At 44.5% G+C, this 57,671-nt stretch carries 45 protein-coding genes, 2 tRNA genes and 1 pseudogene (2 of these 48 running past the window's edge); 32 read left to right on the top strand and 16 right to left on the bottom strand.

The annotated features are described in order from the left end of the window. The 9 genes from H3S83_RS03295 to H3S83_RS03255 all read left to right on the top strand — a co-directional run. Positions 1-758, top strand: partial view of a nitrogen regulation protein NR(II) gene (locus H3S83_RS03295; RefSeq protein ID WP_077970315.1) — the 3' portion only. Its footprint begins 373 nt before the window's first position; the window shows 758 of its 1,131 coding nt (coding positions 374-1,131); its start codon lies beyond the left edge, outside the window; it ends in the stop codon at positions 756-758. Further along, entirely contained in the window at positions 755-2,212 is a 1,458-nt protein-coding gene (gene ntrC / locus H3S83_RS03290; protein ID WP_198238281.1) for a nitrogen regulation protein NR(I), read from the top strand. The genes H3S83_RS03295 and ntrC overlap by 4 nt, the downstream gene beginning before the upstream one ends. Positions 2,213-2,285: 73 nt before the next feature. Beyond that, a tRNA-Ser gene (locus H3S83_RS03285) sits at positions 2,286-2,375 on the top strand. Between the two features lie 995 nt (positions 2,376-3,370). Next, positions 3,371-4,909, top strand: coding sequence for a class I SAM-dependent DNA methyltransferase (locus H3S83_RS03280; protein ID WP_198238901.1), 1,539 nt, complete (start codon positions 3,371-3,373; stop codon positions 4,907-4,909). Continuing rightward, a complete protein-coding gene (locus H3S83_RS03275; RefSeq protein ID WP_198238279.1) occupies positions 4,906-6,093 on the top strand; it encodes a restriction endonuclease subunit S in 1,188 nt (395 codons plus the stop codon). Before H3S83_RS03280 ends, H3S83_RS03275 begins: the two co-directional genes overlap by 4 nt. Further along, positions 6,090-7,085 carry a DUF4268 domain-containing protein gene (locus tag H3S83_RS03270; protein ID WP_198238278.1) on the top strand — a complete coding sequence of 332 codons (996 nt, stop codon included), beginning with the start codon at positions 6,090-6,092 and terminating at the stop codon, positions 7,083-7,085. Before H3S83_RS03275 ends, H3S83_RS03270 begins: the two co-directional genes overlap by 4 nt. A 66-nt stretch (positions 7,086-7,151) precedes the next feature. Next, positions 7,152-7,571 carry a hypothetical protein gene (locus H3S83_RS03265; protein WP_198238277.1) on the top strand — a complete coding sequence of 140 codons (420 nt, stop codon included), beginning with the start codon at positions 7,152-7,154 and terminating at the stop codon, positions 7,569-7,571. Between the two features lie 17 nt (positions 7,572-7,588). Beyond that, positions 7,589-10,723 (top strand): type I restriction endonuclease subunit R, encoded by a 3,135-nt coding sequence (locus H3S83_RS03260; RefSeq protein WP_198238900.1) that lies wholly within the window; start codon positions 7,589-7,591, stop codon positions 10,721-10,723. A gap of 535 nt (positions 10,724-11,258) precedes the next feature. Next, a complete protein-coding gene (locus H3S83_RS03255; protein ID WP_198238899.1) occupies positions 11,259-11,600 on the top strand; it encodes an antibiotic biosynthesis monooxygenase in 342 nt (113 codons plus the stop codon). Positions 11,601-12,139: 539 nt separating this feature from the next. Here the strand turns inward: H3S83_RS03255 and H3S83_RS03250 are convergent. The 5 genes from H3S83_RS03250 to H3S83_RS03230 all read right to left on the bottom strand — a co-directional run bounded on the left by H3S83_RS03250 (position 12,140) and on the right by H3S83_RS03230 (position 16,959). Then, the gene (locus H3S83_RS03250; RefSeq protein WP_077970289.1) at positions 12,140-12,862 is read right to left on the bottom strand and encodes an amino acid ABC transporter ATP-binding protein; all 723 of its coding nucleotides are present in this window, start codon (positions 12,860-12,862) and stop codon (positions 12,140-12,142) included. Then, positions 12,855-13,505 (bottom strand): amino acid ABC transporter permease, encoded by a 651-nt coding sequence (locus H3S83_RS03245; protein WP_077970288.1) that lies wholly within the window; start codon positions 13,503-13,505, stop codon positions 12,855-12,857. The genes H3S83_RS03250 and H3S83_RS03245 overlap by 8 nt, the downstream gene beginning before the upstream one ends. Positions 13,506-13,518: 13 nt before the next feature. Beyond that, on the bottom strand, positions 13,519-14,184 hold the full coding sequence (locus tag H3S83_RS03240; RefSeq protein WP_077973414.1) for an amino acid ABC transporter permease: 666 nt from the start codon (positions 14,182-14,184) through the stop codon (positions 13,519-13,521). Further along, positions 14,171-15,985, bottom strand: coding sequence for an aconitase X (locus H3S83_RS03235; protein ID WP_198238898.1), 1,815 nt, complete (start codon positions 15,983-15,985; stop codon positions 14,171-14,173). The genes H3S83_RS03240 and H3S83_RS03235 overlap by 14 nt, the downstream gene beginning before the upstream one ends. A gap of 161 nt (positions 15,986-16,146) precedes the next feature. After that, positions 16,147-16,959 (bottom strand): transporter substrate-binding domain-containing protein, encoded by an 813-nt coding sequence (locus H3S83_RS03230; RefSeq protein ID WP_077970286.1) that lies wholly within the window; start codon positions 16,957-16,959, stop codon positions 16,147-16,149. Positions 16,960-17,321: 362 nt separating this feature from the next. Here H3S83_RS03230 and H3S83_RS03225 point away from each other — a divergent pair, with 362 nt between their 5' ends. Beyond that, a complete protein-coding gene (locus tag H3S83_RS03225) occupies positions 17,322-17,672 on the top strand; it encodes a hypothetical protein (RefSeq protein ID WP_198238897.1) in 351 nt (116 codons plus the stop codon). A gap of 34 nt (positions 17,673-17,706) precedes the next feature. On the opposite strand, the gene H3S83_RS03220 is transcribed toward H3S83_RS03225, so the two are convergent. Continuing rightward, positions 17,707-18,354 (bottom strand): GntR family transcriptional regulator, encoded by a 648-nt coding sequence (locus H3S83_RS03220; protein ID WP_198238896.1) that lies wholly within the window; start codon positions 18,352-18,354, stop codon positions 17,707-17,709. A gap of 201 nt (positions 18,355-18,555) precedes the next feature. Here H3S83_RS03220 and H3S83_RS03215 point away from each other — a divergent pair, with 201 nt between their 5' ends. The 3 genes from H3S83_RS03215 to H3S83_RS03205 all read left to right on the top strand — a co-directional run bounded on the left by H3S83_RS03215 (position 18,556) and on the right by H3S83_RS03205 (position 21,902). Further along, positions 18,556-19,521 (top strand): dihydrodipicolinate synthase family protein, encoded by a 966-nt coding sequence (locus H3S83_RS03215; protein ID WP_198225299.1) that lies wholly within the window; start codon positions 18,556-18,558, stop codon positions 19,519-19,521. A 136-nt stretch (positions 19,522-19,657) separates the two neighbouring features. Further along, the gene (locus H3S83_RS03210) at positions 19,658-20,899 is read left to right on the top strand and encodes an FAD-binding oxidoreductase (protein ID WP_198238895.1); all 1,242 of its coding nucleotides are present in this window, start codon (positions 19,658-19,660) and stop codon (positions 20,897-20,899) included. 1 nt (position 20,900) lies between these two features. After that, a complete protein-coding gene (locus H3S83_RS03205; protein ID WP_198225301.1) occupies positions 20,901-21,902 on the top strand; it encodes a 4-hydroxyproline epimerase in 1,002 nt (333 codons plus the stop codon). 72 nt (positions 21,903-21,974) lie between these two features. Here H3S83_RS03205 and H3S83_RS03200 read toward each other — a convergent pair whose 3' ends face one another. The 4 genes from H3S83_RS03200 to H3S83_RS03185 form a co-directional block, all read right to left on the bottom strand. Next, entirely contained in the window at positions 21,975-23,405 is a 1,431-nt protein-coding gene (locus H3S83_RS03200) for a glycosyltransferase family 2 protein (RefSeq protein ID WP_078039010.1), read from the bottom strand. Further along, complete coding sequence (locus H3S83_RS03195) at positions 23,402-24,430, bottom strand: HEAT repeat domain-containing protein (RefSeq protein ID WP_198238272.1); 1,029 nt, start codon at positions 24,428-24,430, stop codon at positions 23,402-23,404. Before H3S83_RS03195 ends, H3S83_RS03200 begins: the two co-directional genes overlap by 4 nt. After that, positions 24,430-27,285 carry a tetratricopeptide repeat protein gene (locus H3S83_RS03190; RefSeq protein WP_198238894.1) on the bottom strand — a complete coding sequence of 952 codons (2,856 nt, stop codon included), beginning with the start codon at positions 27,283-27,285 and terminating at the stop codon, positions 24,430-24,432. Before H3S83_RS03190 ends, H3S83_RS03195 begins: the two co-directional genes overlap by 1 nt. Positions 27,286-27,537: 252 nt before the next feature. Continuing rightward, positions 27,538-29,205: a hypothetical protein gene (locus H3S83_RS03185; RefSeq protein WP_198238893.1), complete on the bottom strand. Its 1,668-nt coding sequence runs from the start codon at positions 29,203-29,205 to the stop codon at positions 27,538-27,540. 298 nt (positions 29,206-29,503) lie between these two features. Here H3S83_RS03185 and H3S83_RS03180 point away from each other — a divergent pair, with 298 nt between their 5' ends. After that, positions 29,504-29,851 (top strand): hypothetical protein, encoded by a 348-nt coding sequence (locus H3S83_RS03180; protein WP_198238892.1) that lies wholly within the window; start codon positions 29,504-29,506, stop codon positions 29,849-29,851. 61 nt (positions 29,852-29,912) lie between these two features. Here the strand turns inward: H3S83_RS03180 and H3S83_RS03175 are convergent, their stop codons facing one another. Next, positions 29,913-30,890, bottom strand: coding sequence for an SDR family oxidoreductase (locus H3S83_RS03175; protein ID WP_198238891.1), 978 nt, complete (start codon positions 30,888-30,890; stop codon positions 29,913-29,915). 80 nt (positions 30,891-30,970) lie between these two features. On the opposite strand from H3S83_RS03175, the gene H3S83_RS03170 reads away from it, so the two are divergent. The 6 genes from H3S83_RS03170 (at position 30,971) to H3S83_RS03145 (ending at position 37,341) form a co-directional block, all read left to right on the top strand. After that, a complete protein-coding gene (locus H3S83_RS03170) occupies positions 30,971-31,432 on the top strand; it encodes a TetR/AcrR family transcriptional regulator (RefSeq protein ID WP_255520563.1) in 462 nt (153 codons plus the stop codon). 17 nt (positions 31,433-31,449) lie between these two features. Next, a complete protein-coding gene (locus tag H3S83_RS03165; protein ID WP_198238889.1) occupies positions 31,450-33,501 on the top strand; it encodes a TonB-dependent receptor in 2,052 nt (683 codons plus the stop codon). A 106-nt stretch (positions 33,502-33,607) separates the two neighbouring features. Then, the gene (locus tag H3S83_RS03160; RefSeq protein ID WP_198238888.1) at positions 33,608-34,594 is read left to right on the top strand and encodes an ABC transporter substrate-binding protein; all 987 of its coding nucleotides are present in this window, start codon (positions 33,608-33,610) and stop codon (positions 34,592-34,594) included. Continuing rightward, positions 34,594-35,409: an ABC transporter permease gene (locus H3S83_RS03155; protein WP_198238887.1), complete on the top strand. Its 816-nt coding sequence runs from the start codon at positions 34,594-34,596 to the stop codon at positions 35,407-35,409. Before H3S83_RS03160 ends, H3S83_RS03155 begins: the two co-directional genes overlap by 1 nt. Further along, complete coding sequence (locus H3S83_RS03150; protein WP_198238886.1) at positions 35,406-36,137, top strand: ATP-binding cassette domain-containing protein; 732 nt, start codon at positions 35,406-35,408, stop codon at positions 36,135-36,137. Before H3S83_RS03155 ends, H3S83_RS03150 begins: the two co-directional genes overlap by 4 nt. A gap of 4 nt (positions 36,138-36,141) precedes the next feature. Further along, on the top strand, positions 36,142-37,341 hold the full coding sequence (locus H3S83_RS03145; RefSeq protein ID WP_198238885.1) for an NnrS family protein: 1,200 nt from the start codon (positions 36,142-36,144) through the stop codon (positions 37,339-37,341). A 532-nt stretch (positions 37,342-37,873) separates the two neighbouring features. On the opposite strand, the gene H3S83_RS03140 is transcribed toward H3S83_RS03145, so the two are convergent. After that, positions 37,874-37,949, bottom strand: a tRNA-Thr gene (locus H3S83_RS03140). 223 nt (positions 37,950-38,172) lie between these two features. Here H3S83_RS03140 and H3S83_RS03135 point away from each other — a divergent pair. Genes H3S83_RS03135 through H3S83_RS03125 form a run of 3 tightly spaced genes read left to right on the top strand, consistent with a single transcriptional unit; the run spans position 38,173 to position 39,763 of the window. Continuing rightward, positions 38,173-39,132, top strand: coding sequence for a hypothetical protein (locus H3S83_RS03135; RefSeq protein WP_198238884.1), 960 nt, complete (start codon positions 38,173-38,175; stop codon positions 39,130-39,132). 5 nt (positions 39,133-39,137) lie between these two features. Beyond that, positions 39,138-39,560 carry a group III truncated hemoglobin gene (locus tag H3S83_RS03130; protein WP_078038999.1) on the top strand — a complete coding sequence of 141 codons (423 nt, stop codon included), beginning with the start codon at positions 39,138-39,140 and terminating at the stop codon, positions 39,558-39,560. After that, complete coding sequence (locus H3S83_RS03125; protein WP_370541360.1) at positions 39,560-39,763, top strand: SlyX family protein; 204 nt, start codon at positions 39,560-39,562, stop codon at positions 39,761-39,763. The genes H3S83_RS03130 and H3S83_RS03125 overlap by 1 nt, the downstream gene beginning before the upstream one ends. A gap of 279 nt (positions 39,764-40,042) precedes the next feature. Here the strand turns inward: H3S83_RS03125 and msrA are convergent, their stop codons facing one another. From msrA to H3S83_RS03110, 3 genes are all read right to left on the bottom strand, one after another. Further along, the gene (msrA, locus tag H3S83_RS03120; protein ID WP_198238882.1) at positions 40,043-40,696 is read right to left on the bottom strand and encodes a peptide-methionine (S)-S-oxide reductase MsrA; all 654 of its coding nucleotides are present in this window, start codon (positions 40,694-40,696) and stop codon (positions 40,043-40,045) included. Further along, a complete protein-coding gene (locus tag H3S83_RS03115) occupies positions 40,689-41,027 on the bottom strand; it encodes a hypothetical protein (protein ID WP_198238881.1) in 339 nt (112 codons plus the stop codon). Before H3S83_RS03115 ends, msrA begins: the two co-directional genes overlap by 8 nt. 109 nt (positions 41,028-41,136) lie before the next feature. Then, complete coding sequence (locus H3S83_RS03110) at positions 41,137-41,838, bottom strand: cyclic nucleotide-binding domain-containing protein (protein WP_198238880.1); 702 nt, start codon at positions 41,836-41,838, stop codon at positions 41,137-41,139. A 207-nt stretch (positions 41,839-42,045) separates the two neighbouring features. Here H3S83_RS03110 and H3S83_RS11635 point away from each other — a divergent pair. The 7 genes and pseudogenes from H3S83_RS11635 to moaA all read left to right on the top strand — a co-directional run bounded on the left by H3S83_RS11635 (position 42,046) and on the right by moaA (position 53,472). After that, positions 42,046-44,759 (top strand): annotated as a pseudogene (locus H3S83_RS11635) (nitrate/nitrite transporter). A 24-nt stretch (positions 44,760-44,783) separates the two neighbouring features. After that, positions 44,784-48,530, top strand: coding sequence for a nitrate reductase subunit alpha (locus tag H3S83_RS03095; protein ID WP_198238878.1), 3,747 nt, complete (start codon positions 44,784-44,786; stop codon positions 48,528-48,530). After that, entirely contained in the window at positions 48,527-50,065 is a 1,539-nt protein-coding gene (gene narH, locus H3S83_RS03090) for a nitrate reductase subunit beta (RefSeq protein WP_198238258.1), read from the top strand. Before H3S83_RS03095 ends, narH begins: the two co-directional genes overlap by 4 nt. After that, positions 50,065-50,763, top strand: coding sequence for a nitrate reductase molybdenum cofactor assembly chaperone (gene narJ, locus H3S83_RS03085; protein WP_198238877.1), 699 nt, complete (start codon positions 50,065-50,067; stop codon positions 50,761-50,763). The genes narH and narJ overlap by 1 nt, the downstream gene beginning before the upstream one ends. A 13-nt stretch (positions 50,764-50,776) precedes the next feature. After that, a complete protein-coding gene (gene narI / locus H3S83_RS03080; protein ID WP_077970234.1) occupies positions 50,777-51,499 on the top strand; it encodes a respiratory nitrate reductase subunit gamma in 723 nt (240 codons plus the stop codon). A gap of 26 nt (positions 51,500-51,525) precedes the next feature. Then, a complete protein-coding gene (locus H3S83_RS03075) occupies positions 51,526-52,452 on the top strand; it encodes a peptidylprolyl isomerase (RefSeq protein ID WP_210327911.1) in 927 nt (308 codons plus the stop codon). Positions 52,453-52,464: 12 nt separating this feature from the next. Next, the gene (gene moaA / locus H3S83_RS03070; protein ID WP_077990741.1) at positions 52,465-53,472 is read left to right on the top strand and encodes a GTP 3',8-cyclase MoaA; all 1,008 of its coding nucleotides are present in this window, start codon (positions 52,465-52,467) and stop codon (positions 53,470-53,472) included. Between the two features lie 439 nt (positions 53,473-53,911). Here the strand turns inward: moaA and H3S83_RS03065 are convergent, their stop codons facing one another. After that, the gene (locus tag H3S83_RS03065; protein WP_077970232.1) at positions 53,912-54,856 is read right to left on the bottom strand and encodes a 2-hydroxyacid dehydrogenase; all 945 of its coding nucleotides are present in this window, start codon (positions 54,854-54,856) and stop codon (positions 53,912-53,914) included. A 250-nt stretch (positions 54,857-55,106) separates the two neighbouring features. On the opposite strand from H3S83_RS03065, the gene H3S83_RS03060 reads away from it, so the two are divergent. Together H3S83_RS03060 and mutM are read left to right on the top strand one after the other, a co-directional pair. Then, positions 55,107-56,351, top strand: coding sequence for an aminopeptidase (locus H3S83_RS03060; protein ID WP_198238876.1), 1,245 nt, complete (start codon positions 55,107-55,109; stop codon positions 56,349-56,351). A gap of 563 nt (positions 56,352-56,914) precedes the next feature. Next, positions 56,915-57,671, top strand: the 5' portion of a protein-coding gene (gene mutM, locus H3S83_RS03055) for a bifunctional DNA-formamidopyrimidine glycosylase/DNA-(apurinic or apyrimidinic site) lyase (protein WP_198238875.1). It continues 119 nt past the right edge of the window; the window shows 757 of its 876 coding nt (coding positions 1-757); its start codon is at positions 56,915-56,917; its stop codon lies beyond the right edge, outside the window.

Here is a 57,671-nt window from a genome sequence, read left to right as displayed (position 1 = left end):
TCGACCGGCAGATGACCCATAGAGGAGCTGCCCGTTCGGTGACCGGTCTTGCTTCAATGCTTGCCCATGAAATAAAAAACCCGCTTTCGGGTATTCGCGGCGCTGCGCAACTTCTTGAAAGTGTTGTCAGCGATGACGACAGGCAACTCACACGTTTGATTACCGATGAAACAGATCGTATCGTTGCTCTGGTCGATCGTATGGAAGTGTTTTCGGATGAACGGCCTATCGAACGTTTTCCGGTTAATATTCATACAGTGCTTGATCACGTAAAAAGGCTCGCACAAAGCGGTTTTGCAAAAAAGATCAAATTTATTGAAAAATATGATCCGTCACTGCCTCCAGTCTATGCCAATCGCGACCAGCTTATCCAGATTTTCCTTAATCTTGTTAAAAACGCGACAGAAGCGCTGGCCGGTGTAGAGAATCCTACAATTACGCTTACCTCCTCCTATCGGCCAGGCATCAAGCTTTCTGTACAAGGGCGGCATGATAAAGTCACATTGCCTATGGAATTCTGTGTGGAAGATAATGGACCGGGTGTTCCCAAAGACATTCAGGAAAATCTTTTTGACCCGTTCATCACCAGTAAACCGAATGGATCCGGCCTCGGACTTGCGCTTGTTGCAAAACTTGTGAACGACCATGGCGGGGTCGTTGAATGCGAGTCACAGCCTGGAAAGACGACATTCCGTGTTCTCTTGCCCATGTGGCGGCCGGAAGAGACAGAACAAAAGTCAAGCGGAGAAAGCCAATGACCAAAGGGATGATACTTGTTGCCGATGACGACGCGGCAATCCGCACTGTTCTCAACCAGGCGCTCTCGCGAGCCGGCTACGATGTGCGGGTGGCACCGAATGCAGCAATGCTATGGCGTTGGATTGCCAATGGCGATGGGGATCTTGTCATTACCGATGTCGTTATGCCGGACGAAAACGCATTCGATCTTATACCCCGCATCAAAAAGGCACGTCCGGAAATTCCCGTCATTGTCATGAGTGCACAAAACACTTTTATGACCGCAATCAAAGCTTCGGAAGCCGGTGCCTACGATTATCTGCCAAAACCGTTCGATCTGTCGGAGCTCATCAATATCGTCGGACGGGCTATGGTTGAACCCCGCCCCGAAAATGAAAAACAGAAATCCGACGAAACGAACGACACGATGCCGCTTGTCGGGCGTTCACCTGCGATGCAGGAAATCTATCGTATTCTTGCCCGCATGATGCAGACTGATCTTACCGTGATGATTACCGGAGAGTCAGGAACAGGAAAAGAGCTTGTTGCACGCGCACTTCACGAATATGGCAGACGCAGAAAAGGCCCCTTTGTTGCAATCAATATGGCCGCAATTCCCAAAGATCTCATTGAATCAGAATTATTCGGTCATGAAAAAGGTGCCTTTACCGGTGCCAATACGCGTTCAAGCGGGCGTTTTGAACAAGCCAACGGCGGCACATTGTTCCTTGACGAAATTGGCGACATGCCCATGGACGCCCAAACCCGCCTCTTACGTGTCCTGCAACAGGGCGAATATATGACCGTTGGCGGGCGAACACCGATCAAAACCGATGTCAGAATTGTTGCTGCAACCAACAAGGATTTGCATCAGCTTATCAATCAGGGACAATTCCGCGAGGATCTGTTTTATAGACTTAATGTTGTACCGTTGCGCATTCCCGCTTTACGTGAAAGAGCCGACGATATTCCCGATCTTGTGCGTCATTTCTTCAAAATGGCAACTGATGACGGTTTACCTTTGAAACATATCAGCAATGAAGGGCTTGATCTGTTACGCCGCTATTCATGGCCCGGCAATGTCAGGGAATTGGAAAATCTTGTACGCAGACTTGCCGCTCTTTATCCACAAGAAGAAATCGCGGTTGATGTTATCGAAACAGAATTAAAAAACGAGACCGGAAATCATGATTCTCATAATCCGGCTTCTGTTAATGATAATGTCACAATTGCCGAAGCAGTCGAAATGAATATGCAGAAATATTTTGCATCATTTGGTGAAGAATTACCCCCTGCCGGGCTTTATCACCGCGTATTGGAAGAAGTCGAATACCCGCTTATCCTCGCCTGCCTCACGGCAACAAAGGGCAACCAGATCAAGGCCGCAGAATTATTGGGGCTTAATCGCAACACCTTGCGAAAAAAAGTGCGCGATCTGAAAGTGAACATATATAAAGGAACTCGGACAAATTAAATTTGGCTCAAAAAAATTCAAATAAGTGATTGACCTTTAGCCAGAACCTTGTAAAGACTTGCGCATCCTTTTTGGAGGGGTGGCCGAGCGGTTTAAGGCACCGGTCTTGAAAACCGGCGTGCAGGCGACTGTACCGTGGGTTCGAATCCCACCCCCTCCGCCATATTTCATCAAAAAACAGTTTTAAATCAATAAATTGAACTTTTTTATAGTTTTTTCATCCTCCAATAAAACCTGGAAGCAAACGGTATTATAAGGTACGATAAATCACGATAACCAATTGATATTGCTAATAAAAATAAATGTGACGGACGGCCTTGGACAGTCTGAACCAATAACAAAGGGAACTATCCCTCCGCCATTAAGACGCGACGGTCTTACCATGGTTTCTTGTATGCTATATGATGCAACAAGATTTCAAAGAGTGGCATTCTATCTTTTTCTTAAGAGATTTATTTTCTGCTATTATCCGCGCTTTTTATGCGCTCCGGCTCTGAGTGCATTTTTGGTAGTGAAACCTGGGGTTTTAACGAGCATTTTAAAATAAAAGGTATTTATTTTCTCTATCGCGTAAATGACATCGGTTTCTAATAATAATTTTTATATTACAACGTATATTTTTATATTTAATATTGTGAATATATAGGTATTTTTTTAAAAATAGATAATTAACATATAATATTTTAATTTACCATAGAACATATATTAATTTAATTATATACATTTATATATCGCTAAACGAATATCAAATAAATGATTAAAAAGGAGCAGTTTTTCTACTGTCGCTTTCACCTTTCTTGTCGATACGCGCTCTGCTCGGAGAGGATAAGCTACAGATTAGTTGAGGCTGGAAACACAAAACAATTTTAAACATTAATTCCCGATAAATGAGTTTGAGCCGCCAAAATTGACTTCGCCAGATAGCTGGTAAGCTATGTCATAGTACTAAAATTTTTGCAAAAACACGATTGTTGGCGCATTTCGATATGCGCATAATAGGTGTTCACATATTTTCTTTTTTGCTACCTACATTGCTGATATTGTTATCTTATTTCAAGGTTTGAATATATGAATCAGCTAATTGGCCTTGCCTCGCTTTTTAAAGCTCTTTAGAACTGGCAATCACAAACAATCCACTAAAAAAGAGGTGATCGCTCTATGGCGGACCATAAAAAGAAAACACCGGATTTGAATTTTACTGCTAAGCTTTTTAAGGCAGCTGATAAATTACGCGGCGGTCTGGAGCCGTCGGACTATAAACATATCGCGCTTGGTTTGATTTTCCTGAAATATATTTCTGACGCCTTTGATGCACGTTATCAGGAATTGCTGGGCGAAGAATATGCCGACCCTGAAGATCCGGATGAATATTTGGGGCACAATGTTTTCTGGGTGCCGAAAGAAGCGCGCTGGAACTATTTGCAAGCCAACGCAAAGAGTCCTGAAATCGGCTTGTTAATTGATGGCGCGATGACAGCGATTGAAAATATTCCAGCCAATAAAAGCTTGAAAGGCGTTTTGCCAAAAAACTACGCTCGCCCGACGCTGAACAAAACCATGTTGGGCGAGCTGATAGACTTGTTCGCTGATGTCGGCATGCATAATAAATTTGACGAGGCGAAAGACTTGCTTGGTCGCGCCTATGAATATTTCCTGTCGCAATTTGCCGGTGCCGAGGGCAAACGCGGTGGCGAATTTTTTACACCCCGTTCTGTTGTGCGCACATTGGTTGAGATGCTGGAACCTTATAAAGGTCGCGTTTATGACCCCTGTTGCGGCTCGGGCGGTATGTTTGTGCAATCCCAGAAATTTATTGATGAACATGGCGGCGACATTTCTATTTACGGACAAGAAATCAACGATACAACATGGCGGCTCGCCAAGATGAATTTAGCGATTCAGGGCATTGATGCCGAAATTCACTGGAACAATGAAGGCAGCTTTCATAAAGATGAATTTCCCGATTTGCGTTTCGATTACATATTGGCAAACCCGCCTTTTAATATTTCTGATTGGGGTGGCGAGCGGCTGATTGATGATGTCCGCTGGAAAAAATATGGCATTCCACCAAAAGGAAATGCCAATTATGCCTGGTTAGAGCATATCATCCACCATCTCGCACCACGTGGTACTGCCGGCGTTGTGCTGGCCAATGGTTCAATGTCGAGCCAGCAATCAGGCGAAGGGGAAATTCGCAAAGCATTACTGGAAGATGATAAGATCGACTGCATGGTGGCATTGCCGGGGCAATTGTTTTTCTCGACACAAATTCCGGCCTGTTTGTGGATTTTGGCCAAAAATAAAAGTGCCAATGGTCATCGCGAACGAAAAGGGGAAGTGCTCTTCATTGATGCCCGTAAAATGGGCTTTATGGTAGATCGTGTCCGGCGTGAATTGTCTGACGATGACATAGCCAAGATCGCTTCAACCTATCATCGCTTCCGTGCTAAACCTGAAACGGGGCTTGAGCCTTATGAGGACGAAGCCGGTTTTTGCAAGGCGGCAACGTTGGAAGAGATCAAAGCCAATGATTATGTGCTGACTCCCGGCCGCTATGTTGGAACGGAAGAGGAGGAAGATGATGGTGTACCTTTTGAGGAAAAATTCGCTGCCTTAAAAGAGAAATTGTTAGGGCTGTTTGGCGAAAATAATAAACTTCAAAGGAAGCTAAATAATTTTCTATCTTTAAAGAAATGATGTACTTTTTTGACAAAATAGAACTAGGTGAGTTTATAGAACTCAAAAGAGGCTATGACCTTCCTTACACCAAGCGCAATAAAGGAAACATTCCTATTGTGACCTCGTCCGGCATCAATGATTTTCATAATGTTCCCATGGTACATGGGCCAGGTGTTGTGACTGGGCGATATGGAACAATAGGTGAAATTTTTTATCTCAACGAAGATTTCTGGCCATTAAATACAACTCTTTATGTGTGCAATTTTAAAGGAAATAACCCTAAATTTGTATATTATTTTTTAAAAACGATTGATTGGCAGCAATTTAATGACAAAAGTGGTGTACCGGGTATAAACCGGAATGATGTTCACGCTTTAATTGTTAAAGTTCCATCTACAGTAAAACATCAAACGCTAATTGCTGATGCTCTTTATTTGTTTGATCAGAAAATCGAACTCAATAAAAAGATGAATGAAACGCTGGAGCAAATGGCACAGGCTGTGTTTCAGGATTGGTTTGTTGATTTTGGCCCGGTCAAACGCAAGCTCGAGGGCATAAATGATCCCGTTGCTATTCTTGGTGGTTTGATTCCTAATCCCGCACAAGCGCAGAAAATTGCTTGCCTCTTTCCAGATCAATTTGCAGAGGATGGTTTACCATTAGGCAGCGAGATCATAAAATTGCAAGATATCTTGGAATTGGCGTATGGCAAATCGCTACCCCAAAAAAGAAGAGTTAAAGGATCAATTCCTGTCTATGGATCAGGAGGAATTACAGGATACCATAACGAATGTTTAATAGATGGCCCCTCAATTATAATCGGGAGAAAAGGGTCTATTGGGACAATTTATTGGGAAAATTCACCTAGCTTTCCTATAGATACCGTTTTTTATGTCAAATCTGAATTCCCACTTATTTACCTATATTTCTTGCTAAAACAGTTTGATCTTAAAGCTATGAATACCGATGCTGCTGTTCCAGGTTTAAATAGAAACAATGTTTATAGATTGCAGATTCCCTATTTAAATAAGACTGTTATAGAAAAATATGCTTCGCTCATGACACCACTATTTTCCTACTGCAGAAGTAATCTAGATCAAAACCATACACTAGCCGAAATGCGGGATTTATTGTTGCCAAAGCTCATGTCAGGTGAAATATCTGTTGATGATTTGGAAAAGAAAATGGGGGGTGTTTTATGAGTTTACCTTCACTTGGTTCTCTTAAAAAAGTTGATGTGCGCCACATCTGGCAAACAGAAGCGCAGCATTTCACACCTTGGCTTGCACAAAACTTGGATATATTGGCCGAAACACTAGATATGGAACTTGAAATTGAAGCGCAGGAAAAGAATGTGGGGCCATTTCGTGCGGATATCCTCTGCAGGGATACACTCGATAAGAGCTGGGTGTTGATTGAAAACCAATTGGAGCGCACTGATCATCTTCATCTTGGCCAGTTGTTGACCTATGCCTCTGGCCTTAAAGCGGTAACAATCATCTGGGTTTCTACGCATTTTACCGAAGAGCACCGCTCGGCACTTGATTGGCTTAACAATATTACCGATGACCAGTTCAAGTTCTTTGGCCTTGAGGTAGAGCTATGGCAGATTGGTGATAGTCCTGTTGCACCCAAGTTCAATATTGTTTCCAAACCGAATGATTGGTCACGCTCGGTCGGGCAAGCTGCCCGTCAAATCGAAACGGGCACATTGACCGATATCAAGGCGGCACAACTGGAATTTTGGACGCAACTTGCGGAAAAGCTGAAAGAAAATTCTCATATTCGCCCGCAAAAGCCTATGCCGCAACATTGGGCAGTTTTTCGCATTGGCCGCTCCGGCTTTCATATGAGTGGCCTTCACAATACCCGTGATAAATGCATTGGCGTCGAGCTTTATATCAATCATCAAAATGCCAAGGATTTTTATAACCAACTCTATGCACAAAAGAATGACATTGAAGCAGAAATTGGTCATGAACTGATATGGAAAGAGCTACCAAACAAGAGTGCATCCCGTATCATTCTTTATTTGCGCGATGTTGACCCTATGGACCGTTCACGCTGGGATGAGTACCAAGATTGGTTGATCAAATATATAGAGGCTTTTGACCGTACTTTCCGCAACCGCATTCGCAATCTGGAGGCTTCCGATATAGGGGGCGACGATGATGATTTGTCGGAGCCTTCATAATCCTTTTGCAATCCCACAAAAAATGTAAAACTTAAAGACCTACCTAATTTTCATAAAGAGGTATTGATGAAGCGCTCTGATCTGAAAGACGTGCTGGATATGTTTGATAGCTTTGCGTTAGAGCATCCCGACGGGCACCAGAAGAAAAAGATGAATCGTTATTTTGTACCCGGTTCCGGGTTGTGTTTTGCTTTTGAAAAGAACGATGGGCGAGCACATATAGTGGACGATGTGGCTGCACATATATGGTGCCCAATGAAAGTCGCTGCTTATGTTGAAGGCGTCAAGAAAAAACCATACCCCGCTTCTCGTCTTTGGACAAAAACAAATGCATCAGGCAAAAAACTCTATGGTCGCCATTCCGGTCTTAAAGCGACTAAAGAGCTTCGTGATATTGATTTGATTAGATTTACGCCATTGACACTTGACGACGCTAAGCGGATTAAAGAAGGTCTTGAAAAAGCAGCCGAGCATAAAATCACGTAAGGGGGATCAGGGGGAGTATGAACGAGTGCGATATTGAATGCGCAGGTTTGGAATATTTCGCCGAGCTTGGCTATGAAATTGCCGACCCCAAGGCGTCAAGCCCTGATGGAATCTTGCCATTGCGTAAAGCCTATGATGAAGTTATTCTCACCAAAAAACTTCTTGATGCCTTGGCGCGCATCAACCCGAAAATTCCGGAAGATGCACGCCTTGATGCCTTGCGCAAAATACTGGCAGTTGAAACGCCTTCACTCGTTGAAGAAAATCGCCGCATCCACAAAATGATTATTGAAGGGGTCGATGTCGAATATCCCGATGACGATGGTGTGATCATTGGCAATAAGGTGTGGTTGATTGATTTCAAAAATCCTGAGAACAATGACTTTCTGGTTACAAATCAGTTTACCGTTGCTGAAAACGGTTTCACGCGGCGGCCTGATATCGTTGTTTTTGTCAATGGCCTGCCATTAGGCGTGATCGAATTAAAAAATGCTGCTTCCGAACAGGCAACTTTGAGCAATGCCTTTAACCAGTTGCAGACTTATAAAAAGCAAATTCCTTCCCTCTTTCGCACCAATGCGGTTTTAGTGACTTCTGATGGGCTTTCTGCACGCATTGGTTCACTGACTGCGGAGGAAGAACGATTTATGCCATGGCGCACCGTAACAGGTGCTGATGGTGATTTTACGCCAGCCGGCCCACGTGAATATGAAACGCTGATAAAAGGTGTTTTTGAAAAAAACAGATTTTTACGCCTCATTAAGGACTTCATCGTCTTTGGTAATAAAGGCAATGGGCCGTTCAAGATTGTTGCCGGATATCACCAATATTATGGTGCATTAAAGGCACTCAATCGCATTATTGCAGCAGCTGCTTGCGATGGCGACCGTAAGGGCGGCGTCGTCTGGCATACGCAAGGATCTGGCAAAAGCTTGTTAATGGCCTTTCTCGGTGGACTTATCGTCAAGAGCCCCGAACTTGAAAATCCTACACTGGTGGTGTTGACAGATCGCAATGATCTGGACGACCAATTGTTTCATACCTTTTCTATGTATCAGGACCTGATACGACAGACACCGGAACAAGCTGAAGATAGGGATAGTTTACGAAGAATGCTCGACCGCGCTTCCGGTGGAGTTATCTTTACCACCATGCAGAAATTCAGTACTCTTCCTGAAGAGAACGAATACCCCGTCTTGACCGAACGGCGTAATGTCATTGTTATGGCTGACGAAGCGCACCGTAGCCAGTATGGCTTTGCGGCAAAAATTGATCGTAAAACCGGTGAAACACGCTATGGTTATGCACATTATGTACGCCAGGCATTGCCGAATGCCAGTTTCATAGGTTTTACGGGAACTCCAATTGAACGTGCAGACATCAACACGCCTGCGGTTTTTGGCTCTTACGTTGATATTTATGATATTTCTCGTGCTGTTGAAGATAAGGCAACTGTGCCGATCTATTATGAAAGCCGTCTTGTCCGGCTCGAGCTTGATCCCGCGGTACAGGAACAGATTGACAATGCCGTTGATGCAATGATTGAAGGTGACGAACCTTCCGAGCAAGAAAAACAAAAATCCAAATGGACAAGCGTTGAAAAATTGGTCGGAGCGCCAAAACGATTGTCAAAACTTGCCGAAGATATGATTGCCCATCTCGAAGCACGCCTTCATGCAATGGCGGGGCGTGCTATGGTGGTTACAATGAGTAGGCGCATTTGTGTTGATCTTTATAATCAAATCATTCGCTTGCGACCTGAGTGGCATTCTGAAGATGACAACAAGGGTGCCGTCAAAATTGTAATGACGGGTTCAGCTTCCGACCCTTTAGACTGGCAACAGCATATAGGCAATAAAAAACGTCGCGATCTTTTGGCAAAAAGAGCACGTGACCCTAAAGACCCACTAAAGCTGGTCATTGTGTGCGACATGTGGCTCACAGGCTTTGATGCGCCGCCTATGCATACAATGTATATTGATAAGCCGATGCGAAGTCACGGACTCATGCAGGCCATTGCACGTGTTAATCGTGTTTTCAAGGATAAGCCGGGTGGTTTGGTTGTCGATTATATCGGAATTGGCAACAATCTGAAAAAGGCATTGGCCGAATATACCCAATCCGACCGGGACAAAACCGGTATAAGCGAAGAAGAAGCGGTGAGTGCCCTGCAAGAATGTCTTGATGTGGTGCGTGATATGTATCACGGCATTGATATAAGCAAGGGCTATACAGGTACACCTTCTGAAAAGCTTGAAGCTATTGCCGATGCGATGGATTGGATTTTGAAGTTACAAAACGAATCCGCCGCAAAAGCCAAAGACGAGAAAGAAAAGAAACGAGCTCATCGACGCTATTTTGATGCGGTAACGGCGCTAAAAAAAGCCAATGCTTTGGCAAGTGCCAGTGAATTGGCTTTAAAAACACGTGATGAAATCGGCTTTTATGAAGCTGTAAGGGCCGCATTAGCGAAACCGACAGTGCGTGGAAAAATGAGTGATGAAGCACGCACAGCGGCTGTCAACCAATTACTGGATAAAGCTGTTGCTACTGCCGAGGTTGTCGATATCCTGAAAGCCGCCGGATTGAAGACACCGGAAATTTCTATTCTTTCAGATGATTTTTTAATAGAAATCCAGAATATGGAGCGTAAAAATCTGGCTCTGGAAGCATTGCATAAACTCCTTAATGGTGAAATTACCAGTCGCAGCAAAACCAACATTATCGAGGCGCGCGCTTTTTCAGACCGTTTGAAAGAAGCAGTGGCACGTTATCATTCCAATGCAATCTCGACGGTTGAAATGCTGCAATCCCTTATTGATCTTGCTAAAGATATGCGTGCCAAAGTACAGGCCGGTATGGAAAGCGGATTAAGCCCCGCTGAAGTTGCTTTTTATGATGCGCTGGCCGAGAATAATAGCGCAGTGGAGGCCATGGGTGATGAAAAACTGCGGGTTATTGCTATAGAGCTGGTTAAAGCCATGCGTGCTAAGGTTACAATTGATTGGAACCATAGAACACAGGCCAGAGCTGAAATGCGTGTGCTCGTCAAGCGCTTATTACGGAAATTTGGCTATCCACCAGATTTTTCCGACGACGCCGTTAAGAACGTATTGGCACAGGCAGAAACCGTTTTAAACTGCCTTTGTTAAAACCAATTTCTTTAAACATAACGGAAAATTTAAAAACGGCAGTTATTGTTAGAATAATTTCGAATTTTCTGTACGGTATAGTGAATTCTCGCTGTAAGAAATGTTAATTCTTTCCTATCATCGTTTAAAGATGAATGTAATTGTTTAAACGGAATTGAGAATTTTAATAATTAGTCAAAGGGACGTAAGTACTGCTTTAATGATATTCCAGCGGAAATCCGAGTTTAACAGAAAACACTGTTCTTAACTTACTCAACATTTCAAGGATGAGTGTTACATTGAGGGAATAGAGCAAGCCGCCAATGACGAAACCATAAATTCCGCGTTTGACTATTTTTTATAAGCTGTGGACTTGGACATCAAAACAAATTTAATTGTAAAATAATCTGAGCAAGTTCTTATATACTTTTCTAAGTTTATCATTCGACAACAACCAAATCGCAACAGAATTCATCTGGTAACATTAACACGCTGTTATAAAACATGAATTAGGTTATTCTGTTCGCATTGAAATTATACTCGGAGCCTCGATTGAATGACCAAGGCTTTTTCAAAAACTCCCCCGCTTCCCTATTACATTGTTGCTTTTTCTCCCCAAAGAACAGAAGGAGACAATGGATACGCAGAAATGGCGGAGGCAATGGAAGAACTGGCGTTACAGCAACCAGGGTGCCTTGGTGCTGAAAGTGCCCGTGGCGCTGATGGTTTTGGCATTACCAATTCGTTCTGGAAAGATGAAGCGAGCATGAAAGCTTGGAAAGCAAATGTCGACCATAAACTTGCCCCGAAACTCGGTCGGGAAATATTTTACTCGCATTGCGTCATTCGCGTTGCAAAAGTGGAACGTGACTACAGTTTTGAAAAAGCAGACATATGAAATTGACTGATCCATGATCGATTTCAACATCACATCAAGTTTTTGATGACGAACTCTGCCTAGTTTTGAGGAAAAGCTTTGAAAATAGACTGATTATAAGACAGAGCTTTGATCAAAGACTCCTAAATTTAAATCAACTGCCCTTAAAGTCATGCTCTATGCATCTCTAAGCTTGTCTCTCCCTTTTACTGTAAGAGATAATATTAAAGGATGAAGACGATTACAGAAAAATATAGGTGACTGAAAATACTTTACATTTCAAATTATAAAAATATTTTTCCGGTTTATTTTCAAGTTAAAATCAACAGATAAAATATTAATCAAAATAATTTAATTTTTACGGTTTTAGTCAAAATAAAAATATAAATTGTTTTAAAAACAATAAAATATAGTTCACACATGAATATAGACATTATTTTAACATAAAATAAAAATTTTACTTGCGACTTGATGTTTTTCGCAAGCCAAATTTTTCGTAAAAGATAAATTCTTTCCGGTGACAATAGATATGTTTTTTCAAACATATCTTTATATTATCATTAGCGAACAGACTGGAGAAAAGCGACTGTTTCCGGACGTTGTGGATTTCTGATGACTTCATCAGGCGTACCGATTTCGTGGATTTGGCCTTGGTGGAAAAACGCCACGCGGTTCGAAACATCTCTTGCAAAGGAAATTTCATGGGTAACAAGAACCATTGTCATTCCTTCTTCTGCAAGCAGGCGCATAGTATCCAAAACCTCGCCAACAAGTTGGGGGTCAAGAGCGGAGGTTGCCTCATCGAAAAGCATATAATCCGGAGACATGGCAAGTGCACGGGCAATCGCCATACGCTGTTGTTGTCCACCGGACAATTTATTCGGATATACATCAAGCTTTTGCCCCAAGCCGACATGTTCTAACTGTTTGATGGCAATTTCCCTTGCCTGTTCTTTTGACATTTTCAAGACTTTACGAGGAGCCAAAGAAACATTCTCTATAACAGTCAAATGTGGGAATGCATTCCATTGTTGAAAAACAATGCCGATTTTCTGTCTTAATTTGTCTAGATTGGTAGATGGAGAAAATACATCCGTACCGTCGACTTTGATCGAGCCGCTATCAATTTTTTCGAGACCATTAATACACATCAACAATGTCGACTTTCCTGATCCCGAACCGCCGATAACGGAAACAACTTCACCCTTGTTAACAGTCATTGAAACGCCTTTGAGAACCTTCAAGGCACCAAAGGATTTATGAACATTATCAATCTCAATCATTTATCACCCATTTATTTTCAAAACGCGAACCAATGTTGGAAACGACCCAACTAATGACGTAATAAAAAACGCCTGCCAGAAAGAAGATTACGAATGGCTCGTTCAATCTGATATTCAATTGTTGGGAAGCGCGGAGCAGCTCGATAATTCCTATCCAGAAAACCAGAGAGGTATCTTTCATGACCGAAAGGGTAAGATTGAGCCAACCGGAAAAGCCTACTCTGACCGCAAGCGGTATGACAATATAAAAGACATCCTGCCACCAGCTCAAACCAAGAGAACGGCTCGCTCTACGCAAATTTCCCGGCACCGCCAAAATGCCTCCCCGCACAACTTCGGTACAGTAAGAAGCTGTGTAAAGGCCAAGTACAAAGCAGGCGACTGTAAAAGCACTCCATTTAATGCCGATAACGGTCTTGAAAGAATTGAACAAGACAAATTGTATTGGCAAAGGTACACAACGGGGAATATCCAGAAACCACGCTAGCGGCATGGATATTTTCGGCATTCCAGCGCGAATGAAACCGAATATAATTCCTAAAGCCGTACCGATAGCCATTGCCGCCACAGTCAGTTCTATTGTGACAAGAGCACCATTTGAAAGATAGACAAGATCGCTCCAGGTAAGTTTTGTTGTAAACATCTGTCCCTCTCCATCAATATCTCAGAATTTTCCATGCCGATAATCTGGCGAGGATAAGCAGCATTTTTGACATGATGTAATAAATGACTGCAGCGGCGAAGAAATATTCGAATGTGCGGTAGGAAGAGTCGGCCAAAGTTTTGGTAACAGCCATCAAATCCTTGTCCAATCCGACAACAACACCGAGCGATGTCATCAGAAGGGCCCAGATCAACTGGTTGGTCAATGGATAATAGACAACCCGCAAAAGTTGGGGAACCACGACAAGGTGAAAGGACTGGAAGGCCGTCATTCCCAATGAACGAGCGGCGCGTGTCTGCGTTTCAGGAACGGCTTGCAAACCTCCACGGAAATTTTCTGCCAAATATCCGGCACTGTTAAACGTTATACCAATCAATAAGGCCCACCAGGATGAAATAAAAATGCCGAAAGCGCCAAAACCGAAATATAGAAAATAAAGCTGTAAAAGCGCCGGCGTATTACGGGCAATCGATATCCAGGTGATGGCAATTGCTGCAAGCGGACGATTGGTAGAGCGCCTCATAACCAACAGAACCAACCCTATGAGGATTGATAAGACCATACAAATGGCTGTTGTATAAAGGCTAACCCACGCTCCTGCCAAAAGCTGGTTGATATGTTGCCAAACTGTACCCCACTGGAATTTATAATTGAACATGGCTTTTACTTTCGTTTCCATGACCCGTAAGCCAATACGGTGGTTTTACTTCAAATTTTCCTTCGACTGCCGCTTGAACGCAATTGGCAAGATCGGAAAAACGCATAGTGCATTTTGTCAATCCTGCTCCGTAATGGGCATATTTCCCTGAATTTGTAAGAATAGTTTTATGATTGTTCTTGATAATTGGTGCACCAATCATGCACCAACATGTATCTGTTATGATTGTGGCACCAAAATCTTGAAGACTTTGGAAAGAGTGATGCTTTTCAAGTTCTGATAAACAATGCCGGCCCATAGTAATGTAAAGACCGGTATTGTGAGATCTGGTTTTGTTTTGACAAAGTTTCGCAAGAAGAAGTGCTTCTTCGAGCGAAAAATGGGGATTGCCGAGTGCTACAAGATCAATTTTGTCAAACGCTGGTGCATTATTGACATTTCTATTGCCCGCATTCCCATTAAGGACATGCCATGCCTCTAATAGCTCTCCCCGCCCGATGCGAAAAGTTTCCAAATCAAGATCAAGCCAATCGCGATTATCGGAAATTTCTGCTGTTATACCTTCAATATGAAACATCGGAGCCGCAGAGGTTGTGGCGAATGCCGCAGACATTGCTTTCAAATTATCCCGATTTGGATGAAGTCCGGATAAACCGTTGATCAAAGGGATATGCGACCCCGAAATCAGCCCTGTCTGATAGCCAAGCAAAGGATAGAAAGAGTCATCAATTACGTCCGGCTTTTCAACAATAATTCGGATGGTTGGCATCCTGTTGGCTTTTAGATGGCAGCCTGTCTTCGGTGCGCGTCCGGTAATTGCAATACAAGCATCCATAAAGTCCGGATTTTTTTGGCTATGAGCCCCAATAATACTATTGGCAAAAACAACTGCATTCGATTCCGCCCAACCGATTTCCTGCCCTTTCAATGGGGCGGAACAAAGCAGATAGGGAGCACAGGTAAAGTTTTCTTCGGCTCCGATTGCCAAATAATTTTCGGCAAGACGCTTCGCCGGAAGGGCAATCTTTTCTGGAACCGGCTGACGGCTGCTATTTTGAAGATCAATCGAAATAGCATTCAGCGTTGTCGGAACGGCCACTCTGGCATCAAGCATTTTCAGCTTTTCCGAAAAAGCGAGAGCGCCTTTGCCGGTATAAATACAGGCGTCAATATGTGCTTGTTGCACATTGATGAGAGATTTCGCATTTTGAAAAACAGCCATTTTACAAATAACTGTCATGGCAAGTCGGGCAGCTTCGCCATGTTTTCCCGAAAGCAATTCCTGATCATATGATGTCAAATCAAGTGACGGAAATTCTGTAAGCGAAAGTTCTTCAGGATGAACATTCTCCTCATCAGCCTCTCCGGCTGCCATCAATCCATTATGACAAAGCTTAACCCGTTCCATTGCGGCAATCCGCTGAAACTTTGACTTTTGAACCACCATTACAGGAAGAGAACGACCAAAGAAAATTTTGGCAACGAGAACGCCAGCCAATAATATACTATCTGTTTCGGAAAGAATAAGTGCCGCAGGTGCTTTACCGTTAAGAAGCAGTTCCAGAACAATACTGCTCCCCGTGCATGAACCACGCCCTGATGGCAAAACAAATATCTTGCCCGAGATAGTTTGGCCTGAAAGCGGATGATGACTATCAATCACTTTCCCAGTCTGCGGATCTATTCCGCCCCAAAAACTTAATGGCGTTTCCGTATAGAGAACCTCGCCACAAGCATCCCCATCAATATAGGTTGTTCCCGAAATAAAAGTCGGGTCTGGATATTGGAGTGATCCTTGCATCAGAATGTCCTGGACAGTAATCCGGAGTAGAGATGAGACGCCTCATCAATTCTCTTCATTCACAAAATTTCATTGATTATTTCCGGACGAGTGTTTGACCACTCGTCCTTTTTCGCGTTTCGATCAACAATAGACCAACCGTTCAACGATAGACTGGCGGTTCAACGATAGACGAGCGGTATTGTAAGATCGACAGGTTCGTTCTTGAACCACTTTTTATAAAGCTCGGCGTAACGACCGGTGCGTACCTGCTGGTGAACAAACAGGTTAAGATAATTGATGAAGCCGAATTCATCACGTTTTGTCGCAATGGCGTAATAGTCCGGAATATAAGGGGCTACACCGGTGATAACGAGATCAGGGTAATTACCTGAATTGATAGCGAGTTGCGCAACGCTTTCGGTCAAGACCGTTGCGTCAATATGCCCTTGGGCGACAGCAAGAATTGTATCGTTTTGTGATTGATAGGAGCTATAGCTGCCACCACCCCATTTTTCAATGTCGGCTTTGAGTTTTCCCTCTTCATAAGTGCTAGCGGTATTACCGAGTTTCTTGCCCTTCAAATCCTCATAAGAAGAGATACCCGTATTCTTTCTTGTAAGAACGATCATCCGGTTGACCATATAAGGTATAGAAAAACCGACGACTTTTGCTCTTTCAAGTGTGTCCGACGTCGAAGCGATAACAACATCGGCCCGATCCGACATTAAAGCAGGCACTCTATCAGGAAAAGGCGTTTCCACAATCTCGGTTTTAACGCCGAGGGCTTTGCCCAAATCGTTACAATAATCAACATCAAAACCGATCGGCTGATTATTTGCATCACGTGATCCCATGGGAGCAAAATCAAGCGTTACGGCACAACGTAACGTTCCGGCACTGATAATATCATCGACTTTATCTGCCAAAGCTTCACTTGTGATACCGGTAGCCAAAGCTAAACCTATAGCGGAAATGCGTGTGATGTTTTTCATGTCTATGCTCCCATTTTGTCATCGCTCACTTGTTGCTCGCTATCAAATTAAGACTTACAGACGGACCATTTCTGATGATGGTTGTTCCCACTTAATGTTATATAGTTTTGTCTGTTGATCTATAACTGATATATCTCTATAAGATCACAGTTGTTTTTAAAGTGCAACCAAGAATTTTCAACTTGTGTAAAAACGCAATTTTATGTTTTGTTTCAAAGCAAAAAAATAACAATACCCAATCACCATTTACCATTTGATTTTACAATAGAAACAGACTGTTACGCTGACATTACTCGCGGAATGAAACTTCCGTTTGCAGATTGTTTGTAAAAAAATGAAATGAATTTTGCCTCTTCGAAAAGATGATCTCTAGTGAAAATATTTATCAAGGTGGCGATCGCAAGGAGCGTTTCCAAACCACCACAATTTTTAAGGGCGTGGGGGCGCTCCATCATAGAAGGCAAATAGTATCAAACCCGAAATTTTTTAAATTTCGCTTCCGTTTTGACTATCAAATGGACCAAGGGGCAGTACATTTTAAAAATCTGTCTGCGTCTCTTCCATGGTGGGGAGAACGTCAAGGCCGGCTTCCCGCTTTTTATCAATTGATAAGAAAAGGAAGCCGGGATAAGCCTGATCCATATCTGACCTATATCAGTATTTGGCTACATCAGCACTTGGCCTATATCGGTTTTCATACAAGATTTTTATAAGAGACGTGATTTAAGCATCAAAATAGTCTAGAAATCACGGGACCATTTTTCGTAAATGTTCCATCAGTTTCATTGCTCTATTGCCAGCTACATCCGGTTTACCGCTGACAATCCCTTCAATCAGTGAAATATGTGCATTGGCAGAGTTTATAATAGCTTCCTGTCCGCGGTAGAGACGGAACCAGAAACGTCGGGAATGGGTTTGCAAAGGTTCGACAACCCGAGCTGCAAATATATTGCCTGCGGCTTTGCCCAATGTTTCATCAAAAAGCTTGTCCGCATCCAAAAAATTATAAGGATCATTTTCTTCAGCCGACTTTTTCAAATTCTCTGCCGCCATTTTCATTCGATCAATGTCAACGGCTCCGGCAAAACGCGCGGCATCCCGTGCAAGCAGAACTTCTATCCCCTGCCGCACATCAAGCACACGGACAAAGTCCTGTGGTTCAAGATCGGCAACACGAACTCCTGAACGGGGGCGAATTTCAAAAAAACCCTCCAATGCCAAACGCTGTATAGCCTCCCTGACAGGAGTGCGCCCCATTCCGGTTGCATCGATCAGCGAACGTTCATTGACCACCATGCCCGGCTCGAGAGCCAATGTAACAATCATGCGTTCCAGACTTCTATAAGCTATGTCCGCCTGACTTTCATTGACCGCCATTACTTTCATATTTTTCATATCCACCTTTAATATATCACTTGACAAGCGTATTTTATATGATATTTTTTTGATATATCAATACCTCAATAATATTGGGTGGTTATCAATATATCTGTGATTGTGGCGATCAATGCCACTGTCGATTTTGATATTAACAAATAAAATTTTACGGTCGCTTTGTGAAGAGGAACCGCGCAAGCGCCAAACAAGGGGAATATTATGGATTCTAGTATATTTTCAGGGGTCATCCCTGCATTAATGACGCCTTGCAAACAAGACCGGACGCCGGATTTTTCTGCTCTTGTTGCAAAAGCAAAAGAGCTTATCGCCACAGGGATGTCGGCTGTAGTCTATTGCGGATCAATGGGCGACTGGCCACTGTTAACCGATGAAGAACGTATGGAGGGTGTTGAAAGCCTGGTTAAAGCCGGAATTCCGGTCATTGTCGGCACCGGTGCGGTTAATACGAAAACCGCGGTAAGACATGCAGCTCACGCCCAGAAGGTCGGTGCAAAAGGTTTGATGGTTATTCCGCGCGTTCTCTCGCGTGGTAGTGTATTAGCTGCCCAGAAGAACCATTTCAAAGCTATTTTATCGGCAGCACCCGATCTTCCCGCCGTGATTTATAACAGTCCTTATTATGGATTTGCTACGCGCGCCGATCTTTTTTTCGCTTTACGGGCAGAACATAAAAACCTGATCGGCTTCAAAGAATTCGGCGGGGCTGACGATATGCTCTACGCCGCCGAAAACATTACAAGCCGTGACGATAATGTCTCTCTTATGATCGGTGTTGATACAACAGTCGTCCATGGTTATGTCAATTGTGGCGCTACAGGCGCGATCACCGGCATCGGTAATGTCTTGCCGAAAGAAGTCATCCACCTATGCCGTCTGTGTGAAGCCGCAGCAAAGGGAGATGTCGAAGCACGCCAACGTGCTGAAGAACTCGAGCAGGCTTTGGCTATTCTTTCGTCATTCGATGCCGGTCCCGATCTCGTGCTATTTTTCAAACATATGATGGTTTTGAAAGGCGACAAAGCTTATAAGCTCCATTTCAATGAAACCGACGAACTTACAGAAAGCCAGCGTGGATTTGTCGAAAAGCAGCTTAAGCTGTTTGATACATGGTATAAGAAATGGAGTGAATTGCCGGGAGCAGTTCAAAAATACAAAGTCGCATAAATAGCTCTTTGAACAACATCTGGCCGGATAAGACGTGAGCGAATTTTTATTTGTGACGCCGGCCAGATTAAAAATTTACATGATTGCATCAGCCCGAAAGACAAAAATCATAATGATCGGGGGAGGATAATAAGCGATGCAGGCGAAAAAGTCGGTTTCAATAATCGGAGGCGGTATTGTCGGCGTCGCTACGGCTGCCATTCTTTCTGAAAACGGATATGACGTTACCGTCATCGACAGAAGCGGGATATGTGAAGAAACAAGTGCAGGAAATGCGGGGGCATTTGCCTTTACGGACGTATTACCGATTGCGTCAAAAGGCATATTAAGAAAACTACCCGGATGGATGATGGATCCCTTGGGACCTTTCACAATCCGTCCGACATACTTGCCAAAACTTATGCCTTGGTTCATTCGTTTCTTGAAGGCAAGCCGAAAAAAAGCCCAATTGGAAACCATCAAAGCGCAAGTAGCAATCATGCGCCTTGCAGAGAAAGAAATGATGGGCTTGCTCGCCCGAGCCGAACTTTTGAACGAACTCGGAACCGAAGGTGAACTTGAGGTTTACGAAAGCGAAAAAGAATTTCAGGCAGCACTTCCTAGTTGGAATTGGCGTGAAAGTTTCGGCATAAAAGTACGCCATATCGATTCTGACGAATTGCACAATATGGTTCCCGGCCTTTCGAAACAATTTGTAAAAGCTTCCTATGTTCCTTCCTGGCGCAATGTGAAGGACCCGAAATTGTTCGGTAAAGCCCTGTGGTCCTATGCGAGCGGACTGGGCGCAAAATTTATCAAATTGCCGGTTCTTGATCTATCCCAAGACGAAGGCGGCGTTACACTGACAACCAACTCTGAAAAAATCCGAAGCGATTTTGTGGTTGTTGCTTGTGGTGCGTGGTCAAATACATTTGCGCGGTCTCTCGGCGATAATATACCGCTTGATACCGAACGCGGTTATAATACGACATTACCGGTTGATAGTCTCAAGCTTCAACATCAGGTAACCTTTGGTGGTCATGGTTTTGTTGTTGTTCCGCTCAGTACCGGAATAAGAGTTGGCGGGGCAGTTGAAATGGGCGGACTTGATCTGCCTCCCAATTATAAACGCTCCCAAGCCATGCTGAAAAAAGCGAAGGAATTTTTCCCCGATTTGAAGCTCGAAAACGGGGTGGAATGGATGGGGTATCGGCCGTCGATCCCCGATGGTTTACCGGTTATCGATTATGCGAAAAACAGCCGGCGAATATTATATGCTTTCGGTCATGGCCATCTTGGCTTGACACAATCGGCAGCGACCGCCCGTCTCATACACAATCTCATTGAACATAAAGAGCCTGCTCTTTCAATTTATCCATTTCGTGCCGGGAGGTTTTGACATGGCGAAATATTCGTTTTTCTGTATTGATGGTCATACATGTGGTAATCCTGTTCGTCTGGTTGCCGGTGGCGGTCCGCTTCTGCAAGGCAACACCATGATGGAAAAACGCCTGCATTTTTTACGTGAATACGACTGGATCAGAACCGGTTTGATGTTTGAACCGCGCGGGCATGATATGATGTCCGGCTCTATTCTTTATCCGTCAACACGCGATGATTGTGATATCGGCGTTCTCTATATCGAAACTTCCGGATGTTTGCCCATGTGCGGACATGGCACAATCGGAACCGTTACAATGGCCATCGAATATGGACTTATTACGCCGCGCATTCCGGGAAAACTCAGTCTGGATACTCCTGCTGGAAAAGTCGACATTACATATGAGCAAAATGGCCCTTATGTGGAAAAAGTTCGCCTGACAAATGTGCCTGCTTTCCTTTACAAACGGGACCTTGAGGTCGAATGTCCGGACTTGGGCCTTCTTAAAGTGGATGTCGCTTATGGTGGTAATTTTTACGCCATTGTCGAACCACAAGAAAATTATACCGATATGGCCGACTATAATGCGTTGCAGCTTATCGCATGGAGTCCTGTATTGCGGAAAAGACTGAATGAACTCTACAGCTTCCAGCATCCGCAAAAACCCGAAATCAATGTCTTGAGCCATATTATGTGGACAGGAAAACCGACAAAGCCCGGAGCCAATGGACGCAATGCTGTGTTTTACGGCGATAAAGCCATTGACCGCTCGCCTTGCGGGACCGGAACCTCGGCACGAATGGCACAACTCACAGCCAAGGGAATTCTGAAAGCCGGTGATAATTTTGTCCATGAATCAATCATCGGTTCTATTTTTGAAGGCCGTGTTGAAAAATTGACCGATGTAGAGGGGCTTCCGGCCATTATTCCATCCGTTGCGGGATGGGCCAGAATGACAGGCTTCAACACCATATTTATCGACGATCGTGATCCATATAAGCATGGTTTCGTCGTTAAATAAGCATAGAAATAATTACGAAGAACCATGTTTAAAACAGTTGCTCCAGCGGCTTTATACGCTGGAGCAAAAAATTTATTGGGCTGTTTTTTTCTTAACCTCGTCAAAACCGGTGCGTTTGATTTCGCCCCATGAAGTTTTTCCCGAAAAATATTCTCCGGCGGCTTTTATCCGCCAGAATGTATTGATTTGACGATAGCCGAAACATTCAATGATTGAAGATAGAAAAAGAATAAATATGTATTTTGCTTTACGCAAAAAACCGAGATGCATTTGTTCAAGCGATATTGAAAACAAGCTGACGAATATTCCATACATAAACGCCATAAAAATGAACGAGAGTAAAAACTCGAACGTCATGGCTTTGAAATAAAAGACAATCGGAAAAAGAATATAGCTGAATAGTTCCAGCAGTGGATTTACAACATCAATAACAAACACCATCGGCATGCCGACAAAACCGATGCGTCCATAGCGTCTGTTGAACATAATGTCCTGATGGCGAAAATAAACTTCCAAAGCGCCTCTTTGCCAACGCGTGCGTTGTTTGGCAAGAACAGAAAGACTTTCCGGCGCTTCCGTCCAGCAAACAGCATCGGGCACAAAAGTAATACGATAATCGCGTTTGTTTTCCAGCATATATCGATGTAGCTTGATCACCAAATCAAAATCTTCGCCGACGGATCCCCGCGTATAACCGCCAACAGCCATAACCTCACGTCGGCTAAAGACGCCGAAAGCACCCGATATCAATGTTAAACAATTGACGTAACTCCACGCCACACGAGCCATTAAAAACGCGCGCAAATATTCCAGAATTTGAAAATAAACAAGAAAATTGAAGCGTATGGCAACGCGCGTCAATCGGCCGGAACTGATTTTGGAGCCATTGGCTATCATTACGCTCCCACCCACTGCAACTGTGCGCGCCGGATCGTCAATAAAAGGCTGGACCATGCGCAAAAGACCATCCGGCTCCAGAATAGTATCGGCATCCACCATGCAAAGAAGCGACATACGCGAAACGCTGATTCCGGCATTTTGCGCGTCTGCCTTGCCACCATTTTCTTTGTCGACGACGACAAGACGACCAAATTTTTTCGAAACATAAATATTACGGATGGGATTGAAAGCCAGAATTGTTTCATATTCTCTGTTGCTCTCTTCCAGTTCGAATTCTTTGATCAATTCGTCGAGCATGTTGTCTTTCGAGCCGTCATTAACGATGATGACCTCGAAAGCAGGATAGTCCAGCGAGATGAGAGAATAAACCGACTGGACAATGTTTTTCTCCTCATTATAAGCCGGAACGATGATCGAAATTGGCGGTGCAGTATCAAAATAACGGTGCCAAAGAAGACCATTCTTCGGCACCGAGGCACGACTGAAATAGGCATAAAGAGCCAAAAACAGCTGAACGAGCATGATAATGACCCACAAACTGAAAAAAACAAATATAATGGAAAATGTTACGGTAAAAAGCCAGAACTTTAGCGAGTCAATCATTCTATTTTCTCGCTCCTCAGAAAAAAAGCAGCTACCCTTTTTGCCCGTGGGCTTCCATTCTGTCTGGTATGTTCCAATATTTCGTGCCCACGATCTCCCGTCTTGAGTAATGCCTTGCCTGCCGCATAAAGTACCGGTAACGCATCATCATCCAGAAGATTTGCAAATACCTTGTTAAATTGTTCGATATCGATTTCCTCGTCATTCAACGAAACGGTTTCGTTATACCGGTCATCAGCCTTATCGTCTTCAGGTATTTTGAAAATTGGTTCTCTGTATTCTTTGGAAGAAGATAAATTGTTATTGCTCGCAATATTAATTTTTTGTGTCATTGCTAGCGATAAACTTTCAAAGCCGGCATTTTGGGCCAAGATATTAATTGCATCGCAGCGCATGAGCGGTGGCATAATTGTTAGACTGGCCACATTGGTCAGTTTTTCAACACGACTTTCATTTTCCACATCAGGTCTTAAATATTTACTTACGTTTGTTTTGGAGTTCGGCAGGCTTGAAACAACATCATAGAGCCACCATGGAGCATCATTCTCCATTAAAGCGATAGCCGAAGCGAGACGAACTTTTTGCGAAACATCCTTTAACCCGTCATGCAAAACTTGTTGAGCAGTTTTATCCGGAAACAATGCAAGAGTTTCGATAATTTGCACACGCTTCGAACGTAAAGAAAAACGCATTTTTTTGGCTAACACCTTAACCAAACCTGTTTGAATAAAATATTCTATGGCCAATTGATGCTTTTTTTTATCCGGAATAGCCCGGAAGTAAGGCACAAGACGCATAAGTTGCCGCGTTGAAAATTTCTTCTTCTGTTTTGAAGATATTTCGCCCTCTTCCAGACTATCCAAAAAGGTCTCGAATTTTTCTCTGAGTTTGATCATCTGCTTGCGGTTGTTGACCATCCTGAAATGAAAGACGATCATGACGACCAGCATCAACACTGCCAGGCAAGCATAAAAAAGGCCTATAAAAATTGCCCCCATTATCCATTGAATGTTAATGTTGATCATCAAAAACGCCGCGTCAAATTCAAACCATAAACCAAGCGATTATAAGCATTCGTACGCTGTTCCTTGGACAGGTTAGCACCAATTGTTAAGTCTTCTGTTATATCGAACGCGATATTTCCGAATATCGTCTTTGTCGGGATAAGAACATCACCTGACGATTCCAGAGTACTCGAATATCCTATATTAAAGTGAAACCGGTCGACAGGATTGGTCTCTGCGCGCAAAAGATAGCCTCCCGAATGTTTGTTCTTCTGGTCAAACACATTAATCCATTGGGCAAATATGGTCATACGATCTTTGAAGAAAGTCTGCCTCAAGCCGGGAGTTATAGTTTTGACAACGCCATTGTCATACCATTCGCTTTTGGTATCGAGTGTCGCTCCGAGCATGCCCACTTTTCCCAGTCTACCAATATTGCTGCTACCACCCGCGCGTAAAATATATCGTGCCAGAAAATCTGCATCCGGTGTGACAACCCCCGCCAAATAACCCCAAACAGCCGGTCGGAATTGATGGGCAATTGCAAGCTCGAACTGCTGGTCATCCATATTGAAACGATTGGAAAGACCTAACCGGCCAGTCAATATCGTTGCTTCTGACAATTGATAGGAAAGCGCCACGCCACCTTCCCGCCAGTTTTTATAAGGTGCAGTCAACTCGCTATAAGTACTATCAATGTCAAGACGCCACCGTTTACGGATAGGCCTTTGAATACGCTCGAGAGTTTCTCTATTGTCAGGAGCAATTATACGGGCCTGATCGTAATCATTAACGGCTTCCCGATCACGTAAAAGGCCACGTTTGGCATCCCCCCTGCCTAACCATGCCTGAAGATTTTTGCTGTTTTTCTCCAAAATGCGGTTATAGACTGTGATTGCCCGCTTATATTGATGTTCCGCCATATAAAGCGACGCGTCGGACAAAGCCACCTCTTCGTTTTCAGGGTAACGAAGCAACAATGCATCAATACGATGTCTGGCTAGCGCATAATCATTTTGCCAAAGCGCTACATTCACTTTGCCAAGCGAGGCTTCAAGAGCGTCTGGCGAAATTTCGAGAGCCTGATCAAATATCTTATCGGCTTCAGCAAATTTCTTCTGAAACGATAGAACATTGCCGAGCTTTATTAACAGATCAACATTTTGAGGCGTTAGGGATAAAGCCTGTCGATAAAGAGCTTCCGCATGGGCGAAGTTTTTTCCTGAAGCAACAATTTGCGCTGCTTGTTGAGCGAGATGATTACTCTCGACGAGCTGCGGGTTATCTTTTCCCGTTCCATTGGACGAATTGCCGGTACCGCCATGTTTGGCGATTTTGTTTTTTGAAGCGATCGCGCGTTCAATGTCTTTTAACAGGCTCGTCAATTCTTCATTGTCGGGTGACTGCGACAATGCCATTTCGCAAAGAGCTTTTGCTTTATCAAGTTCGCCTTTCCAATAGGCGATACGTGCCAAGCCCAAATTCGCATCAATGTAATCTGGTGCTATCATTAAAGCCCGACTAAAATTTTCTTTTGCCGCATCCAGATCTCCTAGCGCAAGAAGTGTGAGCCCCAATTGAACAAGGATATCCGCATTGTCCGGTTCGAGAGCTAAAGCAGCTTCAAAATGCTGTTTGGCAAGGTCAAAATGCTGGGCTTTCCGTTCATTGCTGCCAATTTCGTATAACTGCCCCACAGTTTTCTGTTCATTGTCCGAAACATCACTCAATGGTTCTCCAGACAGGTTTTCGTTCTTAATTTTATCTTCCGTCTGTGAAAATTTTATGGCAGCGTCTATGCGGAATTTGAAGTCGCGCGCAATTGAATTTTCCGGCTCTATCGCTATGACATGATTGACCATTTCCTTGGCTGCAAAGAAATCTCCTTGCCAATACAATATTGCGGCTTTTCCCAGTTGTGCCAAGCTCAGCGTTGGCGCTAAACGTAGAGCTTTTTCGAAATCTGCTTGAGCTTCCTCCACTTTGCCCATAGTGAGAAATATAAAACCGCGTTTGGCCAAATCACCAGCCACACTACGATCAGGAACATTTGACCGGATGGCGGCAGAAAGCCCGAGAAAATAATTGCTCGTCCGGTTTTCACTTATAGTGTCGGGTAAATTGTCTGATCCGGCATTTTTCTCAACTTTGTCATAATCTTTTTTGCCAAAGTGCAGATTTATTGATTTCAAATCATTTATGGATGGCGAACGGATAACGGAACTCGCTCTGGTCGTATGTTCAAGCTTTTTCTGAAAAACTATGGCATTCAATATTTCTGTTTGAAGCGACTTCACTTCCTCATTATCCGGCTTTAGTGCCAATATTTCTTCAGTGTAATGCTTTGCCTCTTCAAGATTGTTATGAGCGTAATCTATTTTTACCAAACCGGTTTTTGCCTCGATATCATCCGGAACCATTTCAAGGAGTTGACGAAATATCGGCTCGGCTTTGTCAAGCTCGCCGAGCCCCATGAAAGATAACCCCAATTCTCTTAAAATATCTGGATTGTCGGGTGATAAAGCAGAAGCTTTTTCCAGTTTTTCTATTGCTTCTTTATAATGACCCTGTTGTCGCGCTTGATAGCCCTGTTCAAAAAGAACTTTGACATCACTATTAATTAGAGAGCGGCTTTTAACTCCGGGTGGTGACGCTTTTTCCAATGGAATATCAAAATTCAAAGGCTTTCCATCAAGCGCCATGGATTTTGCATCTGCCAGTTTCTGATGGTTGCGAACTGGCCAAAACTTATCATTTGCCTGTGCTCCGGACGGCACCTGCGCAAATGCCGACGCGGTAAAATATACTCCTGAAGACGAAATAATCGTTATCAGCAGTCTGAAAAAAAGTTTATCTTCGCCTCTATGGCATGCCACTTAACCACCATGCTTCTCGTCAGAAAAAAATTACACTCGTGTTCTAACAAGAATTTTTTATTTGTATATATTGCGACCCACAAAATATGACCTAATTCTAAATAAATCTTTTATCTTGTTTTTCCAGAGATTGCTCTTAAAAACTTTTCGACTTGCTATGATTTCAAATCGGAATTGTCCTGAAAGACTATATCATAGGTTGATATTATTCTGGCATACCGTTGTAACCTCGGTCTTTAGTCATTGCCTCAATCAAAGAAGACCGTGAATTGCTAATCCGTTGAAACTGCTAAAAGCTTTGAAATACGGACTTAGCCGTAAAACAACGCCGCTTAAGTCTTCTGTCCGCTTGAGAAAGCTTATTTTGGCAGCGTCCGGTTGTTCGATATGGCCAAGTTGATAGACTGTTTTATCTCCTCCATTTGCAGTCCTTGCAAGAACAAGAAGAACAGATCCGTAATTCTGTTTGTTTGTTTCTTTCACAGGCGTGAAATAAAGTTTTGCCGGCCCGTTAACCGGTCCATTTTCCAACGCGACAGAAATTTTTGTATTGAATTTTTCCCCCCACATTAACCAGCGCGCAGAAATAGTATTTATTTCCGTTTCCTTGGTGCGGTAAATCATAACCGTAAAACTTCCCAGATCCTTGATACTTTCCAGAGCATTTTTCCCGTCATTGCTATTCTGTATCCAGTACGGAATGATGACATCAATTGGTCCGCCCCAGATTTCATGCATTTTTATAAGAGTTGCTGCCCAGTTAACCCACATTCTGGTTGGGTCTTCCGAATATTTCGGAACGGTATAAGGCTCTATGTCAAATTGCAGTCCCGACAACTTTGCATTTTCCGGAAGCCGTTTCTGGAATGCCGCTAAGGATTGAGTTCTTTGAAATGCGAGATCTTGACCTTTTCCGACAATCATATCCGCATCCCCTTCAACTGCATAAATATCAATCGATCTTTTATGCGCCTCACCAAGAAACTCGACGAGCTGTTCTTCATCGACAATGACATTATCCTGAATATCGACCTGAACAAAAAGCTTGTTGATATGATATTGTTGCGCCCAATCAAGTAAACCGGCGGGTGAGTGAAGCCAATTCTGTTTGTGCCAAACCCAGGTAGCGATTGAATTTTCACTCGTTGCAGTTTTAATCGTTATAGCGGCAATATCGAAATGTGCGGCCTCTTCAGGGCATTCGATTACGATTTTGCTACTGGTTTTTTCTGAAGATGGCAGTTCAAACAAATCGAAATCCGACCGATCATCAGTCTTTGATTGCTTTTCAGAATGAACAGGAAAAGTCTTTGCATCATCCGCTACAAAATTAGTTTTGTCTGCAAACCCCAATTTGAAACGACCGTCTGCTCTGCCACTTATGATAAAAGATGAATTGGTTGTTTGCGGAAAGCTTCCGAACGGGGCACTCAGAGCCACACCGGCATGCTCTTTTCCGGAATGACAAGTCAAACTTAGAATTCCATTTTTTTTCTGAACTCTAACGCGTCCTTCCGGCGAAAATAAAGACCAGTCCATCCAACTTAACAAATTATGATTTTGCCCTTCGGGTGTATCCTGATGTTCGGCATTTCCACTTTTTACTTTTGTGTCATTAGCAGCCGGCATTGGAGCGAATGTCAGAACTGTGTTTGACGGGAAAAACCGGTTTGCTTTATATTCACCTTCCAATTGGATTAAGGCCGGTTTTTGTTCGGATCTATCTATCGTTCCTACCCACGATAAATAAAAACCGGATGTGGTATCAATATGCGGGCAAGCACTATCTGTAGCCTCGTCGTCATTATCTGTCGCGCTATATAAACATAATGTATCGGACATCGCATTACTCACATGAAAGACCGACAAGAGAAGAGCCGATAAAGCCAATATCCATGTTGAATGGAGAAATCTTCCCATAACCTCGTTCCCCGAATTGTTGCTGATTTTTGTCTTGCAAACTATATAACAATGTCATTCAAGTTGAACAACCTTCTAAAAATTTTCCTCCTGAAAAACCAACAAATTCATGAAATAACTTTTATATTCAATATTTCAAAATGAAAAAAATTATAATAAATATATATTATTATTTATTCAAAAATAATTAGATAGCAAATTCAAGGAGAAATACTCCTTTAATAAATAGAATCAAATTTCTATCAAATATTATTAAATAACACTGTATTTTTATGTTTTATAAAGTTACCATGGTTTGGTGAGCAAAAGCAACATCCGATCTTTCGGAAACAATCTCATTTGCTTCACAGCAGCTTGTTTCCTCCTGCCATGGATTTCACAACCATCGGAGACAACAACTGCGTCAGTTATTCAAACAGAGCTGCTATTACTCATCACAACAACACTTGTTCTGCTATCGAGAGAGGATAGTTGGGGGCAAGCAGCTCGTCCCTGTGCGCCGGTTATTCTACAACCGGTTATACTTGATAGCAGAGAGAACTCTCATGCAATCCCGAATAAACGGTTCGCTTTGATGGTGGGTGCCGTCAGTGTCATTGACAAAAATGAAATGCCTTTTTCGATCAAAAAGCAGCAGCAAGCATGAGGGCGCATTTTCTTTATTTTAGAAAAATCCGTTATTGCGGGCAAACTTCCAATTTATCCAATTATCTATTTATCAGATCAGACAGTGTATCTGCCAGAGTTTGCTCTAAAGGTCTGAATTGAAGCCCCAGAATTTTCTCATATCTTTCACTGCTGAAATGCGTTCTATCATATTGGCTTGCCATCAAACGGACCGACGCCAATGATAATAAAATGGGCTTTCCTGTAAGCTTGCCATAAATTTCCTGCAAAACAGCAATGCAGTACAATAGCGGCATTGGTATGGTCTTGGTTGGCGTTTTGACATTGGCATAATGACCGATCATGGATACAAGGTCTTTCATATGAATGTGACGCCCTGCAACGAGATACCGTTCTCCAGACTTGCCCTTGAAGGTGACCATGATCAGGGCAGCAGCAACATCTCTTGCATCAACAACCGAAAAGGTCCCTGGAACAATAGCAGGCAACTTCCCGTTCATGACATCAAATGCAAGTTGTCCTGCCGAGGTAGGCCCCACATCCACCCCGGTAAAATATAATAGCAGTTCATCATCGGATGCCGAGCGGCAAATTCTCTCACTGATGATTTTGCTTCGATAGTAATCATCCGAATTTTCTATATTTCTATCACATGTTTCATCAATCAATGAGCCGGCCTCACCATCGAGAACTGCAATTGAGGAGACATGAACAAACTGTTTGACACCCGCTTTTAAGGCCGCTTCCAATAAGCATTTTGTACCATTAATGTTGATCTTTTCCAGATCGGCCCAATGGCTGCCGCCTTTATAATTATCGCGGAAAAATGCTGCGGTATGGAAAACGGTGTCGCAGCCATCCAGATGGATTTCAAAACTAGTGACATTGGTCATATCGCCTTGAATAATTTCAAGTTCATCATGAGGGGCGAATTGCTTGTTTGCCTTTTGTCGCGGCCGGACCAGTGCTTTGACATGATAGCCTTCGTCGATCAATTGGCGAACCAGATTATTGCCTAATAGTCCGGTGGCACCGGTTACGAAAACTGTTTTCTTCATCAACGATTCCAAATATCAAATGAAATGTCGGATGATATCTGGAATTTATAGTCAAACAGATAAAACCGCGCAAAACAAGATTGGAAAGCCAGCAAGAGACGCGCCAGAACCTTCTGGAGGCTGCACGCATGCTGTTTACAGAATTGGGCTACGAGGCAACCTCCATCAGAGGAATCTGCGATAAAGCGGGCTATTCACAAGGAGCCTTTTATTCCAATTTCAATGATAAGGACGAAGTTCTTCTAGAGCTTCTCGATCAGTATAAATCATTCGAGGCAAATTCACGAAAACAGCTCATTGATGATGCAGGGGGGAATTTTGAAAAAGCCCTGAATGACATGATCTTATGGTTTGAACGCAATGATCACAATATTTTCCACACAATTCTGTTCCTTGAAATGCAACTTCACGCTTTGCGCCATCCGGAATTTGTAAAAATTTATAACAATCTTATGGACGAACAAAAATCGTTCTATACGAAGCTCGTACAACACCTGTTTGTTATGAGAAATATAGCAGAGAGAACTCTCATGCAATCCTGAGTAAACGTTTCGCTTCTATGGCGGGAGCCGTCAGCGTCATTGACAAAAATGAAATGCCTTTTTCTGGTAATTTGACAATGGCACGTGCTTTGGAACAAACGCCCGGAGTTGTGGTTCAGAATTTTTTCGGAGGAAATGATCAACCCCGCATACAAATTCGTGGATCAGGCCTTCAGCAAAATCCGGTCGAGAGAGGTATCCTTGTTATGCGCGACGGCTTGCCACTCAACCGTGCCGATGGCTCATATATAGCCGGTTTAGCCAATCCGAGAGACGCCGAAACCCTTGAAATTTATCGTGGCTATATGGCCAACCGTATCGGCGCCACTGTATTGGGAGGCGCCATTAACAGTGTATCACCTACAGGAACGAGCGAACCGGGGGCAGTCTTATCGGGAAGTGGTGGAAGTTTCGGCCAATATAATTTTGGCGGGCAAGTCGGTTTTTCCGACGAAACGCGTGACGGCTTTTTTTCATTTGAACATAATAACCGGGAAGGCTTTCGGGATTACAATTCCTCTGACAGGACAGGCCTATCCGGCAATATCGGTTTTAGAGTAAATGATATCACGACAACGCGTTTTTTTGCCGGATACACCGATCTGGGTTTTGATGTTTCAGGACCAATTCCAAAATATGAAATAAAAAAACATCCGGAAATGAGCTGGTCGGGTCCTATAGTTACTCCACAAGGGGTTGTAAATCCGGGCCCCAATGTTTGGCGCGATCGGCCACGAAGGGATGCCAGCCAATATCTCATCGGCAACCGTTCAACAATCGAGCTCGGATCCCATATTTATGATATTGCTTTGGGCTATACAAATACGGAAGATATGTTTCGTTTTCCTATATCCGCCGGTGTCAGACAGAGCGATGGCGGTGATTTTACCGGACTATTCCGTTACGCATACACCCCTGATAAAAGCAATCCTTTGCCACTTGTAGAACTTGCCGGCAATTACACCAACGGTTCTATGGATCGCGATTATTATTTGAATTTTTCGGGCGGAAAGGGCGACAAATTCGGTGACAATAAATTAAAGTCAACGACAGTGTCATTTTTTGCCGGTATGAATATTCCTCTTTTTCAACGCTTTACTATTTCGCCATCACTCTCTTATGCTCATGCACGTCGTGACAATGACGACGAATGGCGGAAAAATACCCGGCCAACAATAGCATATAATCCTCGTATGCCGGATCGGCTTTTGCCGAACGGTGCAGTTCCTGCGGAAAATACAAGCTATAACCGTTCTTATTCGGGATTAAGTCCGGCTTTGGGCATTACCTATGCTCTCACCCAAAGACAAACTTTATACACTGCATTAAGCCGCAGCTTCGAGCCTCCGACGCATGATGATCTTCTCGCAACAGTTAACGGCACTCCGAACACCAGTGCCGGCCGTCCAAATCCTGCTATGCCCAATTTGAAGTCCAAAATGTTTGCAACACCCGATCTTGATGATCAAACAGCAACCACTCTGGAAGGCGGATGGCGAGGCAATTTTGAAGGCTATTCCTGGGATTTATCGACCTATTATTCATGGGTTAATGACGAATTACTGAGCTTGCGTGATGTCAGTGGAGCGCCGCTCGGTGCGGTTAACGCCGATAAAACCCGCCATTTTGGCATTGATGCTGCAATCGGCTGGGAAATCAACGCTTCGATAACAGCGCGTATTGCCTATACCTATCAACGCTTTACATTTCATGATGACCCGTTACGTCATAACAATTATCTTGCCGGTGCACCACGCAACATCATCAATACCATGATTCAATATCACCCGACCGAGCCGTGGATATGGCAGGGTAATATCCATTGGGTACCGACAAGAACACCCGTTGATAATATGAACACACTTTATTCGGATGATTACGTTGTTGTTGATTTGAGGAGCGAATATAGCCTTAACAAAAACCTTCGTATCTTCGGTGAAATAACGAATATTTTTAACGAAAAATATGCGTCATCCACCATTATTTCCGATCGCGCAACCCCTGATCAGGCGGCATTCCTCCCCGGGGAGGGAAGAGGTTTCTTTGCCGGAATAAAAGCAAAGTTTTGAAATTTTTAATTTGAGGGATAAACTCTTATTTAAAATTTAAATTTTAATCAAAATACCTGACCGTCCATTGTGTTATTTTTGGTCCGGTATTTGCCAATCGAGGTGGATGATGCTTACCCAAACACGCCGTCATTTTTTAATTGGTGCTTCACTTCTTCCCGTTGTTTGCGCATTTCCCGCCAATGTGGTTGCAGAAGAAAATAAACCCGTCATTTGGGGGCCTCCTGCCGGGCCATCTCTTGTTGCTGCTTATGCAGTAAAAACCGGCATGCTTGATCAACTCTTACCCGGTTGCCAATTCAAAGTCTGGAATAATCCCGACCAGATCAGAGCCGGACTCGGTTCCGGCTCAATCAATATGGCCATTTTGCCAAGTTATAGCGGCGCGAATTTATATAATAAAGGTCTTGGTGTAAGATTGGCAAATATTCTGACAGACGGGCTTCTTTATATCGTCGCACCGGAAGCATCCAATATAAAAACACTTCAGGATCTTGTCGGCAAAAAACTTGCTGTACCATTCAAAAAAGATATGCCCGACTATATTATGCAAGCAATTTTAAAGGCATATGACATCAAACCGAATGCAATCGACATACAATATACGGGGAGCCTCCCCGAAGCTATGCCGCTTCTCATGATCGGGCGGGTTGATGCAGCAGTTATTGTGGAGCCGGCTGCCTCGACCGTGATTTCCATGAGCTCTGTATCCCCGAAAAAAATTGTTCGTGCCCTCGATATTCAAAAGCTTTGGGAAAAAGTTTCGAAAACCGATGCCATTCCGCAAGCCGGCCTTGTTGTCGGCAAAGGTTTCGAAGGCGATGAGGGAAAGAAGAAAATAGAAGCGCTCAATGCATGTTTTTCAACTGCACTCGAAAAAATTAAAGCTGACCCCGAAAAAGCAGCCGAAGAGATCAGCGGTCTCCTTGATTTTCCGCCACATCTGATTGCAGCATCCGTCGCTTTCAGTCATCTTGTTGTTCATAGCGCAAGCGAAGTCAAACCGGCGCTGGAAACATTTTTCAATGTTCTTATTGAACAAAATTCCGCAATTATGGGCGGAAAACTGCCTGATGACGGATTTTATGCCTGATGCGTTTCCATAAGACCATTTCCCATCTTGTGTCGCTTGGAAACTATTTCTGGGGAGGCTTTGCAGGGCTTGCCGGTTGCTTCTGTTTTTTTGCCTTCTGGCAATTGGCCCATGAACTTTATGGCAGTTATGTGCTCCCCTCTCCGCAACAAACTTTGCAAGCTATGATCTTGCTTGTCCAAACGGATAAATTTGTCGAGATGGCGAAAGTGACGGCCGAACGTTCATTTATAGGCTTTATCATTGCTGCTTCGATCGGAATTGTCGGTGGCGTATTGTGCGGTTTTTCATTTGCCGCAATTCGCCTGATGCGGCCGATCATTATTATTCTTCTCGGTGTGCCGCCAATAGGTTGGATTGTGCTTGCGCTCATCTGGTTTGAAAATGGTGGCGGCTCGGTTATTATGACAATTGCTGTTGCGTCCTTCCCTCTCATATTTATCAATAGCGTTCAGGCAATTGCCACACGCGACCGCTCGCTCGACGATATGGCGCGTGCTTTTAACATCGGCATATTCAAACGATTTCGCACAATCACATTTCCGCAAATGGTGTCCTATATTTTTCCGGCCTTGTCGCTTTCGGCCGGAAGTGCCTGGAAAGTCGCCGTAATGGCCGAACTTTTAAGCTATTCCGGCGGGCTTGGGGGCCTCCTTTTTGAAGCGCGCAGCACTTTTGATGTTCCTGAAGTAACGGCCATTATTATGATCATTGTGTGTTTTGCCCTGATAACGGAATTCGGTATTATTCATCCGATACGGGAATTTTTTGAAAGCTGGCGACATGCATCCGAGCCTTGGGGCGTTAAAAAATGAGAATTGAAATGCAGGATATCGCGTTTTCTTATCTTGGAAGACGCATTCTTGAAAACGTCAATATCCACGTCAATGACCACGAAACGCTGGTTATTCTCGGTGCGTCGGGTGCCGGAAAAACCACAATATTGCAGATTGCTGCAGGCTTGTTGACGCCTAACAAAGGCCAAATCAGAAAAACTTATCGCCAACAGGCAATTGTTTTTCAGGAACCGAGATTGCTCCCTTGGAAAACAACTTATGAAAATATTGCTTATGGTTTGAAAAATTCACACCGACCATCCGGAAAAAAAGATTTCATTTCCGATTGTGCAAAAAAAGTCGGTTTAAAAATAACCGATCTTGAAAAATATCCGGCCGCCTTATCGGGCGGCATGCGCCAGCGCGCAGCCGTTGCGCGCGCACTTGCTGTTGATCCCGATATTATCTTTTTTGACGAGCCGTTTTCAGCAGTCGATATCGGCCTCAGGCGTAACCTTCAGGACATTGTTATTGAAGAGGCAAAAGGTCAGGGTTTTTCATCATTGTTTGTTACCCACGACCTTCACGAAGCACTGCGCATTGCTCACCGTTTGTTACTGGTCGGTGGCGATCCTGCAACTATTGTCGCTGAAAGACATGTCGAAGGTGAACCGGGAAAGCGAAGCGAACGGGAAATATTCGACATGAGCGAACAATTCGCCAAAGATCGGGATTTTTACGACCTTCTTTATAGAGACAGGGATTAACGCAATGGGGCTTGGCAAAAAGATAAAAGCAGTCATTGCTCATAATCCCTTTTTTACCGAAGGCGTATTTTTATTCTTTCCGGTATCGGCCACTTACGCTCTACTCATGCCGTTTATCTGGGTAATTGTCTATCAACTCGACTATCCCGGTACACGCTATATTTTCCCTCAGCAATGGCATGCGCACGAGATGATTTTCGGCTTTTATTCGGCGGCTCTTGCCGGATTTTTATGTTCCGCCGTTGCCGAATGGACAGAAACAAAGCCGTTAAATGGCATGAGACTTTTCTTGCTGCTTTTATTATGGCTTCCCGGTCGCATTGTCGGTTTTTTGGGTTCGGATTACCTGATGGTCATCGGCAGTGTATTTGATTTCGCTTTTCTGGCACTTATGATCTTATATGTCGGCTTGCCAATTCTTTCGAAAAGAAAATGGAAAAGCTTGTCATTTTTGCTATGGCTTATTGTTCTTTTTACACTTGAAATTGTATTGAAAATTTTATGGTGGCGCGAAGAAACGGAACTATCGTCCCGCATATTGTGGACGATTATCGCTGTTTTTGTTGTTCTATTTTCCTTGGCAATCTCGCGCATCAACACTGTGGTCACCAATCTTTCATTGGATCCTTCAGGTGAAACAAGCCCTTATCGCCCGCATCCGGGCAGACGCAATCTATCTGCATTTTTGACAGTCTTATATGCTCTCTCGATGCTTTTTCTGCCGTCTTCACAAATGCAATATTATCTCGCTTTTGCTGCCAGTGCCGGTTTTATGGACAGAACTGGGGAATGGTTTATCGGCAAGGCTGCATTAAAAGCAGAAGTCTTATGCCTAGCGCTTGCCAATGTCAGCGCGGCAATCGGTTTTTTTCTTATCGGTCTTTCGGGCTTTAACGAAAGCATACCAATTTATGCGGGCTTACATATATTGACCATTGCGACATTGGGGCTTGGCGTGATGGGTGTTTTTACAATTGCCGGTTTACGTCATTCAGGACGAAAATTAATACCGATCCCCTGGCAATCAAAAGCGGCTATCGCATTTATTATACTCGCCGCCGCCATGCGCGTCCTACCGGAAATAACCGATCTCTTCGCTATCGGCAGTTACCATTATGCATGGGCCGCTATTTTCTGGTCTTTGGCTTTCTTCCTCTGGCTATGGGGATATCTGCCGCTCCTTGGACATCCTGTAAATAACTGACCTATATATCGGCTATTTAACTTGATAGACATTCATAAAACCCACGCGTCGAGATAAAGCAATCGACGACATAAAACTTGAAAAATAATGGCCAATATAAAAAAGTATTTATAAAAAAAATTTATATTCAATATATATTTATATGTTTTATTTTAATTAAAATTAATAAATGATAAGATTAATCATCATTAAAAAATAAATATTAAAATAAATATATTACATGTAAAAGATTTTTATTTATTAAATTGAATGAAAAGAAATATAAAATAAACACAAAATAAGAAATTTTTGATCCATCCAACAGATTTTGAGAGCAAAACTAAAATTATCAGTTAAATGCGTTGCAAAAATATGCCTGGTGCCGCATACTGGCAGTACACTTCTTTATAACGCATTGTAAATATTATTATTTTTCCGTTTTCTTTTTTTAAAATGTGTTACATTTTGTGTTACATTTTTGGCTAATTTTTCAATATCTTAAAAATTAAAAAATAAAAAACATAATAAAAACAAATACTTACATGATTTTTATTGGTGCCGCATGCCGGAATCGAACCAGCGACCCCATCATTACGAATGACGTGCTCTACCAACTGAGCTAATGCGGCACAGATTCTTGTCTTCAAGACAGAACCGGTATCGGGTGATAGCCAAAAGATCGTCTGAAAGCAAGCGCCCAATTTTATCTTTCGGTAATTTTCGTTATTAACCGGCAACGCAATGTCAAAACACAAGCTTTTTTTAAAATCATCAACAATAGAATTGGTTTGCCTATTTTTCACCTGATGCTTATTCTAGATCTAAATATTTTTAGTTTGAGGAGAAATTTTTTTGGCTAGTGCCGAGCAAGCCATCCGCAATGCATTGCTTAGAATTGACGCCAGCAATGTTGCTCAAAGGCGGCAGATTTATGAATCTGCATGGAACGCCCACGAGCGTGCATTGTTGGCGCAACATGATTTGAGCAACGAGAGCCGTACCAAGCGGCGTGATGCATTGATGCAAATTATCCGGAACATAGAACGGGACTATATTGTTCAGGCTCCCGAAGAAAAAACGCAATACTATAATGAACTCGCTGCAGAAGGCCCTGAAGAACAGATAAAAATAGAAGTAAACGGGGCGACAAATTTCGATAACCGGAGTTTGCATCGGGCTAGAACAAGACGGCGTTCCAAAATTCTGCTGATTGTTGCTCCATCGATTCTTGCAATTATTATGGTTTTAGGCTTCACCGCGTGGTCGTTTTTTAACAGTTTTTCAGGCCGTGCTCTTGTTGAACGTCAAAAGGAAGCGGCTGAGCAAAACCCGCGTTCCACGTTGATGCAACCTTTCCGTCAAGAAACCGAAACCAATGACGGTTGGATTAGATTTTTCCGTCCCGGCGATGCCTCGGCGCTCACAGTCTATGGCCGCACATCGGTCGATATACGTGATGACGCAGGAATACCATATACCCATATTTCGGCAAATAGCGAGCAAGATATTGTCGTTATCGAAATTGGCGCGGGTGTTTTATCCGGCTTACGCGGTAAAAAAGTACTCATTGATATCAACGCCAAAAGTGATGGAACAGAGCCAAGCCAAATGAGTATAACGTGTGATCTCGGCAATAATGCCGACTGTGGAAGGCGGCGTTTTGAAGTTCCGACAAATCGGAATGACCTATTGTTTGACCTAACAATACCGGCCGAAGGATCAGGTTCTGCAAAACTTTATTTGACAAGCGACCTTATGGGTGAAGGTCATGGCATTGATATTTATGGTATGAAAATCAAAGCAACAGATTGAGATTTATGGCACAAGAACCGATAGCAGTAGATGAAACATTGATTGAAGCCGTTGTGCGCACATTTTACGCGCGGATCAGAAAAGATTATATGTTGGGTCCTATTTTTGAAGAGCATATTCACGATTGGGAGCCCCATTTACAAAATATGTTCGCCTTCTGGTCTTCGGTCATGTTGCATACCAACCGTTATAACGGACGCCCTATGCCCAAGCATGTCGTTTTACCGATTGATGCTGCGCATTTCGACCATTGGCTCGAAATTTTCAAAAATACTGTTGAAGAACTTTGCGTGAGGGTAGATGCCGAATTGTTCATGAAAAAAGCAACCCAGATCGCCCACAGTCTCGAGTTGGGCCTTGCCTTCAACAATAAGGTTCTTTTACAACCCGGCGAACGCTATATCAGAAATAAGGATCACGCATTGTGATTGAAAAAGATCGTCTTACCGAGGTCGAAATCAAACTTGCCGAACAAGAGCGATTTGTCGACGAGCTTTCTACTGTTCTCGCTGAACAATGGAAAACAATCGACCTTATGGATAAAAAATTAAAAGCACTAACCAAACGCTTTCTGGAACTTGAAGAACAAAGCCAGCCTGACATTCCTGTCACCCGACCACCGCATTGGTGAAATTGTTCAACAGTTCTTGCTCGAAAAATATTGATACTGAAAAATCTGGAAACAGCGCGTTTATCCCGACCATATTAAATATTCGCCGTCACGTTTTTATTGGCGTGAATTTAGTTTTTAATATGGTTCAGAATAATCCGGTTATTTGCCAAAAATTATTACAGAGCTTTCGCCTGCTATTTTTGACCGGAAAATGTCAGGACATATTTGCCAATATCCCGGCGTCCTATATTCCAAACGCCGATAAATTCATGAATTGCTCCGATAGGTTATGCACAATCAGCCTCGTGGAACGGGGCAAGAAACACCGGTTCCCTTTAGTCCACAATAGCCATTAGGGTTTTTTGCGAGATATTGCTGGTGATAACCTTCGGCAAAATAGAATGGCCCTTCTAACGCAATTTCCGTTGTAATCGGCCCCAATCCCTTGGATTGAAGTGCCTTTTCAAATTGCGCTTTGCTTTTTTTTGCAATTTCCAGATCATGTTCATTGGAAAGATAGAGAGCCGAACGGTAATTATTGCCGATGTCGTTTCCCTGTCGCATGCCTTGTGTGGGATCATGTTGTTCCCAGAAAGTTTTCAATATTTCATTGAGAGGCAGTATCTTCGGATCATAGACGACGAGTACCGCTTCTGCATGTCCGGTTTTACCAGTACAAACTTCTTCATAAGTCGGGTTTGGTGTGAAGCCACCGGTGTAACCGGCAGCCGTCACATAAACGCCCGGCATTTTCCAGAACAGCCGTTCAACACCCCAGAAACAGCCCATTGCAACAATAATATGATGCATATTTTCAGGATAAGGGCCATTCAGATTGTGGCCGTTGACGAAATGTTTTTCCGAGGTTTCGATTGGTTCACTTCTGCCGACAAGTGCATTTTCTTTTTTCGGCATAGTGAGTTTTTCCGAAAGCGACAAAATATCAAACATTTTCTTCACCACAACCTGTCTTTTCCAAAACGGCCTCACGATCATATCCAACACTATAAAACACCAACGCAAAAGCTCCAGAAATGATCCATGTTGGACAAAGAGTGATCATTCTAGCAGCTATGGATAGATATGGAGGTGAAAGATGCGCAATAAAGTTATCAAATTCCTGTGCGCTCAAACTAAATATAAACGATAGTGCAGACCGGGCCGGCGTAAACACAATTTGGGATGCACCGACCGAACGGGCCGCGTCGATAACAAGCGCTATAATCGTTATCACCAGAAATATAAACGACACAAAACGAAATAATCGACGCATTAAACGCACAGAAATAATCCTTGACTGACGATGATTTTTGTTCAAACGAACAAAATCTGATTACCATTAAAACCGTAGAGCATGGCTAATCCGGTTTTCATCATAAGGTCAGTTATAATCAGACAGGCTCCCGTTTGTCGATAAGCTTGTCGGGGTGGGCAAAATCGATAAATTTTTGTCTGTCGGTAAAGACTATTCGTGATCCGTCAACATTGACACCATGTTTTGCGATGGTTGCAAAAGCGCGTGAAAGATTTTCAGGAGTCATGCCAAGTTTGTAGGCAAGAAGTTTTTTCTCGAACGGAATATCAATATAATTGGCCTCGACCTGTGTATCGGCTTCGGCCAAAATCCAGTTTGCCAGCCGTTCACTACCATTTCTCAATTTCTGGTTTTTCAATTCCTTGATGGTCGTACGATAGCGACGTGAAAGCTCGCGAACAACCGCATGCATGAAAGCAGTATCATTGTCGATAGCCTCCCTGAAACGGGCTGACGGAATCATCAGCACCTCTGCTTCGGTTAGTGTCCGCGCTGACTGTAGACAAACATCATCATTCAAAATTGCCGCGAGAATGAAGAGACTTACCGGCTGGATAATATCAAGAATCGTTATACGCCCATGACTGGTCGCATACATCTCGACCTGACCATCGACCAATATGTAGAGAAAATCCTGCATGGTGTTTTCATTGACGAGAACCACCCCCGGAGGAAAACGTTGGAAAAAACCCGGGCCAATTAAAGAATCGAATGTTTTGTCACTCGCTTGCGAAAAAATATCGAGATTTTGAATTTTTAACCGATCTTCTGATCTCATATTGTTCCTCTAATTAACATTTTTATTTTTTGCCTTAGCATCTATCAAGTGTAGTAGAGCAATATTTCAAGACGTCATCATCATTATTTTAAAATAAGCTTTTCTTTTATTTTAAATAAAACTCATTTGATTTTGATCAAGGTGCCCTATTTCACTCATTACTACATACCCCCTCAACAAAAAGGAAGAATTTATCTGGTGGTAAAAATGGAACAAACTGACACCCCGATCAAAGGCTCGTCAGAGGCCTTATGGCTGAGCTCTTTGGCCTTTACCGTCTGTTTTGCGGTATGGACAATTTTTTCGATTATCGGCATTGCGATCCAGAAAAAATTGGGCTTGAGCCAGTCTGAACTCGGACTCCTCATAGCGACACCCGTACTCACCGGTTCACTTGTGCGCATTCCACTTGGCATCTGGACCGAACAGATCGGTGGACGCATTATTTTTGTCTTATCGATGCTGGCTTCCGCTTTATCGACATTTCTTCTCACTTTTGCCCACACCTACACATGGATGTTGATAGCGGCTCTCGGGATTGGCATTGCCGGCGGCACATTTTCTGTGGGCGTTGCCTATGTTTCACGCTGGTTCAGCGCCAAAAGACAGGGCCTGGCACTGGGCATTTTCGGTGCAGGCAATGTCGGTGCAGCCGTTACCAAGCTTGGCGCTCCATGGGTGATGAGCTGGTGGGGAAGCTGGGAAGGCGTGGCCTATATCTGGGCACTGGTGCTCGTTATTACGGCTGTGATCTTCTGGCTCTTCACGTCGGATGATCCTGTGCTCGTCGAACAACGCCGTACCGGCACAAAACCGCAAAGTGCTTTGCTTGAACTGGCACCTTTGAAGAAACTGCAAGTGTGGCGTTTTTCCTTCTATTACTTCTTCGTATTCGGTGGATATATCGCTTTGGCAACATGGTTGCCGCATTATTTGCAGGATGTTTATTCAATCGACCTGTGGCTTGCCGGCGTTATCGCAGCACTCTATTCGATACCCGCGTCACTCTTCCGTGCCTATGGCGGTTACCTTTCCGATAAATATGGCGCACGCCGGGTCATGTATTGGACACTGACAATGTGTACCATTACATGTTTCATTCTCTCCTACCCTCCGACACAATACACGGTTGAAACGGCGAAAGGTCCATTCACCTTTACATTTGCCATCAGCCTTGTCGGTTTTGCGATTGTCGTTGCCATACTCGGCTTCTTCATGGCTCTCGGGAAAGCGGCTGTTTATAAGCATATTCCCGTTTATTACCCGAAAAGCGTCGGTGCCGTTGGCGGCCTCGTCGGTATGATGGGCGGACTTGGCGGATTTATCCTGCCCATTCTCTTCGGTGAAGTCCTCGACATCACCGGAATCTATTCAACCTGCTTCATGATTTTATTTGTCATTTCACTCGCGGCACTCATCTGGATGCATGTTTCAATCCTTATGATGAACCACCGCAAATTGGTAGAGCTCGGGCAAAAAACGCCTGAATTTCAGGAGTAATTCGCATGTCCAATCAAATTAATAAAGGTTATGTATTAACCGAATGGAATCCCGAAGATAGCAGTTTCTGGAATAATTACGGGCGCAAAATTGCCAACAAGAATCTCTGGTTGTCTATTCCGGCTCTGCTTCTTGCGTTTGCTGTTTGGCAGGTTTGGTCGGTGGTTGTGGCTGAATTGCCGCGTGCCGGTTTCAAATTCAGCTCGACACAATTGTTCTGGCTTACCGCTTTGCCGGGTCTTTCCGGAGCAACATTGCGTATTTTCTATTCCTTCATGGTGCCGATATTCGGTGGCCGCCGCTGGACGGCACTGACAACCGCCTCATTGTTGATACCGGCACTCGGAATCGGTTTTGCTGTGCAGGACGTCAATACCCCTTATTGGGTGATGGCGCTTCTAGCATTGTTGTGCGGCTTCGGTGGCGGAAACTTTTCTTCTTCCATGTCGAATATCTCGTTTTTCTACCCGAAAGCCGAAAAAGGCAAAGCCAGCGGCCTTAATGCCGGTTTAGGCAATCTCGGTGTGTCGGTTGTGCAATTTGTTGTACCGCTTGTTATTGCCACCAACGCTTTCGGCTGGTTGGGCGGCCACCCGCTCACTGTAACAGAAGCGAATGGTCACACTTCCGAGCTCTGGCTACAAAACGGTGCCTTTGTTTTCGTCCCCTTCATTGCTTTATCAGCCATATGCTGCTGGTTCGGAATGAACGACATTGCCGATGCCAAGGCTTCATTTGCCGATCAAGCTATTATTTTCAAACGTAAAGATAACTGGCTGATGTGTATTCTTTATATGGGAACTTTTGGCTCGTTCATCGGTTTTTCTGCTGCATTTCCACTTCTAATGCGGTTGACCTTTCCGGATGTAAATGTGGTGAACTATGTATTCTTGGGACCACTGATTTCGGCACTTGCACGTGCGGGTTTTGGTGGCGTAAGCGATAAAATCGGCGGTGGTCGTGTAACCTTCTGGGCATTTATCCTGATGATGCTTGCTCTGGGAGCCGCGCTTTATTTTGTTGCAAATCCCGGTAGCGCCGTTGCTTTCCCCGGTTTCTTTGCTGCGTTCATGGTGCTCTTCTTTGCAACCGGTGTCGGCAATGCTTCAACCTTCCAGATGATACCGGTTATTATGAGCCGTGTTATCGACAAAACCATGCCAAATGCCACGGAAGAACAAAAGCGCCATCAAAGCGACCGTGAATCGGCTGCAATCACCGGCTTTACCGCCGCCATTGCTGCCTATGCCTTCTTTCTTATACCCGTAAGTTTTGCACTATCCAAAGATGCAACGGGTGGCCCGCAAGCCGCTCTTTGGGGATTTATGATTTTTTACGTTATTTGCCTCGCCATCACATGGTTCTGTTACATCCGTAACGGAGCAATCCTCCATGTCGAAGGTCGTCGGACACAAAAATAACGCTGTAAGTTAAGGAGACCATTGATGAGTCTACTACTCGACCGCCTGAATTTTCTGGCACGAAAAAAACAACCGTTTTCTCATGGACATGGTGTTACAACCGATGAAAACCGTTCATGGGAAGACGCTTATCGCAAACGCTGGCAATATGACAAAATCGTGCGCTCGACGCATGGTGTTAATTGCACCGGTTCGTGCTCGTGGAAAATCTATGTCAAGGGTGGTATTGTCACTTGGGAAACCCAGCAGACCGATTATCCGCGTACCCGCCCTGATCTGCCCAACCATGAACCACGTGGCTGTCCGCGAGGCGCAAGCTATAGCTGGTATATGTATTCGGCAAACCGTGTAAAATATCCGCTTATCCGCGCGCGTCTTATCAAATTGTGGCGCAAGGAACGCGTGGTAAAAACACCGGTTGGTGCATGGGCTGCAATTCAGGAAAATCCTGAAAAACGGTCCGAATACCAGAAGGTGCGCGGGCTTGGTGGCTTTGTTCGTTCTACATGGGACGAAGTCAACGAGATTATCGCTGCTGCCAATTCTTACACAATCAAGAAATATGGTCCCGACCGGATTATCGGCTTTTCGCCGATTCCGGCAATGTCCATGGTCTCCTATGCTTCCGGTTCGCGTTACCTGTCACTTCTCGGCGGTGTGTGCATGTCTTTCTATGACTGGTATTGCGATTTGCCGCCTGCCTCGCCCATGACATGGGGCGAACAGACAGATGTGCCTGAATCTGCCGACTGGTATAATGCCGGTTTCCTTATGCTTTGGGGCTCCAACGTGCCGCAAACCCGCACACCGGACGCTCATTTTTATTCGGAAGCCCGCTATAAAGGCACAAAATCGGTGGTTGTTTCACCCGATTATTCGGAAGCAAGCAAGTTTGCCGATCTCTGGCTTCATCCCAAGCAAGGAACCGACGCAGCACTTGCCATGGCGCTCGGTCACGTTATTTTGCGTGAATTTCATCTGGAGCGTCAGGCCGAATATTTTGAAGATTATTGCCAACGCTACACCGATATGCCGATGCTCGTCAGACTGGTGAACAGAAATGGCCACTTCATTCCTGACCGGTTGCTCCGCGCTTCGGACTTTGCCGACAAGCTCGGTGAAACGAATAATCCCGAATGGAAGACTGTCGCCGTTGATATGAAAAGCGGTGAATATGTTGCGCCACTCGGTTCTTCCGGTTTCCGTTGGGGTGAAAAAGGCAAATGGAACCTAGAATCGAAAGATGGCAAGGGTCGTGAGGTCACATTGGAAATGAGTTTCATGCTTGAAGGCGAGCATGACGCCGTTGCCGATGTCGATTTCCCCTATTTTGCAAGTCGCGAACACAGTTTCGATGACGGCACAGATCACGAAAGCATTCTCACGCGCAAAGTCCCCGCCCGCAAATTGAAATTGCCGGAAGGCGAGGTTGTCGTCGCTACCGTTTTTGACCTGTTTGTTGCCAATTACGGCTTGGAACGCGGTTTCAAAGACAAAAACTGTGCAAGCTCTTACGATGAAAATATTCCTTATACTCCCGCATGGGCAGAAAAGATCACGGGCGTTTCGCGCGACAAAATCATAACAGTTGCTCGGGAATTTGCCCGCAATGCCGAAAAGACCAAAGGTCGCTCGATGGTTATTCTCGGTGCCGGTATCAATCACTGGTACCATATGGATATGAACTATCGCGGCATTATCAATATGCTCGTTATGTGCGGTTGTATCGGTCAATCCGGCGGTGGCTGGAGCCACTATGTGGGACAGGAAAAATTGCGTCCGCAAACCGGTTGGGCTCCGCTTGCTTTCGGTCTTGACTGGTCACGCCCGCCACGCCAGATGAACGGTACGTCGTTTTTCTATGCCCATACCGATCAATGGCGCTATGAAACTGTGAAAGTGAGCGAATTGTTGTCGCCGACAGCCCCTGAAGGGCCGTGGGATGGTGCGTTGATCGACTATAACATCCGTGCCGAGCGCATGGGATGGTTGCCGTCGGCACCGCAATTGAAAGCAAATCCGATCAACCTTGTTAGAGAAGCGGAAGCTGCCGGTAAAGACCCGAAAGATTATATCGTTGACGGTCTGAAATCGGGCAGCCTGCAAATGTCGTGTGAAGATCCGGATGATCCGTTAAACTGGCCACGCAACATGTTTGTCTGGCGCTCGAACATTCTCGGTTCATCGGGTAAAGGGCACGAATATTTCCTTAAACACTTCCTTGGCACAGCCAATGGCGTTTTGGGCAAGGATTTGGGAGATCAGGGACGTGTCGAGACCAAAGAAGCTGTCTGGCATGACGAAGCGCCGGAAGGCAAACTTGATCTTCTGGTAACACTCGATTTCCGTATGTCTACAACCTGTGTCTATTCCGATATCGTGTTGCCCACTGCAACATGGTACGAAAAGAACGATCTTAACACGTCGGACATGCATCCCTTCATCCACCCGCTTTCAAGCGCAGTCGATCCGGCTTGGGAAGCAAGATGCGACTGGGATATTTTCAAAGGCCTTGCCGAGAAATTTTCCGAAGTGTCTAAGGAGGTTCTGGGCGTTGAAAAAGATGTCGTTTTGTCTCCGAGCCAGCACGATACTGCGGGCGAGCTTGGTCAGCCATTCGATGTCAAGGATTGGAAAAAGGGCGAAATCGAACCCATTCCCGGCAAAACTATGCCGTCCATTGCAGTGGTCGAACGCGACTATCCGAACATCTACAAGCGTTTTACCGCCCTTGGTCCTTTGATGAAAAAGGTCGGCAATGGTGGCAAAGGTATCAACTGGAAAACCGAAGAGGAAGTCGATCTCGTCGGCCGTATCAATGGCGTTGTTGAAGATGAGGGCGCCACAAAAGGCATGCCGAGCATTGCAACCGATATTGATGCAACCGAAGTCATTTTGACTCTTGCACCGGAAACCAATGGCGAAGTTGCTGTCAAGGCATGGGAAGCTTTGGGTGAACATACGGGACGCGACCATACGCATCTGGCACTGCCCAAGGAAGACGAGAAGATCCGTTATCGCGACATTGTTGCCCAACCGCGTAAAATCATTTCGTCACCCACGTGGTCCGGTCTTGAATCAGAAAAAGTCTGTTATAATGCCGGTTATACCAATGTTCACGAATTGATCCCGTGGCGCACTATCACCGGTCGTCAGCAACTTTATCAGGATCATTTGTGGATGCGTGCCTTTGGTGAAGGTTTCTGCGTTTATCGCCCGCCGATCGACACCAAAACGGTAACAACGGCAATCGAAGCCAAGGCTGGTGACAAGCCGCATCTGATTTTGAACTTCATAACCCCGCACCAGAAATGGGGCATCCATTCGACCTATTCCGACAATCTGTTGATGTTGACTTTGAACAGAGGCGGACCGGTTGTCTGGATTTCTGAAAATGATGCTCGAAAGGCCGGTATTGTCGATAATGACTGGGTGGAAGCTTTCAATGCCAATGGCTCGCTTGTTGCCCGTGTCATCGTTTCACAGCGCATGAAAGACGGAACGGTCTTCATGTATCACGCCCAGGAAAAAATCGTAAATGTTCCGGGCTCGCCTTTAACCAAACAACGCGGAGGGATCCATAACTCGGTTACCCGCGTTATTACCAAACCGACCCATATGATCGGCGGCTATGTCCAACAATCATACGGTTTCAATTATTACGGCACTGTCGGCGCCAATCGCGACGAGTTTGTGGTGGTACGCAAACTTGACCATGTCGATTGGATGGATGGTGAAGCAAATTCGGCAATGAAGGAGGCCGCAGAATGAAGGTTCGCGCGCAAATAGGTATGGTTTTAAACCTCGATAAATGTATCGGTTGCCATACCTGCTCTGTCACCTGCAAAAATGTCTGGACGAACCGTGAAGGCGTCGAATACGCCTGGTTCAACAATGTCGAGACCAAACCCGGCATCGGTTTTCCCAAAGATTGGGAAAACCAGAAACGCTGGAATGGCGGCTGGATAAGAAAATCGAATGGCAAAATACGTCCGCGCATGGGCGCAAAGTGGCGTGTTCTTTCCAAAATTTTTGCCAATCCCGATCTGCCGGAGATTGACGATTATTATGAACCGTTCGATTTCGACTATGAGCATTTGCAAACGGCAAAAGAGTCAAAAACCATGCCGGTTGCCCGTCCGCGTTCCAAGATTACCGGCGAGCGCATGGATAAAATCAAATGGGGGCCGAATTGGGAAGATGTCCTTGGTGGCGAATTTTCCAAGCGCTCCGAAGATTACAATTTTGCCAATGTCGAAAAAGAAATTTACGGCGAATTTGAAAATACATTCATGATGTATTTGCCGCGTCTTTGCGAACATTGCCTCAATCCTGCCTGCGTGGCCGTTTGCCCTTCAGGTGCAATTTATAAGCGCGAGGATGACGGCATCGTTCTCATTGATCAGGAAAAATGCCGCGGCTGGCGTATGTGTGTTTCCGGCTGTCCGTATAAGAAGATCTATTTCAACTGGTCTTCGGGAAAATCGGAAAAATGCATTTTCTGCTATCCGCGCATTGAAAGCGGTATGCCGACAGTTTGTTCGGAAACTTGTGTCGGGCGTATCCGTTATCTTGGTGTGATGCTTTATGATGCCGACAAGATTTCCGATGCTGCCGCTACAGAAGGCGAACAGGATCTTTATGAGGAACAATTGAAAATCTTCCTTGATCCGAATGACCCTGCTGTTATCGAACAGGCACGTAAAGACGGTGTCAGTGACGAGTGGATTGAAGCTGCCCAACATTCGCCTGTCTATCAAATGGCGATGAAATGGAAAGTAGCCTTTCCGCTTCATCCTGAATATCGCACTTTGCCGATGGTCTGGTATATTCCGCCGCTTTCGCCGCTGCAATCGGCTGCCGAAGCCGGCAAGCTTGCAATGGACGATTTTATTCCCAATGTCCGCTCGTTGCGCATACCCGTGCGTTACCTTGCCAATTTGTTGACTGCCGGAAAAGAAGCACCGATCGTTTCGGCACTTGAACGTATGCTTGCCATGCGTGCTTATATGCGTGCGAAATCTGTCGATGGTGAATATCGTCCGGAATATGCGGAAAAAGTCGGCCTGACACCTGAAATGATCGAACACATGTATCAGGTCATGGCGATCGCCAATTATGAAGACCGTTTTGTCATTCCGACATCACATCGTGAAGTGAGTGAAGATGCCTATGATCTACGCGGGTCTTGCGGCTTTTCATTCGGCAATGGATGTTCGGGCGGCAATTCAAAGGGTGATCTTTTCGGCTCAAAGGGTAAGAAAGTCGTCACAACACCGACAGACTTATTGAAGGAGAGCGCGTAATGAATTCCGATCTCAAAATCATTTCCTTACTTTTAAGCTATCCGGAAGAAGAATTGCAGCAATCGGGCAATCTTATCAGAGCAACGCTCGATCAGCTTTCCGATCTTGATGCGTCAGAAATTGTCGGACTGAAAAGTCTGGTCTCGGCAATTTCCGATCGCGACATTTATGAAGTACAGGAAGACTACGTTTTGCTTTTTGACAGAACGCGGTCTTTGTCGCTCCATCTTTTTGAACATGTTTACGGCGAAAACCGCGATCGTGGACAGGCGATGGTCGACCTCAAGGACATGTATGACCAGGCCGGTTTTGAAATCGACGTTCACGAAATGCCGGATTATCTGCCGATGTTTCTGGAATTTCTGTCAACAAGAAGTGACGAAGAAGCACGCCATCTTCTCGGCGAAACCTTGCACATCATTTCCGCAATCCGGCAAAGATTGCAAAAACGCGGGTCGGTTTATGTTGCTGCATTCGTGGCACTTGAAAGCCTGTCTGGTAAAAAACCCGACGAGGCATTAACAGCCGAAATCGTCAGCCGTAAAGAAGATGACCCGAATGACCTTGAGGCTCTCGACCGTATCTGGGAAGAGGAAGCCATTACTTTCGGTGGCAACCAAGGTGAAAATGCTTGCGGGCCCGACCGGTTACAACGTCGCATCCGTGCCCAGCACCGCGATGCTTCTACGCAAATTTAAGGATAGAGAGACAATGTTGCACTTTTTCCATACACTCATATTCGGGGTCTATCCCTATATTGCTTTGACTGTTCTGGCACTTGGCTCGATTGTCCGTTATGATCGCGAGCCTTATACATGGCGGGCAAGTTCCAGCCAGTTGTTGCGTCGCAAACAATTGATGTGGGGTTCTGTTCTTTTCCATGTCGGTGTGTTGTTTATTTTTCTAGGCCATTTTGTCGGGCTTCTCACACCTATTGCTGTTTGGGATGCCTTGGGCGTCAGCCATAGCTTCAAACAGGTTGTTGCCATGACAGCCGGTGGCATTGCCGGAGCCATGGCCATTATCGGCGCAACAATGCTTGCCCACCGGCGGTTGTTCGACCCGCGGGTCAGGGCAACGTCAAGCACAACAGATACATTGATTATTCTTCTGTTGTGGGCACAGCTTTTCCTCGGCCTTGCAACCATACCTTTTTCGATGCAGCATCTCGACGGTCATGAAATGGTCAAGCTGATGGACTGGGCACAGGGAATATTCACCTTCAACCTTGCAGCTTCAAGCTATATCACCGATGTGGCTTTTGTATTCAAACTGCACCTTTTCCTCGGTCTTACCATTTTGCTTTTGTTCCCGTTTACACGTCTCGTTCATATGCTGAGTGCGCCGGTGCGTTATATCTGGCGTACGGGATATCAGGTTGTTCGTAAAAAAGACCGCCTGCCCGTTCACATCCGTAGAGAAGTAACGGAGTAAAACTGCGGATAAAGGAGTAATTGTCTATGGCGACAACGGTAAAAGTCGAGCATTCGGGATTAAAAAAAGTAGTGGTTCCTCCCTCCCCCAAGAAGCAGGAAATCGACACGAGAATTCCGCCAAAAGCGAAGCCGTTATTCAAAGAGGTGAGCGTCAATGGCGTTGTCATTCCCGAAGTCGATATTCTGCAAGAAGCACAAAATCATCCGGCTCCAACGCCGGGTGAAGCGCTTCTTGAAGCTGCGCGTTCATTGGTTATTCGTGAACTTTTGTGGCAGGAAGCAAAAGACAAAAATCTTGTTCCCGATAATGAAGACTGTGTCGGGGAAAATAACGCGGGAGAAGACAGTGGCCAGCAAACAAAGCTTGATGCGGCAATCTCTGCCCTTCTCGAGAGTGAAATAAAAACACCTGAAGCAAGCGAAGAAGATTGCAAAGCTTTTTATGATCGTGATCCGTCGCGTTTTTCAACCGAAACGATCTGGCAGGTCAGACACATTCTTGTTAGCGCCAATCCGAAAGACAAAAAGGCTTTCGATCAAGCACGAGAGAAAGCTTATGCCATTTTGGAACAGGTGAAAAAAAATCCGCAAAACTTTGCCACAATTGCGAAAGATATTTCTTCCTGCCCTTCAGCAGCTCAAGGTGGCAATCTTGGTCAGATAACACGCGGGTCGACTGTGCCGGAATTTGAAAATGCTTTGAAAAAAGCAAAAAAAACGGGGCTATTGATGCAACCGATCGAGAGCCGTTATGGTTATCATATTGTCGAAATAAACCAGATTATCCCGGGAGAAATTCTTCCGCTGGAATTGGTAAAAGAAAAAATTGCTGCCTGGCTCGAGGCGTCAAGCTGGTCAAAAGCTGTTCAACAATATATAGCAATTTTGGCCGGAAAATCCCATATAACGGGTATTGATTTGAAATCCGGTGAGGGACCTCTTGTCCAGTAAGGAGTTTAGAGAGTGCAAAAAACACCAGAATCAAAGTTGGTTGATCCTTTTGGCAGGAAGATCAGCTATCTGCGACTTTCTGTAACCGATCGTTGTGATTTACGCTGTGTTTACTGCATGGCGGAAGAAATGGTGTTTTTACCCAAAAAAGAGCTTCTGACAATCGAAGAACTCTACCGCGTTGCGAGCCGGATGATTGATCTTGGTGTCACCAAAATCCGTCTTACCGGTGGTGAGCCATTGGTTCGGCGCAACATTATGGTTTTGTTTGAAATGCTGGGTAAGCATCTCGGACATGGGCTTGAAGAATTGACACTGACAACCAATGGAACATTGCTTGCCCGTTATGCCGAGGCACTTGTTCAAAATGGTGTCAAACGTGTCAACGTCTCTCTCGATACACTTGACCCTGTCCGCTATCACCAATTGACCCGTCGTGGTGACATTGCCCATGTGCTTGCCGGCATTGACGCGGCACAAAAAGCCGGATTGAAAGTTAAATTGAACGCTGTTGCCATGCGTGGCGGCTTTCTCGGTGAGGTCGACGATCTCATCCGTTTTGCCCATGGGCGCGGTATGGATCTCACCGTCATTGAAGAAATGCCAATGGGCTATACCGGTCACGACCGTTATGAAACCTTCCTGTCACTCGGCGCTTTGCGTAAAAGTCTTGAACAACGCTGGACATTGGTTCCGGATGCCCATTGTTCAGGCGGCCCTGCCCGTTATGTAACAGTCAAGGAAACGGGTGGCAGACTTGGGTTTATTACCCCGCTTTCTTGTGATTTCTGTGCTTCTTGCAATCGTGTGCGCATCGGTTCGACCGGTAAACTTTATCCTTGCATGGGGCAATCCGGCATGGTCGAATTGCGTGAAGCTATCAGAAGCTCCGAAAGTGATGAAAAACTGACAGAACTTATCCTGAAAGCAATTGACAGCAAGCCGAAGGGGCATGAATTTTCAATCGAAAAAGATGGCATTTGCGGATTAAGCCGTCACATGTCGGAGCTCGGCGGTTGATTGCAGTTCACCTGCGACATAAAAGCTGACAGAGCCGCTTAAACAGAACGGAAAACATCGTTATTTGTAACCGGAATTGGTCGTCGGGCACGAACTCTAAAATTCGTTCGTTTTCTTGGTGATGGTCAAAATTACCAGCGCCCGTTTTCAAGCGCATCCTCTGCGGTGTGAGTTAGACGATCAAACCAGATTTTTTTGTCTTTTATCTGATCAAACAGGAAAGTTTCAAAACCTCTTTCCAGCGGCTTTAAACAGGCAAAAAACTTGTTCAATCAATCTTCCCATCAAATAAAATAAGCACTGTATCGGGCTACAGTGCTTATATTCCCGTTTACCAACTTTTTCGGTGATAAATTTCGTAAAGAATGCGCTTTTTTAAAAGCATTCCTAAACTAACCGCCAAGAGACCGTTTTTCTCTTCCCCGACAGAAATTCAACCTCAAAGTTTAACTTCTGAAGGCAAGGGTTTGTCGGCAAAAAAGGCGTCGATATTTTCCACCACAAGATCGGACATTCTGTCGCGTGTTTCAACAGTACCACTGCCATGGTGGGGATAGAGAACCACATTCTCGAGCTTATAGAATGCCGGATTGATATTCGGCTCGTTAAGATAGACATCAAGACCGGCCGTTTCCAATTCTTTGCTTTGCAAGGCTTTAATCATGGCGTCTTCGTCGATAACCGTGCCGCGAGAGATATTGATAAGGGAACCGCGGTTTCCAAGTGCTGCAATCACCTCTTTGGAGATGAGCTTTTCAGTTTCCTTGCCGCCGGTTACTGCAACAACCAGAATATCCGACCACTTGGCAAGTTCGACAAGCGAGGGGAAAAACTGATACGCGACATCCGGTTTTTTATGGCGTCCGTAATAACCGATTGTGAGCCCGCAACTTTCAAACCGCTTGGCGATAGCGTGTCCAATCCGCCCGAGACCGACGACACCGGCGCGTTTTCCGGCAGTCGTTTCTGTGAGCGGCATCGGGCCTTTCTTGGCCCACTCGCCGGAGCGCACATAATGATCGCCAAAAACAAGCCTGCGACGGGCGGCAAGCATCAACATCAATGCGACATCGGCAACGTCATCGGTCAACACATCCGGCGTATTGGTTAAATGGATTTTATGCTCTTTCAAATCCTTGAGATTAACCTGATCGAACCCCGCGGTTACACAGGCGACAAGCCCGACCTGAGGCAATTTTGAAATCAGATTTTTGTCAAAAACAATATTGCCTGTGCTGATGACTGCTCGACAATTTTGTGCATTTTTATCAATAAAATCGGCCCTATCTTTTGCAAGATCCGCGCGCAACAAGTGATAACGCTTGTCGATGTCTTTCATTTGACGCTCTTCAAGCGGACTTAGTACCAATATATCCTGTTTCACATTATTCTCCCTCTGGTTTTATTAAAATATTTTTCAAGGAAAGATATTAATGAATGAAAAACTGTAATGTCTATCGAAAAATTCAAATACCACCAATGATTTAAAAGTCCTGATAAGCATTGCTCCGATTTTGCCGTTTTTCCTGTCTCTATGTTTCCAAAGTCGCTTTGACATAGCGGGTAAAACTATTATCATTTGCTCGAAAAACACGTCGTTTCGCGATTTTTAATTTTAAAAGGAAAACCTCGCAATGAATGAAGACCAATCTGTTATCGATCCTCAAAAACTTGACCGGCTCGCAGAAGTGGCTGTCAAGGTCGGTCTCAACCTGCAGAAAGGTCAAGATCTCGTTCTCACAAGCCCGCTTGCTGCACTTCCACTCGTACGCCGGATTGCCCATCATGCTTATAAAGCCGGTGCCGGTGTTGTTACCCCTATTTTCAGTGATGAAGAAATGACGCTTGGCCGTTTCAAAGATGCTCATGACAAGAGTTTCGACAAGGCAGCAAGCTGGCTTTATGAAGGTATGGCAAGAGCCTATGCAAACGGTGCGGCACGACTTGCTATTGCTGGAGATAATCCGTCGCTTCTTGCTAACGAAGACCCTGCCAAAGTTTCACGGGTCAATAAAGCTACATCTCTTGCCTATCAACCGGCGCTCGAAAAAATTGCGGGCTTTGATATCAACTGGAATATCGTTTCCTATCCCAATCCGTCATGGGCGGCTGTGGTTTTTCCCGATTTGCCAATCATCGAGGCGACAAAAAAACTTGCTGATGCGATATTTGCTGCTTCCCGTGTTGATAAACCGGATGCAATCTGCGCATGGAAAGACCATAATGCCAATTTGAAAAAACATGCAAAATGGCTAAACGACCAACGCTTCTCCGCTCTCCATTATAGTGGTCCCGGAACAGATTTGACCATCGGCCTTGCTGATGGCCACGAATGGCAAGGTGGCGCCTCGAAAGCAAAAAATGGCGTTATCTGCAACCCGAATATTCCCACCGAAGAAGTTTTCACAACGCCACACGCCCATCGTGTTGAAGGTTATGTAAGCTCGACAAAGCCCCTATCCTATCAAGGCACATTGATTGACAAAATCAAAGTCCGTTTTGAAAAGGGGCGCATTGTCGAAGCGCACGCTTCGAAAGGCGAAAAAGTATTGCAACAGATCCTTGATACCGATGAAGGTGCTCGCCATTTGGGCGAAGTTGCACTCGTTCCCAATTCGTCGCCGATTTCTGCAAGCGGTCTGTTGTTCTATAACACATTGTTTGATGAAAATGCCGCCTGCCATATTGCCCTTGGGCAGTGCTATTCGAAATGCTTCTTGAAAGGAGCCGCACTTTCTAAAGAGCAAATCGAAAAACAGGGTGGCAATAAAAGCCTTATTCATATCGACTGGATGATCGGGTCCGGAGAAATCGATATTGACGGTATCACTGCTGACGGGAAAAAAGTTCCGGTTTTCAGAAAAGGCGAATGGGCATAATTGCGCCCATTTTTTTGAACAACCCGATTTAAAAAATACGGATTTCGTTTTTTGCTAAAAATTCGAAATCCGTTTTTAAAATAACTAAAAACAACAAAAAGGCCGGGGAAAACCCGACCTTCCGTTATGCGTTGACTGCCAGTACATCCGTGGTCAATCATCGCGTTGTTAAGCCTTATCTGTGGTCGTTATCTCTGTTTTTCAAGATGATAACATTTATTTGTACTTAGAAATTGACAGAAAAAGGTTAACAATTGGTTAATTTGCCAATTCAATCATCCATATTAAAGTGACATTATTTAATGACCCGATTTTTCATGAACCGCTTTAATGAGTGCATATTCGGTAAACCTTGATCCGATGACAGTTTTAAAAAGTTGATGATTTATTGTTCAATAAAAATGACATTCCGTCATTTACAACATTCTTTTTTTCGTGAGAAAATTTTTTGTCTTACCTTAAAATCGGCTTTCGCAACGATTATTTTGTAAAAAAACAATGTTATATACCTGAACCGGAGCGGCTGAAACAAATTCCCGCTTAGAACCCAAGAACAATCGGATATGCCTGAACTTCCTGAAGTTGAAACTGTAAAGCGTGGTCTCGAACCAAGTTTCACCCATGCAAAGATAATAAACGTAAAACAAAACCGGCCGGATTTACGTTTTCCATTTCCGGAAAATTTTCAATCCCTTCTTACGGGGCGCGAAATTATCGGCCTCGGACGGCGGGCAAAATATCTGCTTATCTATCTTGATAGTGATGAAACAATTATAAGCCATTTGGGTATGTCGGGTTCCTGGCGTCTCGAAAATAGAACACCCGGTTCCTATTATCATGAAAAAAACAAGCTTGCCGCACATGACCATTTTGAAATGGATATCAGAACAGAAAACGGCGAGCTTTTACATGCCGTCTATAATGATCCACGCCGTTTCGGCTTTATGCTGTTGACAAAAACGGCTGACCTTGAACACCATAAATTGTTGGCCCATTTAGGCCCCGAACCAACCGGAAACAGTCTTTCCGGTGCCTATCTTAACGAGGTTCTACGTAACAGGTCAGCCCCTCTTAAAGCCGCACTTCTTGACCAGACCATCATTGCCGGACTTGGAAATATTTATGTCTGCGAGGCCTTATGGCGAAGTCACCTTTCTCCGAAACGGAAATCATTAACACTCGGAAAAAAATCGGCAGCAGCGCAACAAAAATCGGAATTGCTCGCACAAAATATCCGTGATGTTATCAACGAGGCGATAGAGGCAGGCGGCTCTTCCTTGCGCGATTACATCCATGCAGATGGTTCGCTCGGCTATTTCC

The organism is Bartonella sp. W8122 (genome assembly GCF_016102485.1).
Taxonomy (GTDB): Bacteria; Pseudomonadota; Alphaproteobacteria; order Rhizobiales; family Rhizobiaceae; genus Bartonella; species Bartonella apihabitans.
The sequence above is the reverse complement of the archived record's forward strand: the minus strand, read 5'-3'. Positions and strand labels throughout refer to the sequence as shown.

Excerpts from the sequence above, each read along its gene's own strand:
- ntrC (WP_198238281.1), top strand. The coding sequence starts at position 755 with ATGACCAAAGGGATGATACTTGTTGCCGATGACGACGCGGCAATCCGC.
- H3S83_RS03280 (WP_198238901.1), top strand. The coding sequence starts at position 3,371 with ATGGCGGACCATAAAAAGAAAACACCGGATTTGAATTTTACTGCTAAG.
- H3S83_RS03275 (WP_198238279.1), top strand. The coding sequence starts at position 4,906 with ATGATGTACTTTTTTGACAAAATAGAACTAGGTGAGTTTATAGAACTC.
- H3S83_RS03270 (WP_198238278.1), top strand. The coding sequence starts at position 6,090 with ATGAGTTTACCTTCACTTGGTTCTCTTAAAAAAGTTGATGTGCGCCAC.
- H3S83_RS03265 (WP_198238277.1), top strand. The coding sequence starts at position 7,152 with ATGAAGCGCTCTGATCTGAAAGACGTGCTGGATATGTTTGATAGCTTT.
- H3S83_RS03260 (WP_198238900.1), top strand. The coding sequence starts at position 7,589 with ATGAACGAGTGCGATATTGAATGCGCAGGTTTGGAATATTTCGCCGAG.
- H3S83_RS03255 (WP_198238899.1), top strand. The coding sequence starts at position 11,259 with ATGACCAAGGCTTTTTCAAAAACTCCCCCGCTTCCCTATTACATTGTT.
- H3S83_RS03250 (WP_077970289.1), bottom strand. The coding sequence starts at position 12,862 with ATGATTGAGATTGATAATGTTCATAAATCCTTTGGTGCCTTGAAGGTT.
- H3S83_RS03245 (WP_077970288.1), bottom strand. The coding sequence starts at position 13,505 with ATGTTTACAACAAAACTTACCTGGAGCGATCTTGTCTATCTTTCAAAT.
- H3S83_RS03240 (WP_077973414.1), bottom strand. The coding sequence starts at position 14,184 with ATGTTCAATTATAAATTCCAGTGGGGTACAGTTTGGCAACATATCAAC.
- H3S83_RS03235 (WP_198238898.1), bottom strand. The coding sequence starts at position 15,985 with ATGCAAGGATCACTCCAATATCCAGACCCGACTTTTATTTCGGGAACA.
- H3S83_RS03230 (WP_077970286.1), bottom strand. The coding sequence starts at position 16,959 with ATGAAAAACATCACACGCATTTCCGCTATAGGTTTAGCTTTGGCTACC.
- H3S83_RS03225 (WP_198238897.1), top strand. The coding sequence starts at position 17,322 with ATGATCTCTAGTGAAAATATTTATCAAGGTGGCGATCGCAAGGAGCGT.
- H3S83_RS03220 (WP_198238896.1), bottom strand. The coding sequence starts at position 18,354 with ATGAAAAATATGAAAGTAATGGCGGTCAATGAAAGTCAGGCGGACATA.
- H3S83_RS03215 (WP_198225299.1), top strand. The coding sequence starts at position 18,556 with ATGGATTCTAGTATATTTTCAGGGGTCATCCCTGCATTAATGACGCCT.
- H3S83_RS03210 (WP_198238895.1), top strand. The coding sequence starts at position 19,658 with ATGCAGGCGAAAAAGTCGGTTTCAATAATCGGAGGCGGTATTGTCGGC.
- H3S83_RS03205 (WP_198225301.1), top strand. The coding sequence starts at position 20,901 with ATGGCGAAATATTCGTTTTTCTGTATTGATGGTCATACATGTGGTAAT.
- H3S83_RS03200 (WP_078039010.1), bottom strand. The coding sequence starts at position 23,405 with ATGATTGACTCGCTAAAGTTCTGGCTTTTTACCGTAACATTTTCCATT.
- H3S83_RS03195 (WP_198238272.1), bottom strand. The coding sequence starts at position 24,430 with ATGATCAACATTAACATTCAATGGATAATGGGGGCAATTTTTATAGGC.
- H3S83_RS03185 (WP_198238893.1), bottom strand. The coding sequence starts at position 29,205 with ATGGGAAGATTTCTCCATTCAACATGGATATTGGCTTTATCGGCTCTT.
- H3S83_RS03175 (WP_198238891.1), bottom strand. The coding sequence starts at position 30,890 with ATGAAGAAAACAGTTTTCGTAACCGGTGCCACCGGACTATTAGGCAAT.
- H3S83_RS03165 (WP_198238889.1), top strand. The coding sequence starts at position 31,450 with ATGGCGGGAGCCGTCAGCGTCATTGACAAAAATGAAATGCCTTTTTCT.
- H3S83_RS03160 (WP_198238888.1), top strand. The coding sequence starts at position 33,608 with ATGATGCTTACCCAAACACGCCGTCATTTTTTAATTGGTGCTTCACTT.
- H3S83_RS03155 (WP_198238887.1), top strand. The coding sequence starts at position 34,594 with ATGCGTTTCCATAAGACCATTTCCCATCTTGTGTCGCTTGGAAACTAT.
- H3S83_RS03150 (WP_198238886.1), top strand. The coding sequence starts at position 35,406 with ATGAGAATTGAAATGCAGGATATCGCGTTTTCTTATCTTGGAAGACGC.
- H3S83_RS03145 (WP_198238885.1), top strand. The coding sequence starts at position 36,142 with ATGGGGCTTGGCAAAAAGATAAAAGCAGTCATTGCTCATAATCCCTTT.
- H3S83_RS03130 (WP_078038999.1), top strand. The coding sequence starts at position 39,138 with ATGGCACAAGAACCGATAGCAGTAGATGAAACATTGATTGAAGCCGTT.
- msrA (WP_198238882.1), bottom strand. The coding sequence starts at position 40,696 with ATGTTTGATATTTTGTCGCTTTCGGAAAAACTCACTATGCCGAAAAAA.
- H3S83_RS03110 (WP_198238880.1), bottom strand. The coding sequence starts at position 41,838 with ATGAGATCAGAAGATCGGTTAAAAATTCAAAATCTCGATATTTTTTCG.
- H3S83_RS03095 (WP_198238878.1), top strand. The coding sequence starts at position 44,784 with ATGAGTCTACTACTCGACCGCCTGAATTTTCTGGCACGAAAAAAACAA.
- narH (WP_198238258.1), top strand. The coding sequence starts at position 48,527 with ATGAAGGTTCGCGCGCAAATAGGTATGGTTTTAAACCTCGATAAATGT.
- narJ (WP_198238877.1), top strand. The coding sequence starts at position 50,065 with ATGAATTCCGATCTCAAAATCATTTCCTTACTTTTAAGCTATCCGGAA.
- narI (WP_077970234.1), top strand. The coding sequence starts at position 50,777 with ATGTTGCACTTTTTCCATACACTCATATTCGGGGTCTATCCCTATATT.
- H3S83_RS03075 (WP_210327911.1), top strand. The coding sequence starts at position 51,526 with ATGGCGACAACGGTAAAAGTCGAGCATTCGGGATTAAAAAAAGTAGTG.
- H3S83_RS03060 (WP_198238876.1), top strand. The coding sequence starts at position 55,107 with ATGAATGAAGACCAATCTGTTATCGATCCTCAAAAACTTGACCGGCTC.